Annotated in this window: 50 protein-coding genes (1 of these 50 running past the window's edge); 12 read left to right on the top strand and 38 right to left on the bottom strand. The window is 70.0% G+C overall.

The features are described 5' to 3' along the window. Positions 1-107: 107 nt before the first annotated feature. Positions 108-1412, bottom strand: coding sequence for an acyl-CoA dehydrogenase family protein (locus tag OR37_RS16370; RefSeq protein WP_004622312.1), 1305 nt, complete (start codon positions 1410-1412; stop codon positions 108-110). Between the two features lie 154 nt (positions 1413-1566). Between OR37_RS16370 and OR37_RS16375 the strand changes: the two genes are divergently transcribed. The 3 genes from OR37_RS16375 to OR37_RS16385 all read left to right on the top strand — a co-directional run bounded on the left by OR37_RS16375 (position 1567) and on the right by OR37_RS16385 (position 4325). Continuing rightward, on the top strand, positions 1567-2163 hold the full coding sequence (locus tag OR37_RS16375; RefSeq protein WP_085953277.1) for a GNAT family N-acetyltransferase: 597 nt from the start codon (positions 1567-1569) through the stop codon (positions 2161-2163). A 77-nt stretch (positions 2164-2240) separates the two neighbouring features. Further along, the gene (locus OR37_RS16380; RefSeq protein ID WP_004622316.1) at positions 2241-3473 is read left to right on the top strand and encodes a hypothetical protein; all 1233 of its coding nucleotides are present in this window, start codon (positions 2241-2243) and stop codon (positions 3471-3473) included. 78 nt (positions 3474-3551) lie between these two features. After that, positions 3552-4325, top strand: a complete 774-nt coding sequence (locus OR37_RS16385) for a MerR family transcriptional regulator (protein WP_004622318.1) — start codon at positions 3552-3554, stop codon at positions 4323-4325. Between the two features lie 143 nt (positions 4326-4468). Here OR37_RS16385 and mutL read toward each other — a convergent pair whose 3' ends face one another. Beyond that, positions 4469-6397, bottom strand: coding sequence for a DNA mismatch repair endonuclease MutL (gene mutL, locus OR37_RS16390; RefSeq protein WP_004622320.1), 1929 nt, complete (start codon positions 6395-6397; stop codon positions 4469-4471). A gap of 248 nt (positions 6398-6645) precedes the next feature. Between mutL and OR37_RS16395 the strand changes: the two genes are divergently transcribed. Continuing rightward, complete coding sequence (locus OR37_RS16395) at positions 6646-7593, top strand: TraB/GumN family protein (RefSeq protein WP_004622321.1); 948 nt, start codon at positions 6646-6648, stop codon at positions 7591-7593. A gap of 155 nt (positions 7594-7748) precedes the next feature. Here OR37_RS16395 and OR37_RS16400 read toward each other — a convergent pair whose 3' ends face one another. From OR37_RS16400 to OR37_RS16465, 14 genes are all read right to left on the bottom strand, one after another. Next, complete coding sequence (locus OR37_RS16400; protein WP_004622324.1) at positions 7749-8228, bottom strand: ASCH/PUA domain-containing protein; 480 nt, start codon at positions 8226-8228, stop codon at positions 7749-7751. A 228-nt stretch (positions 8229-8456) separates the two neighbouring features. Beyond that, entirely contained in the window at positions 8457-9104 is a 648-nt protein-coding gene (yihA, locus tag OR37_RS16405) for a ribosome biogenesis GTP-binding protein YihA/YsxC (RefSeq protein ID WP_004622326.1), read from the bottom strand. Continuing rightward, on the bottom strand, positions 9104-10963 hold the full coding sequence (gene yidC, locus OR37_RS16410) for a membrane protein insertase YidC (RefSeq protein ID WP_004622329.1): 1860 nt from the start codon (positions 10961-10963) through the stop codon (positions 9104-9106). The genes yihA and yidC overlap by 1 nt, the downstream gene beginning before the upstream one ends. A gap of 7 nt (positions 10964-10970) precedes the next feature. Next, positions 10971-11420 (bottom strand): ribonuclease P protein component, encoded by a 450-nt coding sequence (gene rnpA / locus OR37_RS16415; RefSeq protein ID WP_004622331.1) that lies wholly within the window; start codon positions 11418-11420, stop codon positions 10971-10973. A gap of 93 nt (positions 11421-11513) precedes the next feature. Next, positions 11514-11648, bottom strand: coding sequence for a 50S ribosomal protein L34 (gene rpmH, locus OR37_RS16420; RefSeq protein ID WP_004622337.1), 135 nt, complete (start codon positions 11646-11648; stop codon positions 11514-11516). A gap of 275 nt (positions 11649-11923) precedes the next feature. After that, the gene (locus OR37_RS16425; RefSeq protein ID WP_035017588.1) at positions 11924-12901 is read right to left on the bottom strand and encodes an NADPH:quinone oxidoreductase family protein; all 978 of its coding nucleotides are present in this window, start codon (positions 12899-12901) and stop codon (positions 11924-11926) included. A 166-nt stretch (positions 12902-13067) separates the two neighbouring features. Beyond that, entirely contained in the window at positions 13068-14117 is a 1050-nt protein-coding gene (locus OR37_RS16430) for an alpha/beta hydrolase (protein ID WP_004622341.1), read from the bottom strand. A gap of 191 nt (positions 14118-14308) precedes the next feature. Continuing rightward, a complete protein-coding gene (locus OR37_RS16435; protein ID WP_004622343.1) occupies positions 14309-14944 on the bottom strand; it encodes a TetR/AcrR family transcriptional regulator in 636 nt (211 codons plus the stop codon). A 239-nt stretch (positions 14945-15183) separates the two neighbouring features. Then, the gene (locus OR37_RS16440; protein ID WP_004622345.1) at positions 15184-15435 is read right to left on the bottom strand and encodes a DUF2164 domain-containing protein; all 252 of its coding nucleotides are present in this window, start codon (positions 15433-15435) and stop codon (positions 15184-15186) included. 134 nt (positions 15436-15569) lie between these two features. Beyond that, positions 15570-16967 carry a flavin-containing monooxygenase gene (locus OR37_RS16445; RefSeq protein ID WP_004622349.1) on the bottom strand — a complete coding sequence of 466 codons (1398 nt, stop codon included), beginning with the start codon at positions 16965-16967 and terminating at the stop codon, positions 15570-15572. Positions 16968-17047: 80 nt separating this feature from the next. Continuing rightward, positions 17048-17371 (bottom strand): hypothetical protein, encoded by a 324-nt coding sequence (locus OR37_RS16450; RefSeq protein ID WP_004622350.1) that lies wholly within the window; start codon positions 17369-17371, stop codon positions 17048-17050. 101 nt (positions 17372-17472) lie between these two features. Continuing rightward, on the bottom strand, positions 17473-18924 hold the full coding sequence (locus OR37_RS16455; RefSeq protein WP_035017599.1) for a carotenoid oxygenase family protein: 1452 nt from the start codon (positions 18922-18924) through the stop codon (positions 17473-17475). 135 nt (positions 18925-19059) lie between these two features. Next, positions 19060-19914 carry a serine hydrolase domain-containing protein gene (locus OR37_RS16460; protein ID WP_004622355.1) on the bottom strand — a complete coding sequence of 285 codons (855 nt, stop codon included), beginning with the start codon at positions 19912-19914 and terminating at the stop codon, positions 19060-19062. A 12-nt stretch (positions 19915-19926) separates the two neighbouring features. Further along, complete coding sequence (locus tag OR37_RS16465; RefSeq protein ID WP_004622357.1) at positions 19927-21255, bottom strand: PQQ-dependent sugar dehydrogenase; 1329 nt, start codon at positions 21253-21255, stop codon at positions 19927-19929. A 76-nt stretch (positions 21256-21331) separates the two neighbouring features. Between OR37_RS16465 and OR37_RS16470 the strand changes: the two genes are divergently transcribed. Continuing rightward, entirely contained in the window at positions 21332-21988 is a 657-nt protein-coding gene (locus OR37_RS16470) for an arylesterase (protein WP_004622359.1), read from the top strand. A gap of 27 nt (positions 21989-22015) precedes the next feature. On the opposite strand, the gene OR37_RS16475 is transcribed toward OR37_RS16470, so the two are convergent. The 13 genes from OR37_RS16475 to OR37_RS16530 all read right to left on the bottom strand — a co-directional run bounded on the left by OR37_RS16475 (position 22016) and on the right by OR37_RS16530 (position 37854). Then, positions 22016-25102, bottom strand: coding sequence for an efflux RND transporter permease subunit (locus tag OR37_RS16475; protein ID WP_004622361.1), 3087 nt, complete (start codon positions 25100-25102; stop codon positions 22016-22018). Between the two features lie 10 nt (positions 25103-25112). Then, positions 25113-26270 (bottom strand): efflux RND transporter periplasmic adaptor subunit, encoded by a 1158-nt coding sequence (locus tag OR37_RS16480; RefSeq protein WP_235046591.1) that lies wholly within the window; start codon positions 26268-26270, stop codon positions 25113-25115. An 87-nt stretch (positions 26271-26357) separates the two neighbouring features. Further along, on the bottom strand, positions 26358-26996 hold the full coding sequence (locus tag OR37_RS16485) for a glutathione S-transferase family protein (RefSeq protein WP_004622365.1): 639 nt from the start codon (positions 26994-26996) through the stop codon (positions 26358-26360). A gap of 117 nt (positions 26997-27113) precedes the next feature. Continuing rightward, entirely contained in the window at positions 27114-28286 is a 1173-nt protein-coding gene (locus OR37_RS16490; protein WP_004622367.1) for an acetyl-CoA C-acetyltransferase, read from the bottom strand. Between the two features lie 62 nt (positions 28287-28348). Beyond that, positions 28349-28780 (bottom strand): hypothetical protein, encoded by a 432-nt coding sequence (locus OR37_RS16495; protein WP_004622368.1) that lies wholly within the window; start codon positions 28778-28780, stop codon positions 28349-28351. 153 nt (positions 28781-28933) lie between these two features. Further along, positions 28934-29293: a hypothetical protein gene (locus OR37_RS16500; RefSeq protein ID WP_004622370.1), complete on the bottom strand. Its 360-nt coding sequence runs from the start codon at positions 29291-29293 to the stop codon at positions 28934-28936. 202 nt (positions 29294-29495) lie between these two features. Continuing rightward, on the bottom strand, positions 29496-29846 hold the full coding sequence (locus OR37_RS22200; RefSeq protein WP_004622372.1) for a hypothetical protein: 351 nt from the start codon (positions 29844-29846) through the stop codon (positions 29496-29498). A 51-nt stretch (positions 29847-29897) separates the two neighbouring features. Then, positions 29898-30110: a helix-turn-helix domain-containing protein gene (locus OR37_RS22205; RefSeq protein ID WP_235046592.1), complete on the bottom strand. Its 213-nt coding sequence runs from the start codon at positions 30108-30110 to the stop codon at positions 29898-29900. Positions 30111-30406: 296 nt separating this feature from the next. Then, positions 30407-31135 carry a FadR/GntR family transcriptional regulator gene (locus OR37_RS16510; protein ID WP_004622376.1) on the bottom strand — a complete coding sequence of 243 codons (729 nt, stop codon included), beginning with the start codon at positions 31133-31135 and terminating at the stop codon, positions 30407-30409. A gap of 164 nt (positions 31136-31299) precedes the next feature. Beyond that, positions 31300-31905 (bottom strand): 2-dehydro-3-deoxy-6-phosphogalactonate aldolase, encoded by a 606-nt coding sequence (locus OR37_RS16515; RefSeq protein ID WP_004622378.1) that lies wholly within the window; start codon positions 31903-31905, stop codon positions 31300-31302. Between the two features lies 1 nt (position 31906). Beyond that, a complete protein-coding gene (locus OR37_RS16520; protein ID WP_004622380.1) occupies positions 31907-32821 on the bottom strand; it encodes a 2-dehydro-3-deoxygalactonokinase in 915 nt (304 codons plus the stop codon). Continuing rightward, on the bottom strand, positions 32821-34557 hold the full coding sequence (locus OR37_RS16525; RefSeq protein ID WP_004622382.1) for an IlvD/Edd family dehydratase: 1737 nt from the start codon (positions 34555-34557) through the stop codon (positions 32821-32823). The genes OR37_RS16520 and OR37_RS16525 overlap by 1 nt, the downstream gene beginning before the upstream one ends. Positions 34558-34656: 99 nt before the next feature. After that, complete coding sequence (locus OR37_RS16530) at positions 34657-37854, bottom strand: acetyl-CoA carboxylase family protein (RefSeq protein ID WP_004622385.1); 3198 nt, start codon at positions 37852-37854, stop codon at positions 34657-34659. Positions 37855-37981: 127 nt separating this feature from the next. Between OR37_RS16530 and OR37_RS16535 the strand changes: the two genes are divergently transcribed. The 3 genes from OR37_RS16535 to OR37_RS16545 all read left to right on the top strand — a co-directional run bounded on the left by OR37_RS16535 (position 37982) and on the right by OR37_RS16545 (position 43604). Then, on the top strand, positions 37982-38767 hold the full coding sequence (locus OR37_RS16535; RefSeq protein ID WP_004622387.1) for an ImuA family protein: 786 nt from the start codon (positions 37982-37984) through the stop codon (positions 38765-38767). A 22-nt stretch (positions 38768-38789) separates the two neighbouring features. Further along, positions 38790-40223: a DUF6504 family protein gene (locus OR37_RS16540; RefSeq protein ID WP_004622388.1), complete on the top strand. Its 1434-nt coding sequence runs from the start codon at positions 38790-38792 to the stop codon at positions 40221-40223. 120 nt (positions 40224-40343) lie between these two features. Next, positions 40344-43604, top strand: coding sequence for an error-prone DNA polymerase (locus OR37_RS16545; protein ID WP_004622389.1), 3261 nt, complete (start codon positions 40344-40346; stop codon positions 43602-43604). Between the two features lie 57 nt (positions 43605-43661). Here OR37_RS16545 and OR37_RS16550 read toward each other — a convergent pair whose 3' ends face one another. After that, a complete protein-coding gene (locus OR37_RS16550) occupies positions 43662-45059 on the bottom strand; it encodes a methyl-accepting chemotaxis protein (RefSeq protein ID WP_004622390.1) in 1398 nt (465 codons plus the stop codon). 281 nt (positions 45060-45340) lie between these two features. On the opposite strand from OR37_RS16550, the gene OR37_RS16555 reads away from it, so the two are divergent. Beyond that, positions 45341-45838, top strand: a complete 498-nt coding sequence (locus OR37_RS16555; protein ID WP_004622391.1) for a MarR family winged helix-turn-helix transcriptional regulator — start codon at positions 45341-45343, stop codon at positions 45836-45838. A gap of 215 nt (positions 45839-46053) precedes the next feature. Next, positions 46054-46827 carry a class I SAM-dependent methyltransferase gene (locus OR37_RS16560; protein ID WP_004622392.1) on the top strand — a complete coding sequence of 258 codons (774 nt, stop codon included), beginning with the start codon at positions 46054-46056 and terminating at the stop codon, positions 46825-46827. Here OR37_RS16560 and OR37_RS16565 read toward each other — a convergent pair. From OR37_RS16565 to OR37_RS16590, 6 genes are all read right to left on the bottom strand, one after another. After that, the gene (locus tag OR37_RS16565) at positions 46806-47096 is read right to left on the bottom strand and encodes a hypothetical protein (RefSeq protein WP_004622393.1); all 291 of its coding nucleotides are present in this window, start codon (positions 47094-47096) and stop codon (positions 46806-46808) included. The genes OR37_RS16560 and OR37_RS16565 overlap by 22 nt on opposite strands. Positions 47097-47210: 114 nt before the next feature. Next, positions 47211-48353 carry a hypothetical protein gene (locus OR37_RS16570; protein ID WP_004622394.1) on the bottom strand — a complete coding sequence of 381 codons (1143 nt, stop codon included), beginning with the start codon at positions 48351-48353 and terminating at the stop codon, positions 47211-47213. Between the two features lie 34 nt (positions 48354-48387). Continuing rightward, entirely contained in the window at positions 48388-50271 is a 1884-nt protein-coding gene (locus OR37_RS16575; RefSeq protein WP_004622395.1) for a nucleoside-diphosphate sugar epimerase/dehydratase, read from the bottom strand. A gap of 85 nt (positions 50272-50356) precedes the next feature. Next, on the bottom strand, positions 50357-51586 hold the full coding sequence (locus OR37_RS16580) for a molybdopterin molybdotransferase MoeA (protein ID WP_004622398.1): 1230 nt from the start codon (positions 51584-51586) through the stop codon (positions 50357-50359). A 58-nt stretch (positions 51587-51644) separates the two neighbouring features. After that, the gene (locus OR37_RS16585) at positions 51645-52250 is read right to left on the bottom strand and encodes a 2-hydroxychromene-2-carboxylate isomerase (RefSeq protein ID WP_004622402.1); all 606 of its coding nucleotides are present in this window, start codon (positions 52248-52250) and stop codon (positions 51645-51647) included. A 35-nt stretch (positions 52251-52285) separates the two neighbouring features. Then, complete coding sequence (locus OR37_RS16590) at positions 52286-53026, bottom strand: SDR family NAD(P)-dependent oxidoreductase (protein WP_004622403.1); 741 nt, start codon at positions 53024-53026, stop codon at positions 52286-52288. 76 nt (positions 53027-53102) lie between these two features. On the opposite strand from OR37_RS16590, the gene OR37_RS16595 reads away from it, so the two are divergent. Continuing rightward, positions 53103-53561, top strand: coding sequence for a winged helix-turn-helix transcriptional regulator (locus OR37_RS16595; protein ID WP_004622405.1), 459 nt, complete (start codon positions 53103-53105; stop codon positions 53559-53561). Positions 53562-53696: 135 nt separating this feature from the next. On the opposite strand, the gene OR37_RS16600 is transcribed toward OR37_RS16595, so the two are convergent. Then, complete coding sequence (locus OR37_RS16600; RefSeq protein ID WP_054508575.1) at positions 53697-55556, bottom strand: methyl-accepting chemotaxis protein; 1860 nt, start codon at positions 55554-55556, stop codon at positions 53697-53699. 256 nt (positions 55557-55812) lie between these two features. Further along, positions 55813-56160 (bottom strand): hypothetical protein, encoded by a 348-nt coding sequence (locus tag OR37_RS16605; RefSeq protein WP_004622409.1) that lies wholly within the window; start codon positions 56158-56160, stop codon positions 55813-55815. Positions 56161-56480: 320 nt separating this feature from the next. Here OR37_RS16605 and OR37_RS16610 point away from each other — a divergent pair, with 320 nt between their 5' ends. Beyond that, positions 56481-56543, top strand: partial view of a hypothetical protein gene (locus tag OR37_RS16610; RefSeq protein ID WP_004622412.1) — the 5' portion only. 429 nt of this gene lie beyond the right edge of the window; only the first 63 of its 492 coding nucleotides appear in the window; the start codon lies at positions 56481-56483; its stop codon lies off the right edge, out of view.

A 56543-nucleotide genomic window follows, 5' to 3' on the forward strand; every position in this document is an offset into this window, starting at 1 on the left:
GGGTTTGGGGTGGGGGGTGACTACGGGGGTTGATGCCGCGCGACGCCGCCGACTCAGCGATCACCCCCATCCCAAACCCTTCCCCCATCAAGGGGGAAGGGCGCTGGCTACCGGATCCCCGGCACGTGCAGGGCCGCGTCGCGTTCGGCCTTCTGCTTGTAGGCCAGGTCGCCGTACTTGGACATTTCCATGCGGGCGATGGTGCGGCAGTGCACCTCGTCCGGACCGTCGGCCAGGCGCAGGGTGCGGATGCCGGCATAGGCCTTGGCCAGGCCGTAGTCGGTGGTCACGCCGCCGCCGCCGTGGGCCTGGATGGCGTCGTCGATGATCTTCAGGGCCAGGCGCGGCGCGGCGACCTTGATCATCGCGATTTCCAGGCGGGCCGACTTGTTGCCGGCCTTGTCCATCATGTCGGCGGCCTTCAGGCACAGCAGGCGGCACATCTCGATGTCGATGCGGGCCTCGGCGATGCGCTGCTCCCAGACCGAGTGGTCGGAGATGTACTTGCCGAACGCCTTACGGGTCATCAGGCGCTGGACCATCTTTTCCAGCGCGACTTCCGCCGTGCCGATGGTGCGCATGCAGTGGTGGATGCGGCCCGGACCGAGGCGCCCCTGGGCGATCTCGAAGCCGCGGCCCTCGCCCAGCAGCAGGGCGTCCTCGATCGGCACGCGCACGTCCTTCAGGATAACCTCGGCGTGGCCGTGCGGGGCGTCGTCATAGCCGAACACCGGCAGCATCCGGACGATCTCGATGCCCGGCGCGTCCAGCGGCACCAGGACCTGGCTCTGCTGGCTGTGGGTCGAGGCGGTCGGATCGGTCTTGCCCATCACGATCGCCACCTTGCAGCGCGGGTCGCCCACGCCCGAGCTCCACCACTTGCGGCCGTTGATCACATAGTGGTCGCCGTCGCGCTCGATGCGGGTCTCGATGTTGGTGGCGTCGGAGCTGGCCACCGCCGGCTCGGTCATCAGGAAGGCCGAGCGGATCTCGCCGTTCATCAGCGGACGCAGCCACTTTTCCTTCTGCGCCAGGGTGCCGTAGCGCATCAGCACTTCCATGTTGCCGGTGTCGGGCGCCGAGCAGTTGAAGACTTCCGAGGCGAAGCCGACCTTGCCCATCTGTTCGGCGATCAGGCTGTATTCCAGGTTGGTCAGCTGCTCGCCTTCGAACTCGAAGGTGTCGTCGACGTGATGCTGGCCGCTGTGCGGCGGCATGAAGAAGTTCCACAGGCCGGCGGCCTTGGCCTTCTTCTTCAGCTCCTCGACGACCTGGACCACCTTCCAGCGTTCGGCGCCCAGCACGTTCATCTCGGCCTCGTAGGCCGGGACGGCCGGATAGACGTGCTCGTCCATGAACGCCGTCACGCGATCCAGGAAGGCGCGTTGCTTGGGGGAGATGTCGAAATCCATGGCCGTTCCCTCTTCCCGCTCTCTCGTGTCAAACAGTTGTTTGAAGCTTTTGTAGACCGCCCTGACCGGCGCGGCAAGCGCCATGCGCCCGATCGTCGCGCCGAACGCGCCGAACCGGGTTGTCATGTCGGCGCGCCTGGCCGAAAAGACCCCCATGCTGAACCTGACCGCCGATACGCTCGAGGGCCGCTACGTCCGGCTCGAACCCGTCACCGTCGACCATCGCGACGAACTGAAGGGGGCCATCGACTGCGATCCCGACAGCTGGGAGATCATGTCGGTCAACGGCTGCGGCGAGGGCTTCGAGGACTTCTGGGGCGCGCTGCAAGGCGAGACCCAGCGGGGCGAACGCATCGGCTACGCCATCCGCCGACTGTCGGACGGCAAGGTGGTCGGCACCTCCAGCTACCTCAATATCCGCAGGCTGCACGGGGGTTTGGAGATCGGCTCCACCTTCCTGAACCCCGACGCGCGCTCGGGTCCGGTGAACCCCGAGAGCAAGCGCCTGATGCTGTCCCACGCCTTCGACAAGGCCGGGGCCATCCGCGTCGAGCTGGTGACCGACGTGCGCAACGCGCGCAGCCAGGCCGCCATCGAGAAGCTGGGCGCCAGCAAGGAAGGCGTGCTGCGCAACCACAAGATCACCTGGACCGGCCACGTGCGCGACACCGCCGTCTTCTCGATCACCGACTACGACTGGCCGGCGATCCGTGAACGGCTGGAGTTCCGCCTCGCCGAAACCTTCGTCTGACGACCTGGCGAAATAAAACGCCGTTCTCTCGACGGTCGTAAGACTTCCAAAAGCATCAGGCGCTAGCGTCGGTCCCCATGACGGCCATCGCATGCCTGCGTATCCTGTTCACGGACGGAGAAAGCCGTCCCGGAGAAGTGCCCAAGCACAAGGCGCAGGGCGTCGCGGACGCGTTCCTGAAAGCCCGCTGGCGCAAGCCGCGCAAGTGCGGGGCCGTGGCGCCCCTGGCCTTCGTCATCGCCGACACGCGCGTCGACCAGCTGGATCCCACCGAGCTGCAGGCCCTGGCCGCCGAGCTCGAAAAGGTGCTGTTCCCCGGCCGCCCGATCGGCACGATCGCCCTGATGAGCTTCGAGGGCGACGAGCAGGCGGTCCTGAAATTCGCCAGCCTGTCGGAGAAGGAGCTGATGGGCCTGATGGCGGGCGAGGGCTATGGCGGCGACGCCGGCCGCGTCCACGTCGTCCGCGCCGACTCCGTTCACCCGCTGCCCTGCACGCGCGAGGAAGCCAAGGCCCAGGCCGCCGAGAAGGCCGCCGCCGCCCAGCCCCCCGTCGCCGATCCGCCCCCCGCCGCCAAGCCCGCTCCGCCGAAGACGGCGGCGCGGATCGAGAGCCCGCCGCCGGCCGCCGAGACCGGCTGGTGGGGCGTCCAGGACCTGGCCCAGGGCGTTTTCGTCGGCTCGGCCATCGGCCTGCGCGCCGACCTGATCGGCCCGGTCCCCGAGGACGACGCCAAGCTGCTCAAGCGCGACCTGATCTGCCTGACCGACGCCCAGGCCGCGTTGAAGACCGCCGCGTTCGGCGAGATCCATGTGCCGTTCAGCTTCTGGAACCTGACCACGCCGTCCTCGCAGGACGCCTATCGCGGCCGCCTGTCGCGCTACCCGCTGGACCAGCGCCCGCGCCTGTGCGCCACGGTCTACGGCACGCCGCGCGAGGCCTCGATCGGTATGCTGCAGCAGGCCCGCGCCTTCCTGAAGGGCGGCTTCGCCCTGATGGACGTCCGGATCACCGACCCGACCTTCCCGATCCAGAGCCTGTCCCCCGATCTCGTCGACAGCATCACCCTGGTGCTGTCGGGCGAGACCGAGCAGGCGCGGCTGAAGCAGATCCTCAAGTTCGTCGAGCGCAAGGCCGGCTACGTCGCCAAGGGCGTCCGCCAGGCGGTGGCCAATGTGACCTCGGCCGTCGAGTTGGAGGCCTGCAAGGTCGCCGGCGTCGCCCGCGTCCAGGGTCCGATCGTCACCGACCTGCTGGACAAGCCCGTGGACGGCCCCGAGGCGGCCGAGCAGGCCAAGAACGCGGCTTGACGGGGCGCCGTTTCGCGGGCGCTTGACCCTCACCCCGCGTGAGCCCTGAGTGATCGCCCCATCGAGAGGGAAGGTCACTTGAGCGTCTACACGGTCAAACAGATGGCGAGGCTGTCCGGCGTCTCGGTGCGCGCGCTGCACCATTACGACGCCATCGGCCTGCTGCGCCCCCGCGCCGTGGGGGCCAACGGCTATCGCTACTACGACCGCGAGGACCTGCTGCGTCTGCAGCAGATCCTGTTCCACCGCGCCCTGGAAACGCCGTTGAAGGACATCCAGGCCGCCTTGGACGATCCGGGGTTCGACCTCGCCGCCGCCCTGCGCGCCCACCGGGTTCGCCTGGCGTCGGAGGCCGAGCGCTACGCCCGGTTGGTGGACATCGTGGACCGCACCCTCGCCGACCTCAAAGGAGACGAGACGATGGAAGACAAAGAGATGTTCAAGGGATTCGACCCGGCCAAGCAGGCAAGGCACGAGGCCGAACTGGTCGAGCGCTACGGCGAGCCGATGGCCGAGCGGATCGCGCAGTCCACGGCCGGCATGAAGAGCTGGGGCAAGGGCGACTGGGCCGGCTTCCAGCAAGAGGCCGCCGCGATCGAGCACGACATGGCCAGGGCTCTGAGCCAGGGCCTGCCGGTCGACAGCGATCCGGTGACGGCCATCATGCGCCGCCACTGGGCGTGGATCGCCAAGTCCTGGAACCGAGAGCCGACGCCGGACGCCTTTGCGGGCTTGGCGCATCTCTATCAGGACAACCCGGAGTTCACGGCCCGCTACGAAGCGATCGCGCCGGGGCTGACGGAATATCTGGCCGAGGCGATGCGCGCGTTCGCGGAGCGGCGGGCGGCTTAGCGCCCCCTCCGTCGCGACGCGTATCCGCATCGCGCCACCTCCCCCGCTTCGCAAGGGAGGAGAAGGCTGCGATCTCCTCACCCGTGTAACGGGGGAGGTGGCTCGGCGCCGGCAGGCGACGAGACGGAGGGGGCGCTATCGCACTAGCGCCGCCCGAACAGCTTCTCGATATCGGCCAGCTTCAGCTCCACATAGGTCGGGCGGCCGTGGTTGCATTGGCCGGAGTGGGGGGTGGCCTCCATTTCGCGGAGCAGGGCGTTCATCTCGGCGCCGTTCAGCCGGCGACCGGCGCGGACGCTGCCGTGGCAGGCCATGGTCGAGCAGACCTCCTCCAGCCGCTCCTTCAGGGCCAGGGCCGCGCCGTTCTCGGCCAGGTCGTCGGCGATGTCGCGGACCAGGGCGGCGGCGTCGGTCTTGCCCAGCAGGGCGGGGGTCTCGCGCACCAGCACCGCGCCGGGGCCGAAGCTTTCGATGACGAGGCCGAGACTCGCCAGCTCCTCGGCGCGGGCGACCACGCGCTCGGCCTCGGCGGGGTCGAGGTCGACGACCTCGGGCAGCAGCAGGGTCTGGCGCGCCACGCCGCCGTCGGCCATCTCGCGCTTCATGCGCTCGTAGACCAGGCGTTCGTGGGCGGCGTGCTGGTCGACGATCACCATGCCGTCGCGGGTCTGGGCGACGATGTAGGTCTCGTGCACCTGGGCTCGCGCCGCGCCTAGGGGATAGTCGATATAGCCCTCTCCCCCTTGCGGGGAGAGGGTTGGGTGTGGGGGTGTCAGCGCGGCGACGGTCTCTTCAAAGCCCGCGCGCCCACCCCCTGGCCCGCTCCCCGCGAGGGGGAGGGGGAAATCGCCCTCCACCCGCGCCGAAACCTCGGTCAGCCCCGGCAAGTCCATGCTTTGCATGTTCAGGGGCCGCTGCGTCGGCGGGGTCCAGCCGCCTTCGCGCCAGGCCGAGAAGCCCGCTGGCGAAGGACCCGGCGGGTAGCCCGGGAACGGACTCTGCTGGGCGCGGATGCTGTCCAGGGCCTGGGCCGCGACGGTGGTCGAGGCGCGGTGGCCCGCGCCGGCCAGGGCGTGCCGCAGGGCGCCGACGATCAGGCCGCGCACCAGGGCCGGATCGCGGAACCGCACCTCGGCCTTGGCCGGGTGGACGTTGATGTCGACCTCGGTCGAGTCCAGCGTGACGTAGAGCGCCGCCGTCGGGTGGCGGTCCCGGGCCAGGAAATCGGCATAGGCCGCGCGCAGGGCGCCTTGCAGCAGGCGGTCGCGCACCGGCCTGCCGTTGACGAACAGGTACTGGTGGGCGGCGTTGCCCCGGTTGTAGGTCGGCAGGCCCGCGAAGCCCGCCAGCCGCACGCCGTCGCGCGTCTGGTCGATCTCGATGGCGTTGTCCTGGAAGTCGCGGCCCAGCACGGCGGCGAGACGGGCGAGGCGTCCCTGAGGCCCCGGATGCTCGGCCGGCAGGCGCAGGATCCGCCGCCCGTCGATGTCCAGCGAGAAGGTGATGGCCTCGTGGGCCATGGCCTGGCGCTTGATCTCCTCGGTGATCGCCAGGGCCTCGGCGCGTTCGGACTTCATGAACTTCAGGCGGGCCGGCGTGGCGTAGAACAGGTCGCGCACCTCGATCCGCGCGCCGTGCGGGCCGGGGAAGGCGGCGGGGGCGACGTCGCCCACGCTGCCGCCCTCGACCAGGATCGAGAAGGCGTCGGCCTGGCCTCGGGCGCGGGAGCTGATCGACAGCCGCGCCACCGAACCGATCGACGGCAGGGCCTCGCCCCGGAAGCCCATGGTGTGGATGCGCAGGAGGTCCCACAGCCCGTCCTCGTCCGGGGCCAGCTTGGAGGTGGCGTGGCGCTCGATGGCCACCGGCAGTTCCTCGGCCGTGAGGCCGCAGCCGTCGTCGGCGACCAGGATGCGGGTCAGGCCGCCGCCGTGGGCCTCGACCTCGATCCGCGTGGCGCCGGCGTCGATGGCGTTGTCGACCAGCTCCTTGATCGCGCTGGCCGGCCGCTCGACCACCTCGCCGGCGGCGATGCGGTTGACGGTCTCGGGCGGCAGGCGGCGGATGGTCATCAAGCGGACTTTCGGGCGGAGCGCGCCGGCGGGACGAGCGCCACCATTGCCACTCCTTAATTTGACCGGCCGGACGGCGGTCGGCCAAGCAAGGACAGTCGACATATTTAGCGCGATTCCGCCGCCGTTCGAGGAACGGCGTGCTGGACCGCCTGCGGGCCAAGGGCTTCACCGTAACCGCGCCTGAATAAGGTCAAGCTTCCGCCATGGCGGCGCGCCACGGTTGAGCCGAAACAACGGGAGGCTGAATGCGCGCGTTTCTGACAGGCTTGATGCTGGCGGGGATCACCGTCGGGGGCCAGGCCCAAGCCCAGGCCCAGGCGATCGATGACCCTCAGGCCAATGTGGTCGAGGCCCTGGTGGTCAGCGCCAAGCTGCCCGGCCCGGCGTGGTGGCGGGTCTCGGACGGCGACACCACGATCTATGTGATGGGGATGCCGTCCATGCTGCCGAAGGGGCAGGCCTGGGACAAGACGGTGCTGGAGCGTCGCCTCGACGGCGCCTTCGCCCTGCTGACGCCGCCGGTCTGGCAGGCCGGGCTGACCGACATCCCCGCCATGCTGCGGCTGCGGGGCAGTCTGAAGGACGACGGCGCCTGGACCGCGCGGGCCCCGGCCCTGGCGGCGCGGACCCAGCACGCCTGGACCGCCGTCGACAAGAACGACGACGGCTGGCGCAAGTGGAAGCCGCTGTTCGTCGCTCTCCAACTGAACGGCAAGGCCAACAAGCAGGCCCAGCTGCAGATGTCCGAGCCGGACCGGACCATCGAGAAGCTGGCCCGCGAGCGGCGGGTCAAGGCGCGGCCGGCGGCGGTCCATAAGGCCATGCCGATGCTGAAGTCCCTGGTGCGCGAGAACAGCGAGGCGGCGGGGCTGACCTGTCTGTCCGAGACCCTCGACGCGGTCGAGGCCGGCTCCGCGCCAGCCCGGGCGGCGGCCGACGCCTGGGCGCAGGGCCGCGTGAAAGAGGCCCTGGCCGCTCCGCGCAGCGCCGAGCGCTGCGAGTTGCTGCTGCCGGGCGTCTCCGATCTGAAGCGCCAGCTGGTCGACGACGAGGTCGGAGGGCTGACCGACCTTCTGAAGACGCCCGGCCACGCCGTGGCGATCTTCCCGCTGCGGGCCCTGGTCGCCGAGGGCGGGGTGCTGGACAAGCTGCGGGCGAAGGGGATCACGGTGCGCACGCCGGGGGACGGGTAGGGGCGCTTCCGTCGCGAGGCCGAGGACAACCTGTTGAGCATCCACAGCTAGAGCGTGATAGCCGAAAGTGTGAGCGGTTTCGGCGGTTATCACGCTCTAAATGTTTGATTTGGAGCCTGTCGCGCCAGGGGCGCGGGGTGGTCGTCGGGCCAAGCTCAGCCCTTGCGCACGATCCGCGCGGCGGCGGCGTGGAAGCCGGCCTCGGCCTCGGCGGAGTCGGCGACGGCCGCGTGGCGGTCGCGGGCGACGCCCATGTTGCTCTTGGCGTAGCTCTCCGAGACCTTGCGGGCCTCCTGGGCGCGCAGGGCGGCGTTGGAGGCGGCGGTCTCGTGCCACTGGGCCAGGGCCTCGGGCGTCAGGTCGCCGGCCGCGTCGGGATGCGGCGCCACCTCGCCAAAGCCGATGGCCACGAAGCCGTGGATCACCCCGCCATAATCCTCTTCCGACAGCAGGAAGGTGATCTGCCGCTCCTCGACCTGGCCGGTGTAGTCCTGGGTGTCGGGCTCGAACTCGCGCAGCACCAGGATGTCGCCGACCTTGAAGTCGCGGTCGTTGCGACGGATCTCGAAGCGCTTTTGGCCCGACCGCACGGCGGCGAAATATTTGGGCCAGGTCTTCAGGTCGTGGCGGTTCATGGTCGGAAGCTTTTCTGGGAAAACGGAAGGCGGTGGTTCTGGCGGCGGAACCCTAGCGCACGGTTAATGGCTCAAACATATCCCCAAACCAACACGTCATCCCGCGACTTGTTCGCGGGACCCATTTGTCGGTCGCGGACGCGGAGCGGAACGGAGCGTTCACGGTGCGGCTGAACCATGGGTCCCGCGCATGAAGCGCGGGATGACGGCGCGAGTTGGGCGATCAGATCACGCGTCGACGCACAGCCGGACGATCTCGGCGCGCAGGTCCGGCATCCCCAGGCCCTTTTCGGACGAGGTGGCCAGCACGCGGGGGAAGGCCGCCGGGCGCTTGGCGATGGCCTTCAGCGTCTCGGCCACGACCTTGTCGACCTCGGCGGGCTTGATCTTGTCGGCCTTGGTCAGGACGATCTGGTAGGACACCGCCGCCTCGTCCAGCGCGTCCAGCGCCTCCAGGTCGACCTTTTTCAGGCCGTGGCGGCTGTCGATCAGCACATAGACGCGCTTCAGGTTCGGGCGGCCGCGCAGATAGGCCCGGCCCAGGTCCTGGAACTTGTCGGCGATCGAGCGCGAGACGCGGGCGAAGCCATAGCCGGGCAGGTCGACCAGCCGCACCGTCTCGGCCAGCAGGAAGAAGTTGATCTCCCGCGTGCGGCCCGGCTCGTTCGAGGCCCGGGCCAGGTACTTCTGGTTCACCAGGCCGTTGATCAGGCTGGACTTGCCGACGTTGGAGCGGCCGGCGAAGGCCACCTCGGGCAGGTCCGCGGACGGCATGGCGTCCATGCGCACCGCGCCCATCACGAACGAGACGGGTTGGGCGAAGAACACCCGGGCCCGCTCGATTTCCTCGTCGGTGAAGATGGGATCGTCGCTCATCAGGTCGCGCTTGCGGTCTTGCCCTGCAGGCGCGCCAGGATGCGGTCGATCGGCGTCTCCACCTTGTAGCGGCGCATGATCACGTACTGCTGGATGATGGTCAGGATGTTGCTCCAGCACCAGTAGATCACCAGGCCCACCGAGAACTGCGACAGGGTGAAGGTGAAGATGATCGGGAAGAACTGGAAGATGCGCTGCTGCATCGGATCGCCCGCCGGCGGGTTCATCGACTGGGTCAGCCACATGGTGAAGCCGTACAGCAGCGGCCAGACGCCGATGTGCAGGTTGCCGTCCAGGAAGCCGCCGATCATCGGGGCCGTCGCCGGATTCCAGGGGATCAGGCCGAACAGATTGAAGATGGTGCTGGGGTCGCGGGCCGACAGGTCGTGGATCCAGCCGAAGAACGGCGCGTGCCGCATTTCGATCGTGACCGTCAGCACCTTGTACAGCGAATAGAAGACCGGGATCTGGATGAAGATGGGCAGGCAGCCCACCATCGGATTGATCTTCTCCTTCTGGTACAGGACCATCATTTCCTGCTGCTGCTTGGCCGGATCGTCCTTGTGCTTGGCCTTCAGCTTCTCGACCTCGGGGGCGATCTTCTTCATCTTGGCCATGGACTCATAGCTCTTGTCCGCCATCGGATAGAGGATGAGCTTGAGCACGACGGTCAGCAGCATGATGGCCAGGCCGAAGTTGCCGACCAGCTTGTAGAAGATCTCCAGCACGTTGAAGATCGGCCGCGTGAAGAAGCGGAACATGCCCCAGTCCACCGCGTCGTCGAAGCGCGGGATCTCGGCCTTGGGGTTGTTCCAGAACTGCCAGATGGCCGGCGGCGTGGTCTTGCCGTACTCGTACTGGCGCAGCAGCGGCACGGTCTTGGCGCCGGCGAACAGGCGGGTCGTCTGGGTCAGGGTCGCGCCCGGGTTCAGGGCCTGGGTCGGACCGACGAAATTGACGTCATAGATGTCGGCGCCGGGCGCGGGCGTGACGCGGTACTGCGCCTTGATCGTCTGGTCCTGGCCCGGGATCAGCGCCGCCAGCCAGTACTTGTCGGTGATGCCCGCCCAGCCGCCGGTCGAGTCGAAGCTCTCCAGCGGATGGTCCTTCTTCCACGCGCCGTACTTGGACAGCTTCAGCTCGCGCTTGTCGCCCGCGCCCAGCACGCCGATGGCGCCCTCGTGGACGATCTGGGTCTTGCCCAGCTTGTCGGTGATGCCCTGGCGCTGGACGCTGGCGTAGGGGGCCAGCTGGAAGGCGGCGGCCCCGTTGTTCTTGACGCTGTCGGTCACGGTGAACATCGCGTCGGCGTCGACGGCGATCACGCGGGTGAAGACCAGGCCCTGGCCGTTGTCATAGGTCAGGGTGACCGGCGAATTGGGACGCAGCACCTGGCCCGGCGCGGCGGTCCAGACGGTGCGGCTGTCGGGCAGGCCCGGCAGGTTGGCGCCGGCCCAGCCGAAATCGGCGAACCAGGCGTGCTCGGCGCCCTCGGGGCGGAACAGCTCGACCGGCGGCGAGCCCTTGTCGGTGGTTTCGGCGTACTTGCGCAGCAACAGGTCGTCGATCCGCGCGCCCTTCAGGGCGATCGAGCCCGACAGCGAGGGGGTGTCGACGGCGATGCGCGGGCTCTGGGCCTTGGCGGCGTCGCGCGACAGGCGCATCGGCGCGGGGTTGCCGCTGGCGTCCAGGGTCACGCCGGCCTTGGCGGCGGTCTGGGCTTCGGCGGCCTTCTTGGCCTGAAGCTCGGCCTGGGCGCGCTTCTGCTGCGGACCCAGGACGAGGAACTGGTACCCGATCAGGATCACGAACGCGACGGCGATGAACGCCATCGTGTTTTTGTTGTCGTTCTGCTGCATGGAGCGCTTAACCGGAAACTTTGAGATCGGGTTGTTGGGAGGCGGCGGATGTGGACGGCGCGCCGGGGCGGGGCCGGGGAGGCTTGGCGCCCCCGCGATCGTACTCGGCGGCGAGGCTTATCAGCGCGGTTTTGACGTCGTCAAGCAAACGCCCCCATTCACGCGCGCCGGTGCCGCCGCGCGCGATGAACACATAGTCGTGCGAGGGGCGCGCATGAAGGGGCAGGACCAGCCGCGCGGCCTCGCGCAGGCGGCGCTTGGCGCGGTTGCGCTCGACGGCGCCGCCGATCTTCTTGGTGGCGGTGAAGCCGACGCGGACGACCGGGTCCTGGTCCTCGCGCTTGCGCATCTGGACGAAGACCGCCCCGCGCGACAGGGCCGGCGCCTTGGCGGCCAGCAGGAAGTCGGGGCGTTTCCGCAGGCGCTCGAACTTCAGAGCGGACGGCGTCTCAGGCATGAAAAAAGCCGCCTTTCCGGCGAGAACCTGAGGACAGGTCTGGGGAAAAGGCGGCTTTGATCATCGTCTTGCCTCCCGAGGGAGGAAGAGAAATTAGGCGGTCAGGCGCTTGCGGCCCTTGGCGCGGCGACGCGCGACGACCTTTTGGCCGTTCTTGGTGGCCATGCGCGCGCGGTAGCCGTGACGGCGGGCACGCACGAGCTTCGACGGCTGGAAGGTGCGCTTCACGACGTGGCTCCGAAATGCAAAAACGTTGAACGCGAGACGTCAGGTCCCGCGAGTGAGGGGCGGTGGATAAAAGAACGGGCGCGGGATGTCAACCTGAGTCGGTTCAGAGGGTTAGAGAACGGTTCTCTTCTTTCCCGATATCCCCGGCGAATGCCGGGGCCCAGATTCATCCGGAGCGTTTTGGGATGATCCGAGATCCGGTCTTCGTCGCTGTTTGAGGCTTGTGGGTTCGACCTGGACCCCGGCATTCGCCGGGGAGGTCGGAGGGATTGGCGCTACGGAACGATCACCGCCTTGCCCACCACCTTGCGATCGGCCAGCAGATCGAACGCCTCGCGCCAGCGCTCCAGCGGCAGTTCGGCGTGGACGTGGGGACGGATGGTCCCTTCGTCGGCCATCCGCCAGATCGCCTCGCCGTTCTCGCGGCCCTTGTCCGGGAACTGGCGGCCGTACTCGCCGGCCCGCACGCCCATGACCGAGAAGCCCTTGATCAGCGGCATGTTGACCGAGACCGTCGGGATGCGGCCCGAGGTGAAGCCGATGATCAGCAGCCGCCCGTCGAAGGCGATGCAGCGCACGCTCTCGTCGAAGACGTCGCCGCCCACGGGATCGTAGATCACGTCGGCCCCCCGGCCGCCGGTGATCTCTTTCACGCGCTCGCGGAAGCCCCTCGTGACATTGACCACGGCGTCGGGGGCATACAGCGCCTGGACCTGGGCCAGCTTGTCGTCGGAGGCCGAGGCGGCGATGACCCGCGCGCCCAGGGCCTTGGCCAGGTCGACGGCGGCCAGGCCCACCCCGCCGGCCGCGCCGTGGACCAGCACCCACTCGCCCGGCTCGACCCGCGCGCGGCGCACCAGGGCGACATAGGCCGTCAGATAGGCCGCGCCATAGGCGGCGGCCTCGGCGAAGGACAGCCGCGCGGGCTTGGGCTTCAGGGCGTCGGCCGACAACACGGCGTATTCGGCGAACCCGCCCAGCCGCGCCCCGCCGACCACCGCGTCGCCGACCTTCAGGCCGGTGACGCCCTCGCCCAGGGCGACGACCTCGCCGGCCAGGTCGAGGCCCGGCGTGAAGGGCAGGGGCGGTTTGAACTGGTACTCGCCCCGGGTCATCAGGAGGTCGGGAAAGTTGACGCTGGCCGCCCGCGCCCGGACCAGCGCCTCGCCGGGACCGGGCGTCGGCGTCGGGACCTCGCGCACCGCGCAGCCGGCGAAGTCGGGCGCCAGATCCTCGACGACGAGGGCGCGCATCTCCGTGGGTATGGTCACGCTCCCTTCCCCCTTGATGGGGGAAGGGTTGGGGATGGGGGTGACAGCGTGTCGAGATGGGGCGCGGCGGTGCTCAAGCCCGCCGCCGTCACCCCCATCCCTGCCCTTCCCCCATCAAGGGGGAAGGGAAGCGTGAGGCCGGACAGGCTCATGCCGTGGCCCGCTGGTCGAACGCTTCCCGCACCAGCCCCGCGATTTCGCGACAGGCCGCGTCGGCCGCCGGGATCGCGCCGGTGAAGGCGGTGAACCCATGCGCCAGGCTGTCGTAGCAGCGGTAGCTGACCGGCACGCCCGCCGCCTTCAGGCGCTTGGCGTAGGCCTCGCCCTGGTCGTTCAGCGGGTCGAAGCCGGCCGTGGCGACCACCGCCGGCGCCAGGCCCGAGAGGTCGGCGGTTTTGTCCGGCGACAGGCGCGGATCGGCCGGGTCGGCGTCGGGGCCCATATAGTGGCCCATGAACCAGTCCATCGTCTCGCGGGTCAGCGGATAGGCGTCGGCGTAGGTGGTCATGGACGGCGTCTCGCTGGCCACGTCCACGGCCGGATAGATCAGGATCTGCACGGCCGGCTGAGGCTCGCCCTTGCGCGCCATCTCCTGGGCGACGATGGCCGAGAAGTTGCCGCCCATGCTGTCGCCGCCGATGGCCGGCGGGACCGGCGCGGCGCCGAAGCGGGCGGTGTTGTCCCGCGCCCAGCGGTAGGCGGCCAGCACGTCCTCCAGGCCGGCCGGGAACTTGTGGTCCGGCGCCAGGCGATAGTCGACCGAGATCACCGCCGTCCGACAGATCCGCGCCAGGATCGAGCAGAAGGCGTGGCAGGTCTCCAGGTCGCCGATCACCCCGCCGCCCATGTGGGCGTAGACGATCAGCGGCGCGCCGCTGTCCTGGTTCTCGGGGCGATAGGCGCGGCAGGGGATCGGTCCGTTCGGCCCCTCGACCGACAGGCTCTCGGTGCGCACGCCGGGTTCCAGCGGGCCCTGGACGGCGGCCAGGCCCCGGGCGCTGCCGGCCACGGCCTCGGCGGGCGAGAGCGTGCTCATCGGCGGCAGCTTCTTGGCCGCGTGGGCGAAGAACTGGAAGCGCGGGTCCAGCGTGCGCCCGCCCTTATAGACCACGCCGCCGCCCGACATGGCCCGCAGGATCGGGCTGGGCAGCGACAGGATCAGCTTCAGGATGGTCTTCTGCGCGGCGTCCGAGGCCATGTTTGCTCCCTTAATATTGTCTAGCGTCGCTCCGAACCCGTCTCCCCGGCGAAGGCCGGGGCCCAGATTCGGTCCGAGCGGTTTGAGATGATCCGAGACGCGCCTGTCCCGACCCCGCTGGCGTTCGGGGCTCGATCTGGATCCCGGCCTTCGCCGGGAAGAACGGGGGAGGGGCGCTTGGAGGTCAAGGCCTACAACCTCGGCAAGGCGGGCAGGCCGCCCAGGATCAGCTTGACCGCGAAGTCGGCCGCGCCCTCGGTGTCGATGGGGCGGCGCTCCAGCATCTTGTCGCCGATCTCGCGGGCCACCGCGATGCAGGCCGAGGTCAGGTAGTCGAGGTCGACGGCCGGAGCGTGGGCGCGTTCCAGCACCCGGGCGAAGCCCTCGCGCACCTCGTCGAACACCGCGGTCATCTCGGGCGAGGGGCGGGCGTGCGGTATCTGCTCGCCCGGCGGACGGTTGATGCGCCAGCTCTCCTGCTCGGTGGCCACGAAGTTGAAATAGGCCAGGATCGCCCCGCGCACGAAGCTCTCGAAGTCGGTCGCCTTTTCGGACTCGGCGCGCAGAAGCGGCCGAAAGCGCCGCGCGCCGTCGTCGGCCAGGGCGTCGAACACCTCTTCCTTGGACTTGTAGTAGTTATAGAAGGTGCCTGAGGCGAGGCCGGTGCGGCGGATGATGTCGCGCACGGTCGCGGCGTCGTAGCCCAGCTCGCCGAACACCGCGCGGGCGGCGTCCAGGATCGCCTGGCGGTTCGCCGTCTTGGTCCGCTCCCGCTTGCCCGGCCTTTGATCGACATGGGGCTTGGGAAAATAGGCGATGTTCGACATGGGCGGCGACTCGAAGGCGGGACGTTCGTGACGCCCCGTCATGATCACAGCCTTAGTCGGCGGCCGGACGCAAGGGTTTGGCTTCGACCTTAAATATTCCGATCTCCCCGGCGAATGCCGGGGCCCAGATCTCGAACGTCTTTCATGATCGGAAAAGCTCCGAGCTTTTAGAGCCCACCCCTTGCGCTTTTCCATCTGGGCCCCGGCGTTCGCCGGGGAAATCGGAGTCGAGGGAGGTCTCACAGCGGCTTCACCGGCTGTTCGATGTCGTAGACGGCCTCGCTGATCGCCTCCAGCTTCTCGCGGTACAAGGCCTGGGCGTCGTGGAGACCCTGGTTGTAGAAATAGGGGCCCAGCCGTTCGGTGATGAAATCCAGCAGGAACTCGGCGTCGAAGCCCTTCACCTCCAGATCCAGCTCGGTCCGCAGGTAGTCGGAGAGCCCGCCGATCAGCTTGGCGCGGGTGTCCTTGTCGAAGGTGATCTTGGGCATGGTCTGCTTTCTCCCTTGCCCTTGATGGGGAAGGGGCGGGGATGGGGTGCGCGGCGGTGGATAGTGGCAAGGCCGCGTCCCTTTCGGAACCCGTGTCACCCCATCCAACCCCTTCCCCATCCAGGGGAAGGGCTTTAGCTCGCCAGCAGCGGTTCCGACTTGCTCTGCGCGATCGCCGCCACCGGCAGCTTGCCGCCGGCCGCCCTGGCCCGCGCCTCGCCCTTGGCGATCTCCTTCTTCAGGTCGGCGCAGTAGACGTTGAAGTCGACTTGGATGGTGTGCCGGGCCGCCTGGTAGAACTGGCCCAGATGGCGCTCCTCGTCCTTGACGATGATGCGCTGCATCTCCGCCTCCGGCGGCGGGGCGTATTGACCGACCAGATAGGCGGCCGCCAGCTTGGCCTGCTGCTCGGCGAAGTTCACCAGGGTCGGCAGGGGCTGGGCCAGGCCCATGAAGAAGAGGTTCGGGATCCCCGGTTTCATCATCCGCTTGAACAGCGGGAAGCGGTGGTCGGCGCCGGGCAAGAGCGCCGGATCGTCGAAGAACGGGAAGCTGATCTTGTAGCCGGTGGCGAAGATGATCGCGTCGACATCCTCGACGCTGTCGTCGGCGAAGCGCACGCGCTTGCCCTCCAGCGCCTTGATCGCCGGCTTGAACTTGATGTCGCCGCAGCCCGCGCGGGTCAGGAACTCGCCGGAGACCGACGGGTGGGCTTCCAGCGGCTCGTGGTCGGGCTTGGGCAGGCCATAGTCCTCCATCCGGCCGACGGTCTTCTTCAGCACCGACCGGGCCAGGGCCACGCCCAGCTTGCGCGGCATCCAGGCGGGCATGGCGGATTTGTCGGCCGGCTTGCCGTTCAGGTACTTGGGAAACACCCAGACCCCGCGCCGGGCCGAGACCCAGAGGTTCTTGGCGATCGGCCGCTGCGAGAGCTCGCTGGCGATGTCCATGGCCGAATTGCCCATGCCGACCACCACGACGTTCTTGCCGCGCATGTCCACCGGATCGAACGGGTCGCAATAGGCGTGGGCGTGGAAGGCGGGGCCGTCGAACTCGCCCGGATAGTCCGGCACGCGCGGGTCCCAGTGGTGGCCGTTGCAGACGAACAGCACGTCATAGAACCGGGTCTCGCCGGTCGACAGCGTCACCGACCACAGGCCCTCGCTGGTCCGTCGCGCCGTCTCGACCTTGGTGTTGAAGGTGATGGTCGGGCGCAGGCCGAAGTGGTCGACATAGTCCTTGAAGTACTGGAACAGCTGCGCGTGGTGCGGGAAGTCCGGCCAGTCCTTCGGCACGGGGAAGTCCTCGAAGGCCAGCCGCCACTTGCTGGTGTCGATGTGCAGGCTCTCGTAGCAGGCCGACAGGCCGTTGGGGTTCTTGTAGTACCAGTTGCCGCCGATCTCGTCGGACATCTCGAAGCAGTCGTAGGGGACGCCCAGGTCCTTCAGCCGCTTGAGGGTGGTGAAGCCGCTGCAGCCCGCGCCGATGACGCACGCCTTGGGCAGCCTCGCGTGGGGGACCCTGGCCGACATTCCACCCTCCTGACTTATCGTTGTTCAGGTGAGTGTACCGGCGTTACGCCAACCGGCAAGCGGCCTTTAGGGAAGCTCGCTCAGCGCCCGAACGTCTGGGGCGCGTAGGTGGCGACGCAGGCGGCGTTGCACTGGGCCCAGCGTCCGCCGCAGCCGTCGTCGTCGCCGCCCGCGTTGCAGAAGAACAGCGTCTTGGAGCAGGTCGCCTTGCACTGGGCCTGATCGCCGGGCGGCCGGGCGCTGGCCAGCGGGATCGGGGCGGGCAGCACGAAGCTGGGGGCGTTGACCGGCGCCGGAGGCGGCGCGGCGGCCTTGGGCGGCGGAACCACGATCACGGGCTTGGCCGGCGCGGCGGCGGCCGACGGGGCCAGGGCCAGCAGCAGGAGAAGGAGCGCGCGACGCATGGGCAAAGGCTAGCGGGACACGGTAAAGACCCGATTAACCATGTTGGCGTTCGGCGCCCGATCGCCCCGACCAAGGCCAGGGAGATCGGATCTTTTCGAGGCTACCCCTTCAGCATCTCGCGTCCGGCCCAGACGCTGTGGGTTCCGCTGCTGAGCTTGTGGGGCAGGGCCAGGCGGCAGACGACCTCGAAGCGCTTGGCGTCGATGATCGCGCACTCCGAGCGGCCCTTGGTCTCGTCGATCAGGAAGGTGACCAGATAGCCGTCGTCCTCGTCGGCCGCCCCGACCCGGGGCGCGAACGGCGCCTCGCTGGCGTAAACGCCGTCGGGCAGGGTGATCGACCAGCTCTCGCCGGTCTCCAGGTCGTGCTTGACGAAGCCGTTGAACAGGAACCAGCCGGGCCGCGTGGTGGTCGAATAGGCGTAGCGATAGGGCCGGCCGGCGTATTTCTGATTGAACATGCCGAATTCCAGGATCCGGTCGTCCAGGTGCTTCTCGGTCGTCTGGCCGGTCTTCAGATTGAACCGCCAGCGGTGCAGCTTGGGAAGGAAGCTGTGCTCGTCCAGATAGGCCATCAGGTGGCCGTGGCCGTCGGGGGCGCTTTCCAGCGGGCGCGGGGTCGGGTTTTCCTGGAAGTAGCCGTCCAGCACCACCTCGTCGCCGTCCTCATACGCGTTGAGCCAGTGCAGCACATAGGTCGGCTCGGCCTCGAACCAGCGCGGCTCGCCGCCGTGGCGCGGGACGATGGCGAAGCGCGACGGCACGCCCTTGTGCAGGCGCACCGCGTGGATGTTCCGCGCCATCAGCTCCTGGTCCCAGAACACCGGCAGGTCGTTGAGGATCGCGTATTTCGACGAGAAGGCCATGTCGTGCGGCAGGCGCGGGCCGGGCGTGGGGACCGCCTGATAGACCGTGCGCTTGCCGCTGGCGTCGACCACGCCGTAGTGCATGTAGGGCGCGGACTTGGAGTAGTTGAAGAACAGCAGCTCGCCGGTGGCCTCGTCGACCTTGGGGTGGGCCGACACGCCATCCAGCGGCGCCCATGTGGCCACGCCCAGGGTCTCCAGGGTCAGCGGATCCAGCCGATAGGCCTCGCCGCACTGGTAGAAGGTGGCCAGGGCCTCGCCGTTGTGAACGACGATGTCGGTGCTGGCGCTGTCCTTCAGGGCGCCGTGGGCGCCGAAGCCGGGGCGCTTGGACGTGCCCGGACCGTCCATCAGCCCGCCCCACAGGCCCTCGCCGGCTTCCTGCTCGGCTTCGAAGCACCGCGTGCGGACGAAGCGGTTGCGATAGGAGGCCTCGCCGCCCTTGAACTCGATCTGGCAGATCATGCCGTCGCCGTCGAACGGGTGATAGCGGCCCAGCGGGTCGTGGACGGGGTTTTCGGTGTTGCGCAGATAGACGCCGTCCAGGTCGGTAGGGATCGCGCCCTCCAGCACCGGCAGGTCCCAGGCGTTGACCTCCTCGTGCAGCGGGGTCCAGGGCCCGGTCATGTACGGGTGGTTGGTCGGCGACAGCGACACGCGCACCGGCGGCAGGCGTTCCACCTTCATCTCGGCGACTTTCTGGGCGACCTTCATCTCGGCGACGGTCATGGCGGCTCCTCCCGATCGAGACGCCTAGTATGACGCCTTAGTCTCGTTGTGCAAGTTTCCCATGCGTCGCTTTCGCGCCGCGAAGGGGGCGTCCTACGCCAGAGCCGCGAACGCCTCGGTGGTCGCGTCCAGTCCCGAGGCCTCATCGGTCCAGATCGCCACGACCCGGCAGCCGCGCGCATAGGCGGCGAAGCCGCTGCCGGGGCCGCCGCCGGTGTGGCCCAGAGGATGGTTCAGCGGATCGTCGGCCCGCAGCATCAGGCCCAGCGCGTAGGCCGGGTCCGGGTGCAGGGCGCTACGGTGTTCGGGCAGGGCGCGGCGCTCCAGCATGGCCGCGAAGGTCTCGGGCGACAGCAGGGCGCCGGTGATCAGCGCGCGCAGCAGCCGGGCGGCCTCGATCGCCGGACCCACGACCAGGCCGTGATAGACCCAGCCGGGATGGTAGTCGGGCGCGCCGCCCATGGCGACGTCGGCCAGGTCCTCCGGCGTCAGCGCCAGTCGGGCGGCGGTCAGGCCGGCCGGCGCGAAGACCAGGGCGCGCAGGGCCTCGCCCAGCGCGAGGTCGGACGCGGCCGAGACGACCTGGGCGACCTCCAGATAGCCGATGTTGGAATAGGCCCAGCCTTCGCCGGGCGGATAGCGGAGACGGGCGGCGTCGGTCTCGGCCAACAGGCGGTCGGTCGACCAGGGCTGCGCGCCGGCGGCGACGTCGTCGTGATAGGCGGGTAGGCCGCCATAGTCGGGCAGCCCCGCCTCGTGCCGCAGCAGCTGGGCCAGGCTGAAGGGCCGTCCGGGCAGCGGCTTGTCCAGCGCCAGACGGCCGTCCTCGACCAGGCGCAGGGCGGCGATGGCCAGCGCCGTCTTGGTGAAGCTCCACCACGGAACGGGGCCGGCATGGCCCGAAAGGGTCTCGGTTCCGGCGGAGTTGATCAGGGCGCGCGATTCCACCCTGCCTTGATACTACCGCGCCGGGCTGACCCGCCAGACCGTGTCGCCCACATCGTCGGCGACCAGCAGGGCGCCGCTCTTGTCGACGATGACGCCGACCGGACGGCCCTGGGCCTTGCCCTTGTCGTTCAGGAAGCCGGTGACGAAGTCCTCGACCTTGCCCGCGGGCTTGCCGGCCTCGAACGGGACGAAGATCACCTTGTAGCCGGCCTGCGGGTTTCGGTTCCACGAGCCGTGCTGGCCCACGAACACGCCGCCGCGATAGCGGGCCGGGAAGCTCTGGCCCTGATAGAAGGCCAGGCCCAGCGAGGCGGTATGGGCCCCGACCGCGAAGTCCGGGACGATGGCGCGCTCGACCAGGTCGGGGCGGCGGTCGCTGTCGCGGATCCGCTTGTCCGCGTGCCGGCCGAAATAGCTGAAGGGCCAACCGTAGAAGCCGCCCTCGCGCACCGAGGTGATGTAGTCGGGCACCAGGTCGTCGCCCAGCTCGTCGCGCTCGTTGACGGCGGTCCACAGCTGGCCGGTGGCCGGATTCCAGTCCAGGCCGTTCGGATTGCGCAGGCCCGAGGCGAAGACGCGCTTGGCGCCGGTGGCCAGGTCGATCCGCAGGATCGCGGCGCGGTCGGTCTCGGCGGCCAGGCCGTTCTCGCCGACATTGCTGTTCGAGCCGACCGTGGCGTAAAGCGCCTTGCCGTCGGGACTGGCGATGATGTTCTTGGTCCAATGGTGGTTGATCGGCCCGCCCGGCAGGTCGGCGATCTTGCGGCCCGGCGCGTCGATGCGGGTCTGACCCTCGACATAGGGGAAGGCCACGATGGCGTCGGTGTTGGCGACATAGAGCGTGTCGCCGACCAGGGCCATGCCGAACGGCGAGTGCAGGTGGGTCAGGAACGGGACCTTGGTCTCGGCCACGCCGTCGTGATCGGCGTCGCGCAGCAGGGTGATGCGGTCGGCGCTGGGCACGCCCGCTCCGGCTTTCTTCATCAGCAGACCCTCGAAGAAGCCGCGAACGCCCTTCGGCTTCTCGCCGTCGCGCGGGCCGTTGGTCTCGGCGACCAGCACGTCGCCATTGGGCAGGGCCAGCAACCAGCGCGGATGGTCCAGGCCCTTGGCGAAGGGCTGGATCCGGAAGCCGGCCGGGACCTTCGGCGTCTGGCCCGCCGGCCATCCGACCACGTCGGAAACCTTAACGGTCGGGATCAGGGCGCGTCGCGGTTCGGGCAGGGCGGGGTTGGCGCCGTAGCCGACGGAATTCCCTGTCTGGCCAGGGCTTTGACCGCATCCCGCCAAGGCCGCGAGCGCGGCGCAGGCGACCAGCGCCCCGTAAAAACCGCGACGCATAGCCGCTCTCCCTCTTCATCCAGCGTTCAACGCGCGAGGGCTCTAATCGGCCACGGTCGTCGAGACGGGTTTGGCCATGGTGAAGTTCTTAGCCACAACGATCAACCGCAGATATCTGATGGGCGGCCTGCTGGGCCTCGGTGCGCCGGGCGCGGCCTCCGCCGCCGCGCGCGGGAAGCCGCCGTCCCCGCCGCTGGTCACGCTGCTGGGCGATTCCATCACCGCCGGCCTGGGCGTGGCCGAGGGGCTGGCCCTGCCGGCGCGGCTGCAGTCGGCGCTGGATCAGCTGCGCGTCCGCGCCCGCGTCTTCGGCTTCGGGGTGATGGGCGACACCACCCTGGGCGGCCTGGCGCGGGTCGAGCGCGTGCCGGTCGGCACCAGCGTCTGCGTCGTGGCCCTGGGCGGCAACGACCTGCTGCAGGGCGCCGACCCCGCCTGGACCCGCGCCAACCTCCGCGCCATCGTCCAGCGCCTGAAGGCCCGCGGCATTCGCGTGGTGCTGGCGGGCGTGCGCGCCCCGGCCCTGCTGGGCGTCGACTACGCCCGCCGCTTCAGCCAGATCTATCCGCAGCTGGCCCAGGAGGAGGGGGTGTTCCTCGAGCCCGACTTCTTCACCGGCGTGATCGGGGTCGCCCGCTACATGCAGGGCGACGGCATCCATCCGAACGCGGAAGGCGCGCGGATCATCGCCGATCGGCTGGCCCCGGTGGTGGCGCGCGCGCTGAGCGCCTGACGCGAAAACGCCCTCCGCGGCGGGCGCCTACTCCGCCGCGTTCAGGCCGTGCTTGTCGCCGGACGCGTGATGGCGGCCGCCGAACAGCCGGCCCATCAGCCGTTCGGCGCGGGTCTTCAGACCGTCCATCAGCACGAACACCACCGGGATGTAGAGCAGCGACAGCAGGGTCGAGGTGATCAGGCCGCCGATCACCGCGATGGCCATCGGGGCGCGGAACTCGACGTCCGCTCCGAAGCCCACGGCGACCGGGATCATGCCCGCGCCCATGGCCACGGTGGTCATCAGGATCGGCCGGGCCCGCTTGTGGGCGGCGTCGATGATCGCCGTGCGCTTGTCCATGCCCTGTTCCTTCATCGCCATGATCGCGTACTCGACCAGCAGGATCGAGTTCTTGGCCGCGATGCCCATCAGCATCAGGATCCCGATCAGGGTCGAGATCGAGAAGCTGGAGTGGACCAGCACCAGCAGGCCGAAGGCGCCGCCGATGGCCAGCGGCAGGGCCACCATGATCGTGATCGGGTGGGCGAAGCTGCGGAACAGCAGCACCAGCACGACGTACATCAGAAGGATGCCGGTCACGAGCGCGCCGACGAAGCCGGTGACCATCTCGGCGATGAACTCGGAATCGCCGGCCGGGGTCTCCTTGACGCCCGGCGGCAGGTGCTTGACCGAGGGCAGGGCGTGGACGCGCTTGGCCGCCTCGCCGACGACGATGCCGTCCAGCTCGGCGGTGATGGTGGCCACGCGCGAGCGGTCCTGGCGGCTGATCTGCGAGGGACCGGCGCCGAAGCGGATGTCGGCCACGGCCTCCAGCGGCACGGGTCCGTTGGCCGACGGCACGCGCAGGGTTTGCAGCACCGCCAGATCCTCGCGAGCGTTCTGCGACAGGCGCAGGCGGATCGGCACCTGGCGGTCGCCGAGATTGTACTTGGGCAGGTTCTGGTCGACGTCGCCGATGGTGGCCACGCGCACGGCCTGCGAGATCGCGCCCGCCGAGACGCCGGCGCGCGCCGCCTGGTCGGGCTTGGGCGTGACGACGATCTCCGGACGGGCGATCGCGGCGGTGTTGACCACGTGGGCCAGGCCCGGGACGCCGCGCATCTCGGCCTCGACCTTGCGGGCGGCGGCTTCCAGGTCCGGGCCGTTGTCGCCCAGCAGGCTCAGGGTGTAGGACGCGCCGCTGGAGGGGCCGCCGCCATTGTTGCTGCCCGAGCCGATGCGCGCGCCGGGAATGGCCGCCAGCTGGTCGACCATCTCGCGGTTGAACTGCCGCTGGCTCATGCGCTGGTGCTTGTCGATCAGGTCGGCGGTGACGCTGGCCGTGTTGATCGAGTCGCCGCCGACCGCGGCATAGACGCTGACCACTTCCTTGCGGGCCAGCAGCGCCTTGGTGACGCGCTGGGTCACGGCGTCGGTCTCGTCCAGCGTCGCGCCGGGCGGCAGCTCGACCGAGAACTCGGCGCGGCCGCGATCGACCGCCGGCTGGAACTCGAACGGCAGGCGGGTGGCCAGGAACACCGAGCCGGCGAACAGCGGAATGCCCATCAGCAGGACCTTCCAGCGATTGCGCAGGCCCCAGTTCAGCGCCTTCAGATAGGGCCCCATCCACGGGGGGTCCTTGTCCTCATGGCTGGCGTCGGCCTTCAGCATGTAGGCGCCCATCAGCGGCGTCAGCAGGCGGGCGACCACCAGCGAGAACAGCACCGAGATGCAGGCGGCCAGGGCGAAGGCCTTGAAGAACTGGCCGATGATGCCGGGCATGAAGCCCACGGGCGCGAACACCGCCACGATGGTGAAGGTGGTGGCCACGACGGCCAGGCCGATCTCGTCGGCGGCTTCCATGGCCGCCGCGTAGGGGCTTTTGCCGCCGCGCATGTGGCGGACGATGTTCTCGATCTCGACGATGGCGTCGTCGACCAGGATCCCGACGGTCAGCGACAGCGCCAGCAGGGTGATGCCGTTCAGCGACTGGTTCAGCGGCGCCAGCACCGCGAAGGTCGGGATCAGCGACAGCGGGATGGCCACGGCCGACAGCAGGGTGGCGCGCCAGTCGCGCAGGAACAGCAGCACCACCAGCACGGCCAGCACCGCGCCCAGGATCAGCGCCTCCATCGAGGCCGCGTAGCTGTTCTCGATATATTTGACGTTGGAGGTGACCTCCTCGATCTTCAGCTCGGGGTGGTCCTTGTTCAGCTGGGCGACGGCCTTGCGCACCTTCTCGGCGGTCTGGACCTCCGAGCCGCCGCGCGAGCGGACCATGTTGAAGGTCACGACCTCCTGGCCGTCATAGCGGGCGCGCGAACGCGGCTCGGCCCAGTGGTCGGTGACCGTGCCGAGATCGCCCAGACGCACTGTGCCCCCGCCGGACATCGGCACGCGGGTCTCGCGCAGCTGCTCGACCGAGCCGGCCGCGCCCAGGGTGCGGATGGCCCGCTCGGCGCCCGAGATCGTCACCCGCCCGCCGGGCAGGTCGGCGTTGGACGAGACCAGGGCCTGGCTGACGGCCGCGGCCGTGACGCCGCTGGCGGCCAGGCGATCGGGATCCAGCGCGACCTCGATCTCGCGGCTGACGCCGCCTTGCCGGTTGACCTGCCGCACGCCCTTGATGGCCAGCAGCGCCCGGCTGACGTCGTTGTCGACGAACCAGCTGCGCTGTTCCGGCGTCAGGGTCGGCGCCCGGACCACATAGGTGATCAGGCCGTTGCCGGTGGTGTCGATCCGGGTGACGATCGGTTCCTGCATGTCCTGCGGCAGCGAGCCGCGCAGATTGGACATGGCGTTGCGCACGTCGTTGGTGACGCGCTCGTGGTCCACCCCCAGCTCGAACTCGATGAAGGTGGTCGAGGCGCCGTCGACGACGGTGGAGTTGATGTGGCGCACCTGGCCCAGGCCCGCGACCGAGTCCTCGATCAGCCGTGTGACCTGGGTCTCCAGCTCCTGGGGCGCGGCGCCGGGGCGCACGGCCGTGACGACGACGAACGGGAAGTCGACGTCGGGATTGTTGTTGATCCGCATGCTCTTGAAGCCGGCGATCCCGAAAACCGTCAGCAGCAGGAACAGGATCACGACGGGGATCGGGTTCTTGATCGCCCAGGATGAGATGTTGCGCATCGGACGGTCCTCAGCGCGCCGGTTGGGCGGGGGTCTGGACGCGCGGCGTCGCGCCCACGCGCACGGGGTCGCCTTCGCCCAGGAAGCCCGCGCCGTCGACCACCACCGTCTCGCCCGGGTTCAGGCCCGCGGCGGCGACGCGGTCGCCGGTCGTGGCCAGCACGTCGATCCGGCGGAAGTGAACCTTCTTGCCGGCGTCGACGACGAACACCCCGGGGCGGTTCTCGCGGTACAGCACCGCGGCCGAGGGCACGACCAGGGCGGGCTGATCGCCGGCGTCGATGGTGGCGCGGGCGAACATGCCCGGCCGGAACGCGCCCATGGCGGTCAGCGCCACCCGCGCCATGCCCAGACGGCTGGACGGATTGACCTCGGAGGTGACGATGCGGACCCGGCCGCTCATCTGGCCGACCTTTTCGGAATAGACCTTGGCCGGCATCCCGGCCTTGACGGCCGAGAGGTCGGTCTCGGGAATTTCGGCGTTCAGCTCCAGGCGGCTGTCGCGGACGATGCGGAAGAGCTCGCTTCCGGCGGTGACGATCTGGCCCTTGTGGACGCTGCGGCGGCTGATCAGCCCGCCGACCGGCGCGCGGATCGTGGCCTGGGCCAGATGGGCGGCGGTCTCGCCGCGCGCGGCCTCGGCGGCGGCCAGGTTGGCGGCGGCCGAGCCTTCCTTGGCCGTGGCGGTGTCCAGGCCGGCCTGCGACAGGTAGCCCTTGGCGTTCAGCTCGCGCGAACGGTTCAGCGACGCCCGCGCCTCGGCCAGGGTGGCCTTGGCGGCCGCGACGCTGGCCTCCTGCTGGCGCAGCTGCGCGGCGATCAGGGTGTCGTTCAGCTTGACCAGCACCTGGCCGGCCTTGACCACCTGACCCTCTTCGGCGTTGACCGCCAGGGCGGTCAGGCCGCCGGTCTCGGCGCCGACCGGCACCTCTTCCCACGGCGAGATCGTGCCGCTGGCGTTGATCTGGCGAGCGATCGGCGCGCTGACCACCTGGGCCACGCTGACGGTCTGGGCGGCGGTCCCGCCCTCGGCGGCCTTGACCTTCTTGGGCTTCTTGTCGCCGCAGCCGGCCAGCGCGATCGCGCTGACGCCCAGGATCAAGACCAGCGCGCTCACAGACGGGCGACGCCCCGCGATCCGGTTCAGCACGACGATATCCCCAGCCACAATTAAAAGCCCGCCGGCCTTCTAGCCGACAAACCCCGGAGCGCTGAGTTAATTTACCGTAAGACGATAAATGGCCCTCAATGCGCGTCAGGCTTTCACGTCGCGGTCCGTCCCGGCCTGCGCCGCCTTGGCCCGGGCGAAGGCGGGGCGGTCCCGCATCCGGGCCCAGTACGCGGTCACGGCCGGGGAAAACTGCTCGGAAAGATCCAGCGTCTCGGCCAGCAGCAGGGCGTAGGCCACCGAAATGTCCGCGCCGGTGAAGCGTTCGCCGGCCACGAACGGCGCGGTCTCGAGCCGGGCGTCCAGGCCGCGCAGCCGCGCCAGGAACCAGCGGGCGTAGTCGCCGGCGACCTGGGGATTGCGCCGATCCTCGGGCTCCAGCCGCGTGTAGCGCAGCACCAGGGTCTGCGGAAAGGTCAGGGTCGCCTCGCCGTACAGCAGGCCGTTCAGATAGGCGCCATAGCCGGCCTCGTCCGGGCGCACGGACAGGGCGCCGTTCCCATGACGCATCGACAGGTACTCGATCATCGCCGAGGACTCGGTCATCCGCGTCTCGCCGTCGACCAGCAGCGGGATGGTGCCCAGCGGGTTTTCGTCGAGATAGTCCCGGGCGTGGAAGCGCGGCGGGAACGGTAGCAGCTTCAGCTCATAGGGCAGGCCCAGCTCCTCCAGCGCCCAGAGCGGCCGGAACGAGCGGGCGTCGCGGCAGTGCCAGAGGGTGATCATGCCTGTCTCCCCATATCCCCTCCGACCCCATATCCCCTCCCGACGCGTCGGAGGGGTGAACGAGACGGCGCGGCGCGCGCCCTCGTCCACCGCCTCCCCCGCGCGGAAAGAGGGCGATCAGAGCCGCTCGATGATCGTGACGTTCGCCAGGCCGCCGCCCTCGCACATGGTCTGCAGGCCATAGCGGGCGCCGCGATCCTTCAGGGCGTGCACCAGGGTGGTCATCAGCTTGGCCCCCGAGCCGCCCAGCGGGTGGCCGAGCGCGATGGCGCCGCCGTGGACGTTCAGCCTGTCCGGATCGGCGCCCGTCGCCTGAAGCCACGCGGTCGGCACCGAGGCGAAGGCCTCGTTGACCTCGTAGAGGTCGATGTCGCCGATCTTCATGCCGGCCCGCTCCAGGGCCCTTTGGGTGGCGGGGATCGGCGCCTCCAGCATGATGACCGGGTCGTGGCCGATCACCGTCATGCCGTGGATCCGCGCCAGCGGCGTCGCGCCCAGCGCCTTCAGGCCGCGTTCGTTGACGATCATCACGCCCGCCGCGCCGTCGCAGATCTGGCTGGAGGTGGCGGCGGTCAGGCGGCCGTCCTCGGCCAGCAGCTTCACCGCGCCGATCGACTCCCGCGAGGCGTCCCAGCGGATGCCCTCGTCGGCGGCGTGGGTCTCGGTCGTCCCGTCCGGCAGGGTGACCTCGATCGGCACGATCTCGGCGGCGAACTTGCCGGCCTTGGTCGCTGCGGCTGCGCGCTGGTGGCTGGTCAGGGCGTAGGCGTCCAGCACGTCGCGCTCCAGGCCGTACTTGCGGGCCACCATCTCGGCGCCGGCGAACTGGCTGAACTGGATGTCCGGATAGCGGGCCTGGATGCGCGGGCTCATATAGGTCCCGAAGCCGTTCTTGTAGGGCAGGGTCGAGGGCAGGCCCATCGGCACGCGGCTCATGCTCTCGACGCCGGCGGCGATGACGATGTCCATGGCCCCCGACATCACGGTGGCGGCGGCGAAGTGGATGGCCTGCTGCGACGAGCCGCACTGGCGGTCGACCGACGTGGCCGGCACGCTCTCGGGCAGCTTGGAGGCCAGGACCGCGTTGCGCGCGATATTGACGGACTGCTCGCCCGCCTGGCCGACGCAGCCCAGGATCACGTCCTCGATCAGGGCCGGATCGGCGCCGACGCGCTCGACCAGGCTATCCAGCACCACGCCCGCCAGGTCGGCCGGATGCCAGCCAGAGACCTTGCCGCCCTTGCGCCCGCCGGCCGTCCGCGCGGCCGCCACGATATAAGCTTCGCCCATGTGTTCCTCCTGTGGCGGGGAGGAAAACAGGCGGTGGCGCCTATGTCAGCGGTGACGCGGCGTCAGGGGGCGCTGGTCTGGCGTTGTCCGGAGGCGCGGGACAGGCTGCCAATCAGCAGGGCGAACATGGTGAGGTAGCTGAAGAGGTTGCTGGCCGCGAAATAGGCTCGGCCCCAGATTTTTGGGTCCAGCATGACCGCGAGGTGCACTAGCACGATCAGTCCAAGGAAGGCGCTCGCCCACATGGGCCACCAGCGGTCGGAGGTTAGAGAGATCGCCAGGACCACCAGGAAGAGGACGATGTCGACCGTCATCACGGCGATATCGAGACCGGCCTCGCGGGCGGCGCGCATCAACACGGCCGAAGCGAACCAGGCCAAGATCATGGCCACGGCGGAAAGACGTTCCGGCCGACCGCCGAAGCTCAAAGCGAACCCGCACGACGTCAGCAGGACGATCAGGCTGGCCCACTGGTGAAAGGTGTGGAGCGTCATGCGCTCACCCTATCGCGTCTTCAGACGGTTGCTAGAGCGCGTTAGGTTCAAGTGTGAGCGGTTAAACCGCTCGAACGCGCTCTCAATATTTGAATCTAGAGCCTGTTCCAGCCCTCGCTGGAACAGGCGCTGCATTTCGCTAGAGCGCGCTATCTAAGCGACTTCGCGCTCGTCCGCGACGACTTCAAGGAAGCCCGTCTGAGTCGGGGGCGGAGGCTTTTCACCGCCGCCGCCGAAGGCCACGCGCGACAGGCCAATGTCGCGCTGGGCGACCGACAGTTGCTGATGGGTGGCCACGATGTTCTGGCGCGCCACGCCCAGGGCCTGCATCGTCTCGATGGCGCGCATCAGCGCGTCCTGACCGATGATCGCCGAGAGGTTGGCGTCCTGACGGGTCGCGGGCATCAGGCCGGCCAGGGCGGCGGTCTGGGTGATCGCGGCGTCGATGGCCTTTTCCGCGGCGAAAAGGGCCTCGGCCACGGTTTCGGCGGCGAGACGGCGTTCCTTGAGCATGCGTTCTCTCCTCGCGCGCGGCCAGCCCGCCGGCGCGTTGCTAAGGGTTTGATGTTCCGAGAAGCGATCGCGCCTGCCCCAGCGGCGCGACGATCAGGTCACAGAAGGCCTTCCAGCGCGTGGAGCCCCGCCAGGATCGATCCGAACGCCAGGGCGGTCAGAACCATCACGGCGGCGATGAAGGCCAGCCGGAGCGGAAGGCTCAGTCGATTAGGTCGACCCCATCCAAGTCCGGCGAAGAGCTGTCGGAGTCCGACAGGAACGTCTCGTCCATCACCGCGCTGGCGATGCAGAGGATCTCCCGCAGCACCAGTTCCGAAGGCTTGAACGGGGCCTGCTTGCGCGTGGCCTCCACCAGATCGCGCACCATCGCCGCGCCCGTCGGGGAGACCGAAAGGCTCGTCAATTGGCGCTCCAGCTCGCCCCAGGTGATCGGGGGCAACAGCTCGGCCGTGTTCAGGCGGGGCCAGTCGTTCTGGAAGTTGATCACGTCCTGACGAATGTGGGTCACCCGGCCGATCGCGTCCTTCTGATACGGAGTAAGTTCCTGCACGGTAAGCTCCTTGCTCAACGCCGTCAGGAGACCGTGACAGGGGGGGATCGCCTAGCCGGGCCGGATCGGACCCCGACGCGATCGGAGGGGGGACCCCGACGGGACGCCCGGCCCGGGCGCGGCGTCGCGCGATCCCCGATCGAACAGCCGGCGGGCGGCGTCGTAGCGATCGGCGGCGCCCAGGCGGCGGCGGGCCTTGTCCAGGTGCCAGTCGACCGTGTGCTTGGACAGGCCCAATTCCCGGGCGATTTCCTTGGAGCTCATGTGCCGATCGACGAGTCGGAGGCATTCGCGCTCACGCTCGGTGAGGCGGTCTAGGTCGTCGACCTGATCCGTCAGTGAAGGATCGCCCTTGCCCATCGGCGGAACCTTATGCGAACCCGAGGCTTCGACAAGCCGTTGAAACATTAAACCTGCGCTACGGATTCGCGAGGCGCGTCGCCAGAGGCGAGCGTCGGCCTCGGCCTCCGGGAGGCGGATCTAAAGGTTTTGATAACGCTATCTTTAGGATCGCGCGAAGAGGCGTTTTGTCGCGGATAAGGCGTTCTTGGAGCCCGACCTCAACCCCCGCGTCGGGCGGCTTCGGACTCGGTGGCGGGCGAGGCCGCGCGGATCAGTTCCAACACGTCGACGATGATCGCGCGCATGGCGGTCTGGGCCCTGTCGGCGTCGCGGGCGATGATCGCCTCGGCCACGTCCTCGTGTGACGGGATTGAGGCGGTGCGGCCCTTGATGCGGTTGGTGAAGCGGATCGAGATGCGCAGGGCCGTGTTCACCAGCTCGTGCAGCTCGCGATAGAAGGGGTTCTTGGTCGCGTTCAGGATGGCGATGTGGAAGGCGATGTCGGCCGACAGCGGGTCGTCCTCGCCCTCGGCGGCGGCCTCCATCCGGCGCAGGCCCTTGCGGATCTCCTCCAGTCCCGCCTCGTCGGCGTTGCGCGCGGCCAGGGCGGCGGCGGCCGGCTCGATCCCCAGGCGCATCTCGGTGAAGTCGGCCAGCAGTCGCAGGGAGAACTTGCGCTCCAGCAGCCAGCGCAGCACGTCGGGGTCGAGCATGTTCCACTCGGCCTCGGGCTCCACCACCGTGCCGTGGCGCGGCCGGGCGCTGAGCAGGCCCTTGGCGGTCAGCATCTTGACCGCCTCGCGCGTCACGGTGCGGCTGGCGCCGAACTGCTTGGACAGCTCCCCCTCGGTCGGAAAGCCCACCTGGGCGTATTCGCCGGTCACGATGGCCTGACCGAGTTGCTCGACCAGTCCGTAGGTCAAGCTCAAGCCGGGCTGGGTCCGCATCGGCGACTCTTCTTCCTTCTCGCGACGACGCGGGCGTCGCCACGCATCGAGATTGCTCCGCTGGCCAACGAAGCGGTTCGGCCGACTACAGCCGCGCCGCGCCGTTTCGGCAAGTGCCGTTCGCCGAGCGCGTTCTTGTCATGGACCGTGAGTCTGGATCGCGATCAACCCTGGCGCCAGGCGGCGACCAGGGCCGCCGCGCGCTGGCCGACCTCGGCCGCGGTGTAGCCGGGGCGATAGAGTTCCCCGCCGACGCCGACGCCCGCCACGCCGACCGCGCGCCAGGGCTCCAGATTGGCCGCGCCGACCCCGCCGACGGCGTAGACCAGCACGTCCTTGGGCAGCACGTCCTTGACCGCCTTGATGTGGCCCGGGCCGAACGTGCCGGCCGGGAACAGCTTCAGCGCCTTGGCCCCGGCCTTCACCGCCGCGAGGGCCTCGGTGGGGGTGGCGAAGCCGGGCATGGCCGTCAGGCCCAGCGCGACGGCGCGGCGGATGACGTCCGGATCGACGTTCGGGGTCACGATCAGCTTGCCGCCGACCTTGGCCACGTCGTCGACGGCCTCGGCCGACAGCACCGTGCCGGCCCCGCACAAGGCCTTGTCGCCGAAGGCGGCGCACAGCTTCTCGATGCTGACCAGGGGATCGGGCGAGTTCAGCGGCACCTCGATCGCCTGGACGCCGGCGTCGACCAGGGCGGCGGCGATGTCGAGGATCTCGTCCGGCTTCACGCCGCGCAGGATGGCCACGATGGGGGGAGGATTGGACATGTTACGCTTCCCGCGACTTGGAGATCGCCGCCAGCCCGGCGAGGACGGCCGCGTCGCCATCGACGGTCGCGGCCTGGACCCCGGCCTGGGCCAGGGCTTGCACATAGAGATCACAGAGGCCGCCGGCGCCGATCACGGTCACCGCGTCCATCGGTCCGAACCAGTCGCGGGCGGCGGCCACGTCGGCCCCGACCAGCAGGCCCGACAGGTAGCCCATGGCGTCGGCCGGGCTCATGCCGTCCAGCAGCTGGCGGGCGCGGGTCTCGAACATCAGGTGGGTCAGGCGCGCCGCGCCGTGCTCGGCGACGCGGGCCAGGCCGCGCGCGAAACCCTCGGCCGAGCCGTCGACCCGCGCTCCGCCGCCGGCGGCCAGGGTCGAGTGCTGCTTCAGCAGGGCGAAGGTCTCGCCGACCGGGGCGGTGACGAAGCCCGCGACCTTGCCGTCCTCGACCACGGTCCACTTGTTGTGGGTGCCGGGCAGGACCAGCAGATGGCGCCCGGTCTTCAGGGCCAGGTTCAGCGAAAGGGCGCCGAAGACCTGGGTCTCCTCGCCGCGCATGACGTCGGGGCCGCCCAGCGGGTTCACGCACGAGAGGCCCGGGACCAGCGTCACCGGAAGACCGTCGGCCTCGAAGCTCAGCGCCTTGTCGGCGACGTCGGCGACGCCGGCCGGGCAGGGGGCGTAGGCCGCCTCGCGCCAGCCGATCCGCGAACCGACCATGCCGCACATTACCGCGCGGGCCGGGTTGGCCTCGCGCCAGTCGCCGACCAGGTCCAGGAATGTCTTCTCCGGCGTGTCGGTCAGGGCCGAGACGCCGGGGCCGTCGCGCCGGTGGATCACCGCCTTGCCCTGGCGCAGCCACAGCCGCAGGCGCGAGGTGCCCCAGTCGCCGACGATGACCACGTCCTGGTCCATCAGTGGCTTTCGCGGGTGACGACCGAGCCCGACGACCCGACCAGGAAGTCCAGGTCCGCGCCCTGGTCGGCCTGCAGCACGTGGTCGACATAGAGCTTTGCGTAGCCGCGCGTATAGGTCGGGGCCGGGCGGTTGGCGCGCCAGGCGGCCAGGCGGCTTTCCAGCTCCTCGGCGCCGATCGCCAGGGTCAGGGCGCGCGAGGGGCCGTCGAACACGATCTCGTCGCCGCTCCGGACCACGGCCAGCGGGCCGCCGGCGTCCGCCTCGGGCGAGACGTGCAGGATTACCGCGCCATAGGCGGTGCCGCTCATCCGCGCGTCGCTGATGCGCAGCATGTCCTTGACGCCCTTTTCCAGCAGCTTTCGAGGCAGCGGCATGTTGCCGACTTCCGGCATCCCCGGATAGCCCTTGGGGCCGCAGCCCTTGAGCACCAGGATCGAGGTCTCGTCGACGTCGAGGTCCGGATCGTCGATGCGGGCGCGGAAGTCCTCGATGCTCTCGAACACCACGGCCTTGCCGCGATGGCTCAGCAGGTGCGGGCTGGCGGCGCTGGGCTTCATCACCGCCCCGCCGGGGGCGAGGTTGCCGCGCAGCACCCAGATGCCGCTGTCGGGCTTCACCGGGGCGTCCATCGTGCGGATGACCTCGGCGTTGAACACCTCTGCGCTCTCGTACTGCGCGCCGATGCGGTGGCCGGCGACGGTCGGGGCCTCGGGATGCAGAAGCTTTTCCAGCTGCTTCATCACCGCCGGCAGGCCGCCGGCATAGTGCAGGTCCTCCATCAGGAAGCGGCCCGACGGCTGCAGGTCGACCAGCAGCGGCACGTCGCGCGACAGGCGGTCGAAGTCCTCGAGCTCCAGCGTCACGCCCAGGCGTCCGGCCAGGGCCAGCAGGTGGACGACGGCGTTGGTCGAGCCGCCGATCGCGGCGTGGACGCGCAGGGCGTTCTCGAACGCGGCGCGGGTGGCGACCTGGGACAGCGTCCGGCCTTCCTTGACCATGCGCACGATCGTGCGGCCGGTCTCGTGCGACAGGGCCCGGCGACGGGCGTCCACGGCGGGGATGCTGGCGTTGTAGGGCAGGGACAGGCCCATGGCCTCGATGATCGCGGCCATGGTCGAGGCCGTGCCCATCGTCATGCAGGTGCCCGGCGAGCGGCTCATGCCGCTCTCGGCCGACATGAAGTCGGCCAGGGTCATCTCGCCGGCGCGGACGGCTTCGGAGAACTTCCAGACGTCGGTGCCCGAGCCGATGTCCTTGCCCCGGAACTTGCCGTTCAGCATCGGGCCCGACGAGACGACGATGGTGGGCAGGTCGACGCTGGCCGCGCCCATCAGCTGGCCCGGCGTGGTCTTGTCGCAGCCGCCCAGCAGCACGACGCCGTCGATCGGATTGCCCCGGATCGACTCCTCGACCTCCATGGCCAGCAGGTTGCGGAACAGCATGGCCGTCGGCCGCATCTGGGTCTCGCCCAGCGACATGGCCGGGAACTCCAGCGGCAGGCCGCCGGCTTCCCAGACGCCGCGCTTCACGTGCTCGGCGATCTCGCGCAGGTGCGCGTTGCAGGGGGTGATCTCGGACCAGGTGTTGCAGATGCCGATCACCGGACGGCCGTCGAACACGTCGTCGGGCAGACCCTGGCTCTTCATCCACGATCGGTGGATGAAACCGTCCCGATCCAGCTTGCCGTATGTGCCGCCGCTGCGCAGGCGCTTGCCCGCGTTCTCGTCGCTCATGACCGTCCCTAACGCGGCCCGAAGGCCTGCCTTTGCTTACGACCGCGTCATTTATAGTATAATAAGTACCTATGCAACGGCGGGCGCGGGCAGCACCCGCTAGAAGCTGTCCACCCGCGCTTCCCAGGGGCGGCTCACGCCGGCCGCCGCGTCCAGGCCGCCGACGATCCAGCGCCGCGTGTCGACCGGGTCGATGACCGCGTCGATCTCCAGTGCCGCGGCCATGCTGGTCGCCTTGCCGGCCGCGTAGAGCCGCGCCACCAGCTGGTCGTAGAGCGCCTTTTGCTTGACCGGATCGCTCTCCGCCTCCAGCTCCTTGCGATAGCCCAGCTTGACCGCGCCCTCCAGGCCCATGCCGCCGAACTCGCCGGTCGGCCAGGCGGCGATGAAGGCCGGGGCGTGGAACGACCCGCCCGCCATGGCCTGGGCGCCCAGGCCATAGCCCTTGCGCGTCACCACGGTGAACAGCGGCGAGCGCAGCTTGGCGCCGGCGATGAACTGGCGGCTGACGCGCCGCACGGCGGCGGCGTCCTCGCTGTCGGGACCGACCATGAAGCCGGGCGTGTCGCACAGGCTCAGCACCGGCAGGGCGAAGGCGTCGGCGAGCTGCAGGAACCGGGCGGCCTTCTCGGCCCCCTCGCAGTCGATGGCGCCGCCCAGGTGGCGCGGATCGTTGGCGATCAGGCCCATCGGCCGGCCCTCGATCCGGATCAGGCCCGTGACCATGCCGGCCGCGAAGCCGCCGCGCAGCTCCAGGAACGAGTCCGCGTCGACCAGGATCTCGATCAGGGCGCGGACGTCATAGACGCGCAGCCGGTTCTCGGGGATCGCGCTTCGCAGCCGCCGCTGGTCCGGCGCGGTCCAGCTGGGCAATGCGCCCTGGAAGTAGGACAGCGCCCGCTTGGCCAGCCGCGTGGCGTGGGCCTCGTCGTCGGCCAGAATGTCGATCACCCCATTCTTCCACTGGTGGTCCGAGGGGCCGATCTGCTCGGGCTTGAACACCCCCAGGCCGCCGCCCTCGATCATCGCCGGGCCGCCCATGCCGAGGTTGCTGTCCCGGGTGGCGATGATGATCTCCGAAAGCCCGGCGATGGCGGCGTTGCCGGCGAAGCAGCGGCCGGCGACGATGGCGATCTTGGGGACCAGGCCCGACAGCTGGGCGAAGCTTCGGAACGTCGGCACGTCCAGGCCCGCCACGGCGGTGGTGTCGGTGTCGCCCGGTCGTCCGCCGCCGCCCTCCGCGAACCAGACCACCGGCAGGCGCTGGTCGGCGATGATGCTCATCAGCCGGTCGGACTTCCTGTGGTTCATCGCCCCCTGCGTGCCGGCCAGCACGGTGAAGTCGTAGGCCAGCGCCGCCGTCCGCGCCCTGTCCGGCGGGAACAGGGCGCCGTTGACGGTCCCGATGCCGGTGATCAGGCCGTCGGCCGGGGTGTTGACGATCAGGTCCTCGGTCGAGCGCCGCCGCTTCTGGGCCGCGATGGCCAGGGCGCCGTATTCCAGGAAGCTGCCCGGATCGACCAGGTCGTCGATGTTCTCGCGCGCCGTGCGATGGCCGGTCTTGCGGCGCTTGGCGACCGCGTCGGGGCGGGCCTCGTCGAGGGTGTGGCGATGGCGGGCGACGACCTCGGCCAGGTCGGGGCGGATCGCGTCCAGGTCCTCGGCGACCGTCTCGACGGCGGCGCCGCCCTCGACCGCCATCGGCTCCAGGAAGACCAGCGGCTGGCCCTCGGCGACGGCCTGGCCGGGCGCGGCGGCGATCCTCAGCACCCGGCCGCCCGAGGGGGCGTTGACCAGGTGCTCCATCTTCATGGCCTCCAGCACCGCCAGCGCCTGGCCGGGCCGGACGAGGTCGCCCTCGGAGACGGCGATCGACCCGACCGTGGCCGACAGCGGGGCGGCGGCGGCGACCGCGCCGTCCAGGGTCTCGAACGCCGGGCCGGGGGTGTCTTCGGGCAAGCCCGCGACCAGCTCGGCCGCGTGGTCCTCGATGAAGCGGGTGGTGGGGTTGTCCGGCGCCGCCGCCAGGATCGCCCGGATCAGCGGCGCGGTGGTCGCCACGCCGCCGACGCGGAACTCGGCCAGCGCCCGGTCCAGCCGGGCCGAGGCTTCGGGGAGCGTCCGTCCACGGACGATGACCTTGGCCAGCAGGCTGTCATAGGCCGTCCCGACGCTCAGGCCCGCGGCGCCGGCCGCGTCGACCCGCACGCCCGGACCGCCCGGCGGGGCCCAGGCGGTGATCGTGCCGCCGGACGGCTTGACCACGCCCTCGGCGGTCAGGGTCTCGGCGTTGACCCGCGCCTGGATGGCCACGCCGAAGGCGGCTGGCGCGTCGGCGAGGCCCAGGTCGGACAGGCGGGCGCCGGCCGCCAGGTCGAATTGCAGCCGCGCCAGGTCCAGGCCCGTGACCTCCTCGGTCACCGTGTGCTCGACCTGGAGCCGGGGATTGACCTCGATGAACAAGGCCTCGTCCGTATCGGCGTCGATCAGGAACTCGACCGTGGCCAGGCCCCGATAGCCGGCGCACAGCCGCTCGGACCACCCGGCCAGGGCCGCGCGCTGGTTGGCCTCCAGGGCGGCCGGGGCGATCTCGACCAGTTTCTGGTTGCGGCGTTGCAGCGAGCAGTCGCGATCGCCCAGGGCCAGGACCTCGGCGCCGTCGCCGACGATCTGCACCTCGACGTGGCGGGCCCGCTCGATCCGCCGCTCGGCATAGAGGCCGCCGTCGCCGAACGCCGCCTCGGCCTCGCGGGCGCAGGCGGCGAAGGCGGCGTCCAGCTCGCCGGGATCCAGCACGGCCCGCATCCCGCGCCCGCCGCCGCCGGCCCGGGCCTTCAGCATGATCGCGCCGTGCGCGGCCTGGAAGGCGCGGGCCTCGTCCAGGCCGATCGTCCCGGTGCCGGGGATCAGCGGCAGGCCGCGCTCGGCCGCCAGCGCCCGGGCCCGGGCCTTGTCGCCGAAGGTCTCCAGGTGCTCGGGCGAGGGGCCGACGAAGACGACGCCGGCCTCGGCGCAGGCCCGCGCCAGGGCGGGGTTCTCGGACAGGAAGCCATAGCCGGGATGCAGGGCGTCGCAGCCCTCGGCCCGGGCGATGGCGACGACGGCGGCGATGTCCAGATAGGCCCGCGCCCCCGCGCCCGGCAGGGCGACGGCGCGGTCGGCGGCGGCGACGTGCGGGCTGTCGGCGTCGTCGGCGGCGTACAGGGCCACGCTTTCGATCCCGGCCTCCGCCGCCGCGCGGGCGATGCGGATGGCGATTTCGCCGCGATTGGCGATCAGGACGCGGGACAGCAACATCGGGGCTTCCTCTGGGAAGGCGCTTCATACGGTCGTTTGACGCACCTTCGCCTGTCCCGCCGATCCCGCCAAGGCTTGACTCTCCGGTCGGGGAAGATCAGAACAAAAGTGGAACATGGAGTGAAGGATGGCCGGATCGCGCGAGGCGCGTCTTGCGGCCCTGAGAGGCCGGATCGCCGCGATCGAAGCGGGGACTCGGACTCCGACTCCGGTCCTGCCGTTCGGCGATCCGGCCATCGACGGCTGCTTCCCCGGCGGCGGCCTGCCGCTGGGCGGCTGGCACGAGGTGACGGGGGCGGGGCTGGAGGACGAGACCGGCGCCGCGCCGGCGGCCTTCGTGAGTCTGCTGCTGCGGTCTCTGTTCTCCACGGGGGTCAAGACCGGGGCCATCGTCTGGGTGGCGCGGCGCGACGACCTCTTCGCGCCGGGCCTGGCGGGCCTCGGCTTCCCGGCCGGACGGCTGATCCAGGTTCGCGCCCGCGACGAGGCCGAGACCCTGTCGGTGCTGGAGGACGCGCTGTCCACCCAGGGGGTCGCCGCCGCCGTCGGCGAGGCCGAGGCGCCGGACCTGACCGCCGGCCGCCGCCTGCAGCTGGCCTGCGAGCGGCGGGGCGGCTTCGGCGTGGTGCTGCATCGACGGCCCTATGGCGGCCGGGCGGGCCAGGGCGGGGCCGTGTCCGGCTCGGCCTCGTTCAGCCGCTGGCGGATCGCCCCGTCGCCCACGCCGCCGCCGCCGGACGATATCGGCCTGGGCCCGCCGCGCTGGCGGGTCGAACTGGAACGCTGCCGGGGCGGACGTCCCGGCGCCTGGATCTTGGAGTCGTCGGATGCCGCGCATCCTTTCCGTCTGGTGTCCCCACTGGCCGATCACGACATGGCGCCGGCGGAACCCGGGCTACGCCGGGTCGGCTGAAAGATCCTCCCCCCTCGCCCTCTTGGCCACCGAAGGCGGAACGCGCCGGCTGGCCGCCGTCGACGAGGCCGCCCGAGCCCTGGGTCTTTTCGCCGGCCAGAAGGCCGCCGACGCCCTGGCCCTGGTCCCGAACCTGGCGACCTTCGACCACGATCCGGCCGCCGACCGCGCGGCGCTGGAGGCCCTGTGCGACTGGTGCGTCCGCTTCTCGCCGGCCGTGGCCATCGACGGGCGCGACGGCCTGTTCCTCGACATCACCGGGACCGACCACCTGTGGGGCGGGGAGGCGGCGATGCTGGTCGACCTCGCGGCGCGGCTGGCCCGCTGGGGCGTGCCGGCGCGCGCGGCGATCGCCGACACGGCCGGCGCGGCCTGGGCCCTGGCCCGCCACGGCGACGACCTTTCCATCGCGCCGCCGGGCCAGCAGCGGGCGGCGATCCAGGACCTGCCGGTGGCGGCCCTGCGGCTGGAGGACGCCGCCGAGGCGCAGTTGCCGCGCCTGGGCCTGCATCGCGTCGGCCAGCTGCTGGCCCTGCCGCGCGCCCAGCTGGCCAAGCGCTTCGGGCTGGCGACGACGCGCCGCCTCGACCAGGCCCTGGGCCTGGCCGCCGAGGCCCTGACCTTCCGCCGCCCGGCCAGCCCCTGGTTCGACCGCCTGGCCTTCCTCGAGCCGATCAGCGCGCCCGAGGACCTGGCCCGCGCGGCCGGCGACGCCCTGGCCCTGATCTGTCGGCGGCTGGAGGCCGAGGGGCGCGGGGCCAAGCGATTCGAGGTGACCTTCCACCGCCTGGACGGCCGGGCCTATCCGGCGCGCGCGGGCCTGGCCCGGATCGGGCGCGACGCCGCGCGGCTGACCCGCCTGATCGTTCCCAAGCTGGACACCATCGACCCCGGCTTCGGGATCGAGGTGGTGACGGTCCGCGCCGCCGCCGTCGAGCCCATGGCCCCGGCCCAGGACCGCCTGGACGCCGACGCGGACGCCAGCCTCGACGCGACCCTGGCGCCGCTGGTCGACCGGCTGGTGAACCGTCTGGGCGAGACGCGGGTCTGGCGCGCCGATCCCCATGCCAGCCATGTGCCCGAACGCTCGGTCGCCCGCGTCGCGCCGCTGGACCCGCCGTCCGCGCTGGCCGGCTGGGATCCCGACCGCCCGCGCCCGGTGCGGCTGTTCAAGCGGCCCGAGGCGATCACCGCCCTGGCCAAGGTCCCCGACGACCCGCCGATCCAGTTCACCTGGCGGGGGCGCTCGCACCGCGTCCGCCGCGCCGAGGGACCCGAGCGCATCGGCCAGGAATGGTGGCGCGCCGGGGTCGGCCAGACCGACACCGGTCCCGGCAAGATCCGCGACTACTACCGCGTCGAGGACGACGCGGGCGGCCGGTTCTGGATCTACCGCCAGGGCCTGTTCGACGGCGACGACGCGCCGAAATGGTGGATCCATGGCCTGTTTGGATAGGCCGCGCGGCCCTCACCGGACCTGCTCCGCAGGTCGTCCTCTTCCAGAGGGAGAGGAGGGGGGCCTCTCCTCCCCCTTTGGGAGAGGGGGACCGGCGAACGCCGGTGGAGGGGGAGCGCCATGAAGGTCCCCGCCTACGCCGAACTCCAGGTCACGACCAACTTCTCCTTTCTGCGCGGCGCCTCGCACGCCGAGGAGCTGGCCATCGCCGCCGAGGCCCTGGGGCTGGCGGCCATCGGCGTCGCCGACCGCAACAGCCTGGCCGGGGTCGTGCGCGCCTGGACGGCGGCCAAGACGCGGAATATCCGTGTGCTGAGCGGTTGCCGGCTGGACTTCATGGACGGGACGCCCAGCCTGCTGTGCTACCCCGCCGACCGCGAGGCGTTCGGCCGGCTGACCCGCCTGCTGACGGTCGGGCAGCGGCGGGCCGAGAAGGGCGCGTGCCACCTGACCTGGCGCGACTTCCTGGAGCATTCCGACGGCCAGCTGGGCCTGATCGTCCCCCCCAAGACCCTGGACGAGGCCTTCGCGCGCGATCTTGCCCGCATGGCCGGCGACCTGCGCGGACGCGCGTGGCTGGCGGCCAGCCGCGCCTACGCCGCCCAGGACCTGAAGCGCCTGGCCCGGCTGGACGCCCTGGGCCGCGAGGCCGGGGCTCCGATCGTCGCCACCAACGACGTCCTCTATCACGGTCCCGAGCGGCGGCCGCTGCAGGACGTCATGACCTGCGTGCGCGAGCACTGTACGATCCAGGAGGCCGGTCTTCGGCTGGAGGTCAACGCCGAACGCCACGTCAAGTCGCCCGGCGAGATGACCCGGCTGTTCGAGCGCTGGCCTCGGGCGATCGAGCGCACGATCGAGATCGTCCAGCGCATCGCCTTCGACCTTGGCCAGCTGAACGAGCAATATCCCGACGAGCCCGTGCCGCCCGGCAAGACGGCGATGCAGCACCTGACCGACCTGACCTGGAGCGGCGCGGCCTGGCGCTATCCGGGCGGCGTGCCCGACAAGGTCAGGGCCCAGCTGACCGAGGAGCTGCGGCTGATCGGCAAGATGGACTATCCCAACTACTTCATCACCGTGCACGACATCGTCCGCGAGGCGCGGGCGATGGGAATCCTGTGCCAGGGGCGCGGCTCGGCGGCCAATTCCTCGGTCTGCTATTGCCTGGGCGTGACGGCGATCGACCCGACCGAGCATCGCCTGCTGTTCACCCGCTTCATCTCCGAGAACCGGGGCGAGCCGCCCGACATCGACGTCGACTTCGAGCACGAGCGGCGCGAGGAGGTGATGCAGTATGTCTATCGCCGCTATGGCCGGGAATACGCGGCCATCTGCGGCACGGTGATCCACTACCGCCCGCGCAGCGCCATCCGCGACGTCGGCAAGGCCCTGGGCCTGACCGAGGACGTCACCTCGCTGCTGGCCGGCACGGTCTGGGGCAGCTGGGGTTCGGGCCTGCCCGAGGAGCACCTGCGCAACGCGGGCCTGGACCCCGAGGCGCCGGAGATCGCTCGCGCCGTGGCCCTGGCCACCCAGCTGATGGGCTTTCCGCGCCACCTGTCGCAGCACGTCGGCGGCTTCGTCCTGACCAAGCGGCGGCTGGACGAGACCGTGCCGATCGGCAACGCCGCCATGGCCGACCGCACCTTCATCGAGTGGGACAAGGACGATATCGACAGCCTGAAGCTGATGAAGGTCGACGTGCTGGCCCTGGGGATGCTGAGCGCCATCCAGCGGGCCATGACCCTGCTGCGCGACGACCACGGCCAGGCCTGGCTGAAGGACCTGGCCGACATCCCCAAGGAGGTTCCGGGCGTCTACGACATGCTATGCGTCGCCGACAGCGTGGGCGTGTTCCAGGTCGAGAGCCGGGCCCAGATGTCGATGCTGCCCCGGCTGAAGCCGCGCAGGTTCTACGACCTGGTCATCGAGGTGGCGATCGTCCGTCCGGGGCCGATCCAGGGCGACATGGTGCATCCCTATCTGAAGCGGCGCAACGGGATCGAGCCCGTGGACATGCCCGCGCCGTCGCCCGCGCACGGTCCGGCCGACGAGCTGCATCAGATCCTCGGCAACACCTATGGGGTGCCGCTATTCCAGGAACAGGCCATGAGCCTGGCCATCGAGGCGGCCAAATTCACGCCCGACGAGGCCGACGGCCTGCGCAAGGCCATGGCCACCTTCCGCAACCTCGGAACGCCCGACGAATATCGCGACCGCTTCGTCGAGGGCATGGTGTCGCGCGGCTACGAACGCGACTTCGCCCAGCGCTGCTTCAAGCAGATCGAGGGCTTTGGCCACTACGGCTTTCCGGAAAGCCACGCGGCCAGCTTCGCCAAGCTGGTCTATGTCTCGGCCTGGATCAAATGGGCGTGGCCGGACGTGTTCTGCGCGGCGCTGATCAACTCCCAGCCGATGGGCTTCTACCAGCCGGCCCAGCTGGTCCGCGACGCGCGCGAGCACGGGGTCGAGGTGCGCCCGCCCGACATCCTGGCCAGCGACTGGGACTGTACGCTGGAGGCTCTCCTCCCCCTCTTGGGGGAGGGGGCCGCCCGCTTCACCCCCCGTTCCGACAAGATCGCCGACTACGCCAACCGCCATCGCTGGAAGGCCGTCCGTCTCGGCTTCCGCCAGATCAAGGGGCTGAAGAAGGCCGACGTCCAGACCCTGCTGCGCGCCCGCGCCGAGGGCGCGCGCGCGCCGGGCGAGTTCGCCCAGGGCGGGGTTCCGCAGCGGGCGCTGGAGCTGCTGGCCGAGGCCGACGTCTTCGCCTCGGTGGGCCTCTCCCGCCGCGAGGCCCTGTGGGCGGTGAAGGGGCTGAAGGGCGAGCACCGCGCGCCGGTCCAGGCGCCGCTGCTGGCCGGCCTGCCGCTGTTCGAGGACCGGGTGGCGCTGCCGGAAATGGGCCGCCCCCAGGAGGTGGCCGAGGACTATCGCACCACCAGCCTGTCGCTGAAGGCCCACCCGATCGGCTTCTATCGGCCGATGCTGGCGCGGCGCGGGGTGATCACCGCCGAACAGCTGCGGACCCTGAAGGACGGGGCCAAGGTCGCGGTGGCGGGCCTCGTCCTGATCCGCCAGCGACCGGGCACGGCCAAGGGCGTGGTGTTCGTCACCCTGGAGGACGAGACCGGCGTGGCCAACGCCGTGGTCTGGAAAGACCGCTTCGAGGCCGACCGCAATGTGGTGATGACCGCCTCGTTCCTAGTGGTGCGCGGCCGGGTGCAGCGCGCCGAGGGCGTGATCCACGTCGTGGCCGAGGGCTTCACCGACCTGTCGGCCCACCTCTCGACCCTCCGCGACGAACCCGCCGCCCCCGCTCCCCGCGTCCGCCAGAAGGTCTCGGGACGGCTCCTGAGGAGCCGGGATTTTCACTGAGGGGGCGTCAGCTCATGTCCCGAGGAGGCGAACAGGAAGGCGCGGTCCAGCGCGTGATCACGCGGCCAGGACGCGCGGCATATCCCCCTGGTCCGCGCGGCTGATCTGGAAGTGGCCGACCAACGTCGCGAGGTTGCGGGTCTCGGTCTCCATATTGGCCGCCGCCGCCGTGGTCTCTTCCACCATGGCCGCGTTCTGCTGGGTCACGTGGTCCATGTGGTTGATCGCGGTGCTGACCTGATGAAGGCCCTGCGCCTGTTCTTGCGTCGAACGGGAGATCGCGACGAGCAGGGTGTCGATGTCGGCCACCTTGTCGACGATTCCGTCGAGCGCCTGCCCGGTTTCGGTGACGAGGCGAACGCCTCTGGCCACCTGCTGGCCGCTGGTGGAGATCAGGGCCTTAATCTCCCTGGCCGCCTCGGCGGAACGTTGAGCCAAAGAGCGCACCTCCTGGGCGACGACGGCGAAGCCTCGCCCGGCCTCGCCCGCGCGCGCCGCCTCCACCCCGGCGTTCAGCGCCAGCAGATTGGTCTGGAACGCGATCTCGTCGATGACGCCGATGATCGTGCCGACCTGACTGGAGCTGGCCTCGATCTCGGCCATCGCCACGACGGCGTCGCGCATGACCTCGCCCGATCGGACCGCGTCCAGGCGGGCTCCGGACGCGGCCGAGGCGGCCTGCTGGGAGTCGTCGGCGCTGCGCCGCACCGTGGCGGTAATCTGATCCATCGCCGCGGCGGTCTCTTCGAGGCTGGCCGCCTGCTGTTCGGTGCGGCGCGAGAGATCCTGCGCGGCGGCCGCGATCTCGCCCGCCCCCATGCGCAGACTGTCCGCCGCGCCGTTGATCGCGGCCATGGCCTTGCTCAAGCTTTCCACCGAACGGTTGAAATCTTGTCTGATGCGATCGAAGCCGCCAGGGAACGCGGCCTGGATGCGAACGCTGAGATCGCCAACGGCCACGCGCTCAAGGCCTTCCCCCAAAGCGGAGACGACCAGCGCCTGAGCCGCTTCGGCGTCATCGCGCGCGGCGTTGCTGGCCGCCTGCCGCTGGCGGATTTCGGTGATGTCGGTGGCGAACTTGATGATTTTGTAAGGCCGGCCTTCGGCGTCCAGCACAGGGTTGTAGGAGCCCCGGATCCAGATTTCCGCGCCGCCCGCTCCGACTCGGCGAAAGGCGTCCGCGAAGGCTTCTCCCGCGCGCAACCGCTCCCAGAACCGGGCGTACTCGGCGCCGCCGGCGTCCTCCGGCGGGACAAACATGCTGTGGCGCCGGCCTTTGATGTCCTCCAGCCGGTAACCCATCGTCGCCAGGAAATTGTCGTTCGCGTCGATGATCGTGCCGTCGAGTTCGAATTCGATGACAGCCTGCGAACGATGAACGGCCGCCACGATGGCCTCCAGATCCGCGACCTGCTTCTTCAGCGCCGCCGTCTGTCTGTTTTCAATCCCGAACATGCCCGCGCTTTCAAACCAGGGGTGAGACGATTGGTCCTACAGCGCTTTACTTAAGGCTTGATTATATCGAGTTCGATATTTTTTGCGTGACAAATTTAGACGCGGACTTGGCGGATTCATTCTAGAGCCTTTAGCCTGAAATCGGAATCGATTTCAGGCGTCAAAAAGGCTCTAAATCAAATGTTTAGAGCGTGAGATAAGCTGAAACCGGTTCCCACTTTCAGCCTCACGCTCTAGAGCGTGAAGGCTCTAATCCATGACGGATCATGGAGGCATTCCAGATGGACGTTCTTCGCCCCGAGACATCCGATGCCGTCGGGCCGACGTCCGACTACACCGACTTGCGGGTGGACCAGCAATTATGTCTGGCGTTGCAGATCGCCAGCAGCCTCGTCACCCGGATCTATCGCGGGCTACTCGAGCCGCTGGGCCTCACCCATCCTCAGTATCTGGTCCTCATCGCGCTGTGGGAGCGCCAAGAGCGTTGCAGCATGGGCGACCTGCGGCGGGGACTGTGCATGGACACCGGCGCGATCACGCCGCTGGTCAAGCGGATGGAGGCCGCCGGCTTGCTCACGCGGTCTCGCGACGTGGTCGATGAGCGAAGGGTCTGGGTCGACTTGACCGACGCCGGATGGTCGCTGCGCGATAAGGTCCTGGCGGTGCGCGGGAGCGTCGTGGAACAGTTGCCCCTGTCGGATGACGAGATCGCGACCATGCGCGCCAGCCTGCAAGCCTTCAACGCTGGAATGCTCGCCAGCGCGCCGCCGTTTCGCTGAGTCCCGGTTTCCGGTCGACCCGGGGCCGCGTCCGCCAGAAGGTCTCGGGACGGCTCCTGAGGAGCCGGGATTTTCACTGAGGGGGGAGGCGGGCCTTCCGTGCCGACATCTTTTCCGCGATAGCATGTACGGCCCAAATGTTATCGAGATCGGCTTTGTCCCTGGCGCGCCGGCGCCCATGGGTGGCATCGACCTATCCCCTTGAGGAGCGCCGCATGAGCTCGCCAGCCACGTTCGACGCGCCGGAGCTATCGCGGGCCTATGCCGATCTCAGGCGTCAGGAAGGTCGGCCGAACGACGAGATCGAGACGCCTGCGCTGCGAAGCCTGTTGCCCGCCCTGACGGGCCTGCGCGTCGTCGATCTGGGGTGCGGGGCCGGCCAGATGGCCAGCTGGGCGGCCGATCAGGGCGCGAGCGCGGTGCGCGCCTTCGACGCCTCGGCGCGGATGATCGAGAAGGCTCGCGCCGCCGCTGGGCGTCCGGTTGTCGAGTACGCTGTCCTGCCCATCGAGGACATCGCGCTGGCGCCCGGCTCGGCGGACGTGGTGATGAGCGGTTTGGCCTTTCACTACATCCAGGACATCGAGGCGCTGTTCTCGCGGATCCATGGCTGGTTGGCGCCGGGCGGCCTGCTGGCCTTCTCGGTCGAGCACCCGATCATGACCTGCGCCGCCCGCGCCTGGTTCCACGACGAGCGGGGAGAGCGGCTGCACTGGCCGGTCGACCGCTATCTCGAGGAAGGCGGCCGAACGGTCGAATGGCTGGGAACGACGATCGAGCGGGTCCACCGAACCGTTTCGAGCTACGCGCGGGCCTTGATCGGCGCCGGGTTCCAGATCGTCGACATGCGCGAACCGGCCCCGACCTCGGACCAGATCGAGCGCTGGCCGGCCCTGGGCGATCACCGCCGCCGCCCGCCGTTCCTGCTGATGGCCGGCCGATCCGCGTCGACTCCGGGAACGGACTTTCAGATCCGAACCAGATCGTAGACATAGGCCTTGTCGCCCTTGCGACTGACCCAGACGGTCTCGGGCGGCAGCGGGCCTTGCGCCATCCTGTCGACGTCCCACGGCGCGCTGAGGACGACGCCGTGCTCGTCGCTCACCGTCCAGCCTCGCTCCGGCGTCCAGGCCAGGCTCAGCGGAGAATCGGTTCGCCGCCAGGCGGGCCGGCCAGACTCGCTTGGAGCCGGCGTGAAGCGATAGGTCACGCCGTCCAGCCGGCGGCGGAATTCGAAGATGAGTTCGGTCGAGGACATCAGCGGGCCTGTCTTGCGCGCGGAGACATGTCGGATGGCCGCGACGGTGGTCGATAAGGCCGCGCGAGGCAATGGGACCGCCGTCCGACGCCGATGGGCGTGTTCCGCCCCGCCTCACCGCTCCCGCAGGCCGAACCAGCCGCCGTCGGCGTCGAACAGCACGTCGTAGCGGCGCAGGGCGTGGCGGCCGGTGTTCACGAAGGCCTTGGTCATCGGCGAGTTGACCAGCACCTGGCTCGGCGCGATCGGATCGCCCTGGCCCACCGTGAAGGCGAAGGTGGTGGCCGGGGCGGTCGGCACGGTGACGGTCACGGTCTGGCCGTCGTCCAGCACCTTGGACGGGGTCTTGGCGTTCTGGTTGGTCTCGGTGTGGGTCTTCAGCGCGGCCGGATCAGCGACGCCCAGATACATGGTGGCGATGCCGGTATCGATCAGCAGCGCGCCCGCCTGGGCGGGCTGGTCGCCGGCCGCCACGGTCATCGGGGCCTGCCCCCAGTCCAGCGGACCGCCGCCCGGCCGGGCGTCCAGCTTGACGAACCGGAAGCCGGCGGCGGCCTGGGCGGTCAGGCCGACCCGGGCCCCGTCGGGGGTGATGACGTACCCCTTGCGGAAGCCCTTGGCCGAGATCGGCTTGCCGGCCAGGGCGGTCAGGTTCAGCAGCGGGTTCTTGTCCGGCGTGCCCTGCGTCTGGCCATTGCGCTCCCGGCCAAAGCCGACGCCCATATAGGCGATGCCCCTGGGCAGATCGACCGTCTCGGTCGGGGCGGCGCAGGTCCCCGGCGAGGTCTTCGTGTCGTAGCCGGGGCATTTCATCGCCGTCTCGACGATCAGCACGGGGACCTGGGCGCGCGCCGCCTCGCCGCCGGCCGCGTCGGCGTAGACGATCGTGGTCGGGACCCAATGGCCGACCCACAGGCGCTTGCTGCTGCTCAGGAACTCCCAGCCGGCCGGATAGGCGGCGGCCTTGGCGGCGGAATAGCCGGGCAGGTCGGCGGCGGACACCACGACTCCGGTGGAGCCGGTGTCCATCACCACCGGATGCGGCTGGAACGCCCCCAGCGGCCCCTCCAGCCGCAAGGCCACCTTCGGCGGCGCCTCGAACGGCTGCTGGGACGAGGGCAGGAAGGGGATGAGCCCGGTCTGGGCGTATGCCGTCAGGTCCGGCCCCGCCTGGGCGTGGGCCGCCCCGCCGACCAGAAGGGCCGCCAGTCCGACGACGGAGAATCCGCCCCGCCGAAGGGTCCGCAACGCGCGCATCGGGGGTCTCCTTTGTCTCGTCGTTCTTCGGCGCCTACGACGCCCGGATCTTCACCACCTTGGACGGGCCGGTCTGGCGGAGGTCCTCGACCAGGTCGAACAGGGCGGCGCGGAGGGCGGTTTCGTCGCCGATCTCGGCCAGGGCGTCGAGGGCGTCCAGGCGGGCGTCGGGGATGGGCGGGGCCGGGGCCAGGCGCAGGGCTTCCATGATGCCGGGGGCCTTGGGGCGGGCGATCTCGTTCACGTCGACCAGGGTCTCGGTCAGCTTCTCGCCGGGGCGCAGGCCGGTGATCTCGATGGCGATGTCGCGTTCGGGGACCAGGCCCTGCAGCTCGATCATCCGGCGGGCCAGGTCGATGATCTTGACCGGCTCGCCCATCTCCAGCGTCAGGACGCCGGCGTCGGGCTCCGAGGCGATCCGCGACAGGGCCACGGCGCGCAGCACCAGCTGCACCGCCTCGGGGATGGTCATGAAGTAGCGCTCGACCTCGGCGTGGGTCAGGGTGATCGGGCCGCCGGCGGCGATCTGGCTCTGGAAGATCGGCACCACCGAGCCGGCCGAGCCCAGCACGTTGCCGAAGCGCACGATGCTGACCCGCATCTCGTCGCCGCCGCCGTACTGGCGGGCCACCGCCTCGGCCACGCGCTTGGCCGCGCCCATCACGCTGGTCGGGGCCACGGCCTTGTCGGTGGAGATCAGGGCCAGGTGCGCCGCGCCGCAGGCCTTGGCGGCCGTGGCGACGTTGCGCGTGCCCAGGACATTGGTGCGCACGCCCTCGCAGGGATGGTTCTCGACCAGGGTGACGTGCTTGAGCGCCGCGGCGTGGAAGACGATGTCGGGCCGCTGCTCGCCGAACACGCGGGCCACGCGGGCGGCGTCGCGCACGTCGCACAGCACCTCCTGGCGGGGCAGGGCCGGGTAGGTCTGGGCGATCTCGCGGTCGATGTGGAAGAGGTTGTATTCCGAGGCGTCGACCAGGGTCAGCTGGGCGCAGCCGCTGGCGGCGATCTGGCGGCACAGCTCCGAGCCGATGCTGCCGCCGGCCCCGGTGACCAGCACGCGGCGGCCCGCGACCAGGGCGCGGACGGGCTCGGGATCGAGGCGCACGGGCGGGCGGCTGAGCAGCTCCTCCAGGCTGATCTCGCGCAGGGTGGTCGCGGCGGGGGCCGCGCCCATCTCGACCACGCCGTGGCGGCGCAGCAGGCGCACGCCCTCGGCCTTCAGCCGGCCCAGGCGCTCGGCGCCGAAGGTGCTCATCGCGCTGTCGGTCAGGAACAGGATGGCCGAGGGCGGCAGGCCGCTGTCGCGCAGGCGGGCCAGCACGCTGTCGAAGTCGGCGATGGCGCCCAGCACGCAGACGCCGCGCAGCTCGTCGCCGGTCTCGCGGTCCAGCGGCGAGACGACGCCGATCGGGGCGTAGCGCTCGCCCAGGCCCGCCGGGGCGCGCAGGAAGGCCTCCGCCTCGCTGGTCGAACCGATGATCAGCAGGCGCGGCAGGGCCGGCAGCATCGCGGCGGGACCCAGGCGCAGGACCGACTCCAGAAGCATCCGCTCATGGCCGCTGCGGCGGATGATGCGCAGCGCCGACAGCAGGGTGGTCTGGAACACGGCGGCGGCGGCCAGGGTGCGCAGGCCGCCGTCGATGCCCGGATGGACGAAGCGCGTGATGGCCATGAAGGTCACGGCCGTCAGCGCCGACGAGCGGAACAGGCGCAGGTGGTCGCTGGCCGACACGAATCGCCAGGGCGCGCGCTCGACGCGGAACACCAGCTCGACGATCAGGGCCGAGACGCCATAGCCGGCCATCTGCACGAAGGCGTCGGGGGTCAGGGGAACGCTGACGACCAGCAGGCGGCCGGCCAGGAACGCCAGCAGGGCCAGCAGGACATGGGTGACGATCTTGCCTGCATGGCCCATGAACGCGCCTTTCGAGCCTAAAAGGTCGGGTCAACCCGGGGGAGTCGTCCCGCCATTAGCACGCTCGCCCCGCGCCGTCGCCCTTTCAGCCGCGACGCAGCGGAAGGATCTCGACGACCGTGTCGGCCAAGGCGGCCTCGGCGCCGGCCGCCCGGCGCAGCAGGGCGTCGGCGCGGGCGAAGACGCCGACCATCGAGGAATCCTGGTCGGGGAAGGGCGTCGCCAGGGTCCGTCCCTCGGCGTCGACCGACAGGGCCGCGCGCATCCAGTGCTCGCGCGGTCCGTTGGCGGGCAGGGGCGTCGACAGGCGCGCGGGGACCAGCCTGACCGTCGGGTCGGCCCCGGTCAGGGCCGCCAGCAGCGGCTTCAGGAACAGTTCGGCGCCGACCATGGCCGAGGCCGGATTGCCGGGCAGGCCCAGCACCGGCTGGCCGCTGGCCAGGCGTCCGAACCAGGTCGGCTTGCCCGGACGCATGGCGACGGTCTCGACGGCCAGCGACAGGCCCAGCGTCCGCAAGGCCGGCTTGACCAGGTCGTGGTCGCCGACCGAGGCGCCGCCGATGGTGACGATCAGGTCGGCCTCGAGAGAGGCTTCGTGAGAGACGGCGGCGGCGATGGCGGCCGCGTCGTCGGCCGAGGCGGTCAGGCGGAAGGCCTCGCCGCCCCAGTCCTGGATCAGGGCGGCCAGGGCGTAGGAGCCGCTCTCGAAGATCTGGTCCGGGCGCGGCGTCTGGCCGGGCGGGACCAGCTCGTCGCCGGTGGCCAGGATCGCCACGCGCGGCCGGTGGGCGACCGCGACCTCGGCCAGGCCCGCCGAGGCGATCAGCGACAGCCGCCAGGCGTCGATCACCAGGCCCTCGGCCAGCAGCGGGTCTCCCGCCTGGAAGTCGCCGCCGGCCGCGCGGATGTTGGCGCGGGGCGCATCGCCCGCGGCGAAGCGCACGGCGTCGCCGTCGCGCTCGGCCTCTTCCTGCAGGATGACGAGATCGGCGCCGGGCGGGACCGGCGCGCCGGTGAAGATCCGCACCGCCTGGTTGGCCTCCACCCGGTGCGGCCAGGCTCGGCCCGCCGCGCTCGCGCCGACGACCGCGAAGGCCTTGCCGGGCGCGTAGTCGGCGCGGCGGATCGCCCAGCCGTCCATGGCCGAGGCGGCGAACGGCGGCTGGGGACGGTCGGCGACGACACGCTGGGCCAGGACCCGCCCCAGCGCGTCGGCCAGAGACACGGTCTGGGGCGGCGGGCGGACGATCCCGTCCAGCATCCGGGCGCGGGCGTCCTCGACGGCGAGGGTCTTCAGGCGAGGGTGATCGGTCATGCGCCGCAGTATAGGGGCTTTGGTTCGCGAAGGCTTCGGGCGCGTGGACGGGCGCCGATCAGGATCGGCTCAGTTCCGCCTCGACCTGGCCCAGCCGGTCCTTGCCGAAGAACATCTCGTCGCCGACGAAGAAGGTCGGGATGCCGAACACGCCGCGCGCCACGGCGGCCTCGGTGTTGGCGACCAGCTCGGCCTTGACCTCCGCGTCGCCCGTCGCCGCCAGCAGGGCCGCGCCGTCCAGGCCGGCGGCGTCGGCGGCGGCCACGAACACCTCGGGATCGTCGAGCTTGAGGCCGTCCTCCCACATGCCCTTGAGCATGGCTTCCAGATAGGGGCCGCCCACGCCCGCGCGCTGGGCGGCGATCTGGCCGCGCATCAGCAGCAGGGTGTTGACCGGAAAGTGCGGATTGAAGCGAAAGGCCGTCAGGCCGTGCGCGGCGATGAAGCGGCGCATCTCCAGCATCTCGTAGTCCAGCTTGCCCTTCACGCCGCTGAAGGCCACGCCCGGCGCCTGGTTGCCGGTGGCCTTGAAAATGCCGCCCAGCAGGCACGGGATCAGCTTCACCGACGCCCCGTGACGGGCGGCGATCGCGGGCAGCGCCTTCCACGCCAGATAGGCGTTCGGACTGCCAAAATCGAAGATGAAGTCCACCGTCTTGCTCATCCGTTCCCTCCTTCGCCCGCGCTCCGGGTCTCCGCCTACCAGCTTTCCGAATAGGGCCGCAGGTCGATCTCGTGGGTCCAGGCCGAGCGCGGCTGATCGTGCAGCCAGACATAGTTGGCGGCGATCTCGGCGGGCTTGAGGATCTCGTCCTTGGCCAGCAGGTCGTCGACATTGTCGCGCACCGACCGGATGAACACCCCGTCGATGGCCCCGTCGACCACCACGTGGGCCACGTGAATCCCCAGGGGACCCAGCTCCCGCGCCGCGCTCTGGGCCACGGCTCGCAGGCCGGCCTTGGCCGAGGCGAAGGCCGAGAAGCCGTCCTTGCCGCGCAGGCTGGCGCTGGCCCCGGTGAACAGGATCGTGCCCCGTCCGCGCGGAACCATCACCCGCGCCGCCTCTCGCGCGGTCAGGAAGCCGGCGAAACAGGCCATCTCCCAGACCTTGGAGAACACCTGGGCGGTGGTCTCGATCAGGCCGAAGCGCACGTTCGCGCCGATGTTGAAGACCACCACCTCCAGCGGACCGACCTCGGCCTCGATGCGGTCGACCAGGGCGATCATCTCGGCCTCCTGGCGGGCGTCGACGCCGAAGGCGCGCGCGTCCTGGCCCGCGTCGCGCAGCGCGACGGCCAGGGCCTCCAGCTGGTCCAGATGGCGGGGGCGGCGGGTCATGCACACCGTGAAGCCCTCGGCGGCGAAGGCCCGGGCGATGGCGCCGCCCACCCCGTCGCCGACGCCGACCACCAGGCACGCGCCCTTCGTCGTCCGGGTCATCGCCGCCTCCTCCGTTTCGTTGTTCCGCGCGCAAGTTCGTATTGAATCTGTACTGAGTCAAACGCAGAATGGCGGCATGAAGTGGGAAGACCTCGCCGACCAACCCTGCTCGATCTCACGCGCCCTGGCGGTGATCGGCGACCGCTGGACGCTGATGATCCTGCGCGACTGCTTCCTGGGCGTGCGGCGCTTCGAGGCCTTCCAGCAGCGGCTGGGGATCTCGCGGACCATCGTCACCGACCGCCTGCGGACGCTCGTGGACGAGGGGGTGCTGGAGCGGCGCGCCTATCAGCAGAACCCCGTCCGCCACGACTATCGCCTGACCGACAAGGGCCGCGACCTGCACCCCGTGGTCATGGCCATCGCCCACTTCGGCGACGCCTATTACGCGGGCGAGGCGGGCCCGCCCGTCCTGCGCCGCCACAAGGCCTGCGGATGCGACTTCCACCCGGTGCAGGTCTGCTCGGAATGCGGCGAACCGATCACCGCCCGCGCGGTCGAGGCGCGGGCGGGCGTCGGGTTCGGGGCGCCTTAGAGCGTGAGGCTGAAAGTGGGAACCGGTTTCAGCTTGTCTCACGCTCTAAGAATTTGATTTAGAGCCTTTTTGACGCCTGAAATCGATTCCGATTTCAGGCTAAAGGCTCTAGACGGGGCCGTCTCGACGCCTCTGTCAGGCGCCGCGGGCGAAGGCGGCGACGCGGTCCTGGCGTTGGGCGACGGTCAGGCCGGCGCCTGGGCGGCTCGCGGAGCCCTGGCGCTGGATCTTGAAGCGCGTCACCAGGTTGGTCAGCTTGCCGGTCTCGACCCGCAGGTTCGAGACGGCGGCGGTGGCTTCTTCGACCATGGCCGCGTTCTGCTGGGTCACCTGGTCCATCTGGTTGACGGCGATGTTGACCTGGTTGAGCCCGGTGGCCTGCTCCTGCGACGACTGGGCGATCCGCGAGACCAGGCCGTCGATCTCGGCGACCTTGGCGACGATGTCGCTGAGGGCCGTCTCGGTGTCGCCGACCAGCTGGACGCCGCGCGAGACATGGGCGGAGCTGCCGGCGATCAGCGCCTTGATCTCCTTGGCGGCCTCGGCCGAGCGTTGGGCCAGCGCGCGGACCTCCTGGGCGACGACGGCGAAGCCCTTGCCGGCGTCGCCGGCGCGGGCGGCCTCGACCCCGGCGTTCAGGGCCAGCAGGTTGGTCTGGAAGGCGATCTCGTCGATCACCCCGATGATGTTGGTGATCTGGGTCGAGCTCTCCTCGATCTCGACCATGGCCGACACGGCGTCTTGCATCACCTTGCCGGAATTGGCGGCGTCCCGGCGGGCCTGGCTGGCGGCTTCGGAGGCCTGGCGCGCGCCGTCCGCGCTGGCGCGGACCGTGGCCGTGATCTGGTCCAGGGCCGCGGCGGTCTCTTCCAGGTTGGCCGCCTGTTGTTCGGTGCGGCGCGACAGGTCGCTGGAGGCGACGGCGATCTCGTCCGAACCGCCGCGAATGCCGCTGGTCGACTCCGAAATGGCGTTCATCGCCGTGCGGAGGCTCTCGACGGCGGCGTTGAAGTCGGCCTTGATCTGGGCGTACTGGCCCTGGAAATCGGCGTCGATCTGGGCGGTCAGGTCGCCTTCCGCCAGGCGGCTGAGGCTGCCGGCCAGGGCCTTGACGACCATGGCCTGCTCGGCCGCGTTGGCGCGGCGCTGTTCCTCGGCCTGGCCGTTGGCGAGGTCGGCCTCGGCCTTCAGGCGCTCGGCGTCGGCGGCCAGCGCCCGGGCCCTAAGCCCATTGTCCTTGAACACCTGGACCGCGCCGGCCATCAGCCCGACCTCGTCACGGCGCCCTTGGCCCGTGACCCGGACGTCGAGATCGCCGTCGGCCAGACGCCGCATGTCGTTGGCCAGGGCGGTCAACGGACGGGTGATGGCGGCGCGCGACATCCAGAGGGCGGCGCCGACTCCGGCGCTCACGCCCAGGCCGGCGAGGATCAGCAGGTTGCGGGCGGTCCGGCCCGCGCCCGCCGTGAGGTCGTCGGAGGCGCGCGCCATGTCCGTGACGCCCCGATCGACCAGCGCGCTGTTGGCCTTGCTGTAGTCCGACACCATCGGACGCGCCAGCTTCATGGCCTCTCTCGCCTCGGCCTCGCGTCCCTGGCCGCTGAGCTGGACCACGTTGTCCAGCGCGGCCGTCACCTTGTCCAGATCGCGTCTCAGGACCGCGAGTTCGGACGCGTAGTCCGGCAGGCCTCGCGCCGCCTTGTCGATATAGCCGTAGGTCTTGGCCTTGGCGGCCTGGTAATTGGCGGTCTCCTCGGCGACCGACTTGGGATCCGAGGCGATGATGCCCATCGCCGCCGAATAGCTCATCTGGCTGACGGAGCGGTTGACCCGCTGCAGCGACGATTGGGCCTTCGCCCGCACGTCGGTGAGGTTGGAATAGGCCGCGTCCACCGACATGATCCGCAGGGCGCCGTAGCTGGCCACCGCGATGCAGATCAAGCCGAGGAAAAGGACGAGGACCGCGATCTTCGTGCTGATCTTGAGGTTATTCAAAGCGCTCTCGGCTCCCGGAAAACAGCCGTCTCGCTCGATTTCGCGAGTCGGTGCGGCGTTCGACATGAGACAAACCTGGATTTGACCGGGTTAAAAATCCTTTACGTCATCAAATGATATCTTATTGGGAGTTGGAAACTCATATTCCTGATTGGATTTGTTCGACGATGATATTTACCTGAGTGCTTTAGACGTGGGAAAAGTATTCGCGATGACTGCTTTTCGCATTCCTGGATGATGCGACGTAATGTCTTCGCTATCGCCGCTTCATTTTGGCCAGGGCCGCGCGCATGGCCTGGGCCTGCGCGGCGGGCGGCTTGCTCTCGGCCGCCGCCACGATCGGACCGGTTGCCGCTTCCAGCCGCTCGAAAGCCTCCAAGGCGGGCAGGATCGCGCCCTTTCGCGCCGGGACCAGCATCGCCACCTTGCGCGCGGCGGCCGCCATCTGGCCGCACACGCGCGCCTTGTCGCGGGCCTTGGCGATGAGGGCCGGATCGTCGCTCTGCTCGATCAGGGCCCAGGCGGCGTCGAGCGCGGCCATCATCCGGGCCTGCAGGTCGGCGCACCAGGCGGCGGGGGAGGGGGCGGTTGGGGTCTGGCTCATGGGGATAGAGCATGAGGCCGGTTTGGAGAGCGGGGAATAAGAAACGGGTGTTTTTATGTAAGGCGTTGTTTTTAAACAACCCGATCGCGAAATCGACGAGCATTCATCCCCTCTCCTCCCCACTGGGGGAGCGGGACCGGCAAACACCGGTGAAGGGGGCTCGCAGCGGACAGGCCAGGCCCCTTCCGTCACGCCGCTTCGCGCCGCGCCACCTTCCCCCTAAGGAAAGGAGGGCGAAGCGACCCTGTGGATAACTTTCATAACATACTGGCAAGACGCGCCATGGCTTTATAGGTCACGCCCCTCAACCCGAGGTCCCCATGTCGTTCCGGACCTATTTCGACGCCAGCGCCGAGGGGCTATCCGCCTATCTGCCTGTCGGG

This window comes from Caulobacter vibrioides OR37 (genome assembly GCF_000372645.1).
Classification (GTDB): domain Bacteria; phylum Pseudomonadota; class Alphaproteobacteria; order Caulobacterales; family Caulobacteraceae; genus Caulobacter; species Caulobacter vibrioides_E.

Excerpts from the sequence above, each read along its gene's own strand:
- OR37_RS16375 (WP_085953277.1), top strand. The coding sequence starts at position 1,567 with ATGCTGAACCTGACCGCCGATACGCTCGAGGGCCGCTACGTCCGGCTC.
- OR37_RS16450 (WP_004622350.1), bottom strand. The coding sequence starts at position 17,371 with ATGCGTCGCGCGCTCCTTCTCCTGCTGCTGGCCCTGGCCCCGTCGGCC.
- OR37_RS16370 (WP_004622312.1), bottom strand. The coding sequence starts at position 1,412 with ATGGATTTCGACATCTCCCCCAAGCAACGCGCCTTCCTGGATCGCGTG.
- OR37_RS22205 (WP_235046592.1), bottom strand. The coding sequence starts at position 30,110 with ATGAGCTCCAAGGAAATCGCCCGGGAATTGGGCCTGTCCAAGCACACG.
- OR37_RS16585 (WP_004622402.1), bottom strand. The coding sequence starts at position 52,250 with ATGAGCAAGACGGTGGACTTCATCTTCGATTTTGGCAGTCCGAACGCC.
- OR37_RS16435 (WP_004622343.1), bottom strand. The coding sequence starts at position 14,944 with ATGTCGAACATCGCCTATTTTCCCAAGCCCCATGTCGATCAAAGGCCG.
- OR37_RS16515 (WP_004622378.1), bottom strand. The coding sequence starts at position 31,905 with ATGTCCAATCCTCCCCCCATCGTGGCCATCCTGCGCGGCGTGAAGCCG.
- OR37_RS16500 (WP_004622370.1), bottom strand. The coding sequence starts at position 29,293 with ATGCTCAAGGAACGCCGTCTCGCCGCCGAAACCGTGGCCGAGGCCCTT.
- OR37_RS16430 (WP_004622341.1), bottom strand. The coding sequence starts at position 14,117 with ATGGCCTCGGACGCCGCGCAGAAGACCATCCTGAAGCTGATCCTGTCG.
- yihA (WP_004622326.1), bottom strand. The coding sequence starts at position 9,104 with ATGAGCGACGATCCCATCTTCACCGACGAGGAAATCGAGCGGGCCCGG.
- OR37_RS16445 (WP_004622349.1), bottom strand. The coding sequence starts at position 16,967 with ATGTCGGCCAGGGTCCCCCACGCGAGGCTGCCCAAGGCGTGCGTCATC.
- OR37_RS16565 (WP_004622393.1), bottom strand. The coding sequence starts at position 47,096 with ATGTCCTCGACCGAACTCATCTTCGAATTCCGCCGCCGGCTGGACGGC.
- OR37_RS16605 (WP_004622409.1), bottom strand. The coding sequence starts at position 56,160 with ATGAGCCAGACCCCAACCGCCCCCTCCCCCGCCGCCTGGTGCGCCGAC.
- OR37_RS16400 (WP_004622324.1), bottom strand. The coding sequence starts at position 8,228 with ATGAACCGCCACGACCTGAAGACCTGGCCCAAATATTTCGCCGCCGTG.
- OR37_RS16485 (WP_004622365.1), bottom strand. The coding sequence starts at position 26,996 with ATGATCACCCTCTGGCACTGCCGCGACGCCCGCTCGTTCCGGCCGCTC.
- OR37_RS16510 (WP_004622376.1), bottom strand. The coding sequence starts at position 31,135 with ATGCGGACCCAGCCCGGCTTGAGCTTGACCTACGGACTGGTCGAGCAA.
- OR37_RS16590 (WP_004622403.1), bottom strand. The coding sequence starts at position 53,026 with ATGACCCGGACGACGAAGGGCGCGTGCCTGGTGGTCGGCGTCGGCGAC.
- OR37_RS16470 (WP_004622359.1), top strand. The coding sequence starts at position 21,332 with ATGGTGAAGTTCTTAGCCACAACGATCAACCGCAGATATCTGATGGGC.
- rnpA (WP_004622331.1), bottom strand. The coding sequence starts at position 11,420 with ATGCCTGAGACGCCGTCCGCTCTGAAGTTCGAGCGCCTGCGGAAACGC.
- OR37_RS16490 (WP_004622367.1), bottom strand. The coding sequence starts at position 28,286 with ATGGGCGAAGCTTATATCGTGGCGGCCGCGCGGACGGCCGGCGGGCGC.
- OR37_RS16580 (WP_004622398.1), bottom strand. The coding sequence starts at position 51,586 with ATGACCGATCACCCTCGCCTGAAGACCCTCGCCGTCGAGGACGCCCGC.
- OR37_RS16455 (WP_035017599.1), bottom strand. The coding sequence starts at position 18,924 with ATGAAGGTGGAACGCCTGCCGCCGGTGCGCGTGTCGCTGTCGCCGACC.
- OR37_RS16545 (WP_004622389.1), top strand. The coding sequence starts at position 40,344 with ATGAAGGTCCCCGCCTACGCCGAACTCCAGGTCACGACCAACTTCTCC.
- OR37_RS16595 (WP_004622405.1), top strand. The coding sequence starts at position 53,103 with ATGAAGTGGGAAGACCTCGCCGACCAACCCTGCTCGATCTCACGCGCC.
- OR37_RS16465 (WP_004622357.1), bottom strand. The coding sequence starts at position 21,255 with ATGCGTCGCGGTTTTTACGGGGCGCTGGTCGCCTGCGCCGCGCTCGCG.
- OR37_RS16395 (WP_004622321.1), top strand. The coding sequence starts at position 6,646 with ATGCGCGCGTTTCTGACAGGCTTGATGCTGGCGGGGATCACCGTCGGG.
- OR37_RS16425 (WP_035017588.1), bottom strand. The coding sequence starts at position 12,901 with ATGCGCGCCCTCGTCGTCGAGGATCTGGCGCCCGACTTCGCCGGCTGC.
- OR37_RS16495 (WP_004622368.1), bottom strand. The coding sequence starts at position 28,780 with ATGACGCTCCACACCTTTCACCAGTGGGCCAGCCTGATCGTCCTGCTG.
- mutL (WP_004622320.1), bottom strand. The coding sequence starts at position 6,397 with ATGACCATCCGCCGCCTGCCGCCCGAGACCGTCAACCGCATCGCCGCC.
- OR37_RS16560 (WP_004622392.1), top strand. The coding sequence starts at position 46,054 with ATGAGCTCGCCAGCCACGTTCGACGCGCCGGAGCTATCGCGGGCCTAT.
- OR37_RS16530 (WP_004622385.1), bottom strand. The coding sequence starts at position 37,854 with ATGTTGCTGTCCCGCGTCCTGATCGCCAATCGCGGCGAAATCGCCATC.
- OR37_RS16440 (WP_004622345.1), bottom strand. The coding sequence starts at position 15,435 with ATGCCCAAGATCACCTTCGACAAGGACACCCGCGCCAAGCTGATCGGC.
- OR37_RS16475 (WP_004622361.1), bottom strand. The coding sequence starts at position 25,102 with ATGCGCAACATCTCATCCTGGGCGATCAAGAACCCGATCCCCGTCGTG.
- OR37_RS16525 (WP_004622382.1), bottom strand. The coding sequence starts at position 34,557 with ATGAGCGACGAGAACGCGGGCAAGCGCCTGCGCAGCGGCGGCACATAC.
- OR37_RS16535 (WP_004622387.1), top strand. The coding sequence starts at position 37,982 with ATGGCCGGATCGCGCGAGGCGCGTCTTGCGGCCCTGAGAGGCCGGATC.
- OR37_RS16575 (WP_004622395.1), bottom strand. The coding sequence starts at position 50,271 with ATGGGCCATGCAGGCAAGATCGTCACCCATGTCCTGCTGGCCCTGCTG.
- yidC (WP_004622329.1), bottom strand. The coding sequence starts at position 10,963 with ATGCAGCAGAACGACAACAAAAACACGATGGCGTTCATCGCCGTCGCG.
- OR37_RS16555 (WP_004622391.1), top strand. The coding sequence starts at position 45,341 with ATGGACGTTCTTCGCCCCGAGACATCCGATGCCGTCGGGCCGACGTCC.
- OR37_RS16550 (WP_004622390.1), bottom strand. The coding sequence starts at position 45,059 with ATGTTCGGGATTGAAAACAGACAGACGGCGGCGCTGAAGAAGCAGGTC.
- OR37_RS16570 (WP_004622394.1), bottom strand. The coding sequence starts at position 48,353 with ATGCGCGCGTTGCGGACCCTTCGGCGGGGCGGATTCTCCGTCGTCGGA.
- OR37_RS16380 (WP_004622316.1), top strand. The coding sequence starts at position 2,241 with ATGACGGCCATCGCATGCCTGCGTATCCTGTTCACGGACGGAGAAAGC.
- OR37_RS16520 (WP_004622380.1), bottom strand. The coding sequence starts at position 32,821 with ATGGACCAGGACGTGGTCATCGTCGGCGACTGGGGCACCTCGCGCCTG.